55 protein-coding genes and 6 pseudogenes are annotated in these 57,671 nt (G+C 46.6%); 35 read left to right on the top strand and 26 right to left on the bottom strand.

Annotation, left to right across the window (positions count from 1 at the left end; genetic code table 11):
* Positions 1–383 precede the first annotated feature (383 nt).
* The gene (locus tag J07HQW2_RS16855; RefSeq protein WP_021053211.1) at positions 384–809 is read left to right on the top strand and encodes a WD40/YVTN/BNR-like repeat-containing protein; all 426 of its coding nucleotides are present in this window, start codon (positions 384–386) and stop codon (positions 807–809) included.
* Positions 806–985 (top strand): hypothetical protein, encoded by a 180-nt coding sequence (locus J07HQW2_RS00610; protein WP_021053210.1) that lies wholly within the window; start codon positions 806–808, stop codon positions 983–985. Before J07HQW2_RS16855 ends, J07HQW2_RS00610 begins: the two co-directional genes overlap by 4 nt.
* Before the next feature lie 149 nt (positions 986–1,134).
* Here the strand turns inward: J07HQW2_RS00610 and J07HQW2_RS00605 are convergent, their stop codons facing one another.
* From J07HQW2_RS00605 to J07HQW2_RS00595, 3 genes are all read right to left on the bottom strand, one after another.
* Positions 1,135–1,665 carry a hypothetical protein gene (locus J07HQW2_RS00605; protein WP_021053209.1) on the bottom strand — a complete coding sequence of 177 codons (531 nt, stop codon included), beginning with the start codon at positions 1,663–1,665 and terminating at the stop codon, positions 1,135–1,137.
* Positions 1,666–2,284: 619 nt separating this feature from the next.
* Complete coding sequence (locus tag J07HQW2_RS00600; protein ID WP_394324618.1) at positions 2,285–3,241, bottom strand: transcription initiation factor IIB; 957 nt, start codon at positions 3,239–3,241, stop codon at positions 2,285–2,287.
* Positions 3,242–3,794: 553 nt separating this feature from the next.
* Positions 3,795–4,205, bottom strand: a complete 411-nt coding sequence (locus J07HQW2_RS00595; protein ID WP_021053207.1) for a hypothetical protein — start codon at positions 4,203–4,205, stop codon at positions 3,795–3,797.
* A 308-nt stretch (positions 4,206–4,513) separates the two neighbouring features.
* Between J07HQW2_RS00595 and J07HQW2_RS16850 the strand changes: the two genes are divergently transcribed.
* Complete coding sequence (locus J07HQW2_RS16850) at positions 4,514–4,948, top strand: hypothetical protein (protein ID WP_021053206.1); 435 nt, start codon at positions 4,514–4,516, stop codon at positions 4,946–4,948.
* Here J07HQW2_RS16850 and J07HQW2_RS00590 read toward each other — a convergent pair.
* A complete protein-coding gene (locus J07HQW2_RS00590) occupies positions 4,882–5,814 on the bottom strand; it encodes a minichromosome maintenance protein MCM (protein ID WP_021053205.1) in 933 nt (310 codons plus the stop codon). The two genes, J07HQW2_RS16850 and J07HQW2_RS00590, sit on opposite strands and share 67 nt — an antisense overlap.
* A 462-nt stretch (positions 5,815–6,276) precedes the next feature.
* On the opposite strand from J07HQW2_RS00590, the gene J07HQW2_RS00580 reads away from it, so the two are divergent.
* On the top strand, positions 6,277–12,000 hold the full coding sequence (locus J07HQW2_RS00580) for a PKD domain-containing protein (protein WP_021053203.1): 5,724 nt from the start codon (positions 6,277–6,279) through the stop codon (positions 11,998–12,000).
* Positions 12,001–12,780: 780 nt separating this feature from the next.
* On the opposite strand, the pseudogene J07HQW2_RS00575 reads toward J07HQW2_RS00580, so the two are convergent.
* Positions 12,781–14,077 (bottom strand): annotated as a pseudogene (locus tag J07HQW2_RS00575) (RNA-guided endonuclease TnpB family protein).
* Between the two features lie 398 nt (positions 14,078–14,475).
* On the opposite strand from J07HQW2_RS00575, the gene J07HQW2_RS00565 reads away from it, so the two are divergent.
* Positions 14,476–14,943, top strand: a complete 468-nt coding sequence (locus tag J07HQW2_RS00565) for an SHOCT domain-containing protein (RefSeq protein ID WP_021053199.1) — start codon at positions 14,476–14,478, stop codon at positions 14,941–14,943.
* A gap of 176 nt (positions 14,944–15,119) precedes the next feature.
* Here the strand turns inward: J07HQW2_RS00565 and J07HQW2_RS00560 are convergent, their stop codons facing one another.
* Positions 15,120–17,144, bottom strand: coding sequence for a type II secretion system F family protein (locus tag J07HQW2_RS00560; protein ID WP_021053197.1), 2,025 nt, complete (start codon positions 17,142–17,144; stop codon positions 15,120–15,122).
* The gene (locus J07HQW2_RS00555) at positions 17,141–19,150 is read right to left on the bottom strand and encodes a type II/IV secretion system ATPase subunit (protein WP_021053196.1); all 2,010 of its coding nucleotides are present in this window, start codon (positions 19,148–19,150) and stop codon (positions 17,141–17,143) included. The genes J07HQW2_RS00560 and J07HQW2_RS00555 overlap by 4 nt, the downstream gene beginning before the upstream one ends.
* Before the next feature lie 485 nt (positions 19,151–19,635).
* Between J07HQW2_RS00555 and J07HQW2_RS00550 the strand changes: the two genes are divergently transcribed.
* Positions 19,636–20,103 carry a hypothetical protein gene (locus tag J07HQW2_RS00550; protein WP_021053195.1) on the top strand — a complete coding sequence of 156 codons (468 nt, stop codon included), beginning with the start codon at positions 19,636–19,638 and terminating at the stop codon, positions 20,101–20,103.
* Between the two features lie 166 nt (positions 20,104–20,269).
* Here J07HQW2_RS00550 and J07HQW2_RS00545 read toward each other — a convergent pair whose 3' ends face one another.
* Complete coding sequence (locus J07HQW2_RS00545; protein WP_021053194.1) at positions 20,270–20,656, bottom strand: hypothetical protein; 387 nt, start codon at positions 20,654–20,656, stop codon at positions 20,270–20,272.
* Between the two features lie 209 nt (positions 20,657–20,865).
* Between J07HQW2_RS00545 and J07HQW2_RS00540 the strand changes: the two genes are divergently transcribed.
* The 6 genes from J07HQW2_RS00540 to J07HQW2_RS00520 all read left to right on the top strand — a co-directional run bounded on the left by J07HQW2_RS00540 (position 20,866) and on the right by J07HQW2_RS00520 (position 23,320).
* Positions 20,866–21,204, top strand: a complete 339-nt coding sequence (locus J07HQW2_RS00540) for a hypothetical protein (RefSeq protein ID WP_021053193.1) — start codon at positions 20,866–20,868, stop codon at positions 21,202–21,204.
* Between the two features lie 305 nt (positions 21,205–21,509).
* Positions 21,510–21,623 carry a type II toxin-antitoxin system CcdA family antitoxin gene (locus J07HQW2_RS19705; protein WP_394324599.1) on the top strand — a complete coding sequence of 38 codons (114 nt, stop codon included), beginning with the start codon at positions 21,510–21,512 and terminating at the stop codon, positions 21,621–21,623.
* A 27-nt stretch (positions 21,624–21,650) separates the two neighbouring features.
* Positions 21,651–22,313, top strand: coding sequence for a tyrosine-type recombinase/integrase (locus tag J07HQW2_RS00535; protein WP_021053192.1), 663 nt, complete (start codon positions 21,651–21,653; stop codon positions 22,311–22,313).
* Between the two features lie 20 nt (positions 22,314–22,333).
* Entirely contained in the window at positions 22,334–22,555 is a 222-nt protein-coding gene (locus tag J07HQW2_RS00530) for an integrase (RefSeq protein ID WP_021053191.1), read from the top strand.
* 116 nt (positions 22,556–22,671) lie between these two features.
* Entirely contained in the window at positions 22,672–22,869 is a 198-nt protein-coding gene (locus tag J07HQW2_RS00525; RefSeq protein ID WP_021053189.1) for a DUF6516 family protein, read from the top strand.
* Entirely contained in the window at positions 22,862–23,320 is a 459-nt protein-coding gene (locus J07HQW2_RS00520) for an HVO_A0114 family putative DNA-binding protein (protein WP_021053188.1), read from the top strand. The genes J07HQW2_RS00525 and J07HQW2_RS00520 overlap by 8 nt, the downstream gene beginning before the upstream one ends.
* Positions 23,321–23,566: 246 nt before the next feature.
* Here the strand turns inward: J07HQW2_RS00520 and J07HQW2_RS00515 are convergent, their stop codons facing one another.
* Complete coding sequence (locus J07HQW2_RS00515) at positions 23,567–23,803, bottom strand: type II toxin-antitoxin system HicB family antitoxin (RefSeq protein WP_021053186.1); 237 nt, start codon at positions 23,801–23,803, stop codon at positions 23,567–23,569.
* 82 nt (positions 23,804–23,885) lie between these two features.
* Here J07HQW2_RS00515 and J07HQW2_RS00510 point away from each other — a divergent pair, with 82 nt between their 5' ends.
* Complete coding sequence (locus J07HQW2_RS00510; protein ID WP_021053185.1) at positions 23,886–24,089, top strand: hypothetical protein; 204 nt, start codon at positions 23,886–23,888, stop codon at positions 24,087–24,089.
* An 89-nt stretch (positions 24,090–24,178) separates the two neighbouring features.
* On the opposite strand, the gene J07HQW2_RS00505 is transcribed toward J07HQW2_RS00510, so the two are convergent.
* Positions 24,179–24,472, bottom strand: a complete 294-nt coding sequence (locus J07HQW2_RS00505; protein WP_021053183.1) for a type II toxin-antitoxin system RelE/ParE family toxin — start codon at positions 24,470–24,472, stop codon at positions 24,179–24,181.
* 2 nt (positions 24,473–24,474) lie between these two features.
* Positions 24,475–24,663 carry an antitoxin VapB family protein gene (locus J07HQW2_RS00500; RefSeq protein WP_021053182.1) on the bottom strand — a complete coding sequence of 63 codons (189 nt, stop codon included), beginning with the start codon at positions 24,661–24,663 and terminating at the stop codon, positions 24,475–24,477.
* A gap of 171 nt (positions 24,664–24,834) precedes the next feature.
* Here J07HQW2_RS00500 and J07HQW2_RS00495 point away from each other — a divergent pair, with 171 nt between their 5' ends.
* The 3 genes from J07HQW2_RS00495 to J07HQW2_RS00485 all read left to right on the top strand — a co-directional run bounded on the left by J07HQW2_RS00495 (position 24,835) and on the right by J07HQW2_RS00485 (position 31,358).
* On the top strand, positions 24,835–28,842 hold the full coding sequence (locus tag J07HQW2_RS00495; protein WP_021053181.1) for a beta strand repeat-containing protein: 4,008 nt from the start codon (positions 24,835–24,837) through the stop codon (positions 28,840–28,842).
* 2 nt (positions 28,843–28,844) lie between these two features.
* A complete protein-coding gene (locus J07HQW2_RS00490; protein WP_021053180.1) occupies positions 28,845–29,681 on the top strand; it encodes a hypothetical protein in 837 nt (278 codons plus the stop codon).
* Positions 29,682–30,308: 627 nt separating this feature from the next.
* Complete coding sequence (locus J07HQW2_RS00485; RefSeq protein WP_021053179.1) at positions 30,309–31,358, top strand: hypothetical protein; 1,050 nt, start codon at positions 30,309–30,311, stop codon at positions 31,356–31,358.
* Between the two features lie 318 nt (positions 31,359–31,676).
* Here J07HQW2_RS00485 and J07HQW2_RS00480 read toward each other — a convergent pair whose 3' ends face one another.
* The gene (locus J07HQW2_RS00480) at positions 31,677–32,351 is read right to left on the bottom strand and encodes a hypothetical protein (protein WP_048075034.1); all 675 of its coding nucleotides are present in this window, start codon (positions 32,349–32,351) and stop codon (positions 31,677–31,679) included.
* Positions 32,352–32,659: 308 nt separating this feature from the next.
* On the opposite strand from J07HQW2_RS00480, the gene J07HQW2_RS00475 reads away from it, so the two are divergent.
* Entirely contained in the window at positions 32,660–33,610 is a 951-nt protein-coding gene (locus J07HQW2_RS00475; RefSeq protein WP_048075033.1) for a type IV pilin N-terminal domain-containing protein, read from the top strand.
* Between the two features lie 256 nt (positions 33,611–33,866).
* Positions 33,867–34,790, top strand: a complete 924-nt coding sequence (locus J07HQW2_RS16845; protein ID WP_021053176.1) for a type IV pilin N-terminal domain-containing protein — start codon at positions 33,867–33,869, stop codon at positions 34,788–34,790.
* A gap of 465 nt (positions 34,791–35,255) precedes the next feature.
* On the opposite strand, the gene J07HQW2_RS00465 is transcribed toward J07HQW2_RS16845, so the two are convergent.
* Both J07HQW2_RS00465 and J07HQW2_RS00460 read right to left on the bottom strand, forming a co-directional pair.
* A complete protein-coding gene (locus J07HQW2_RS00465; protein ID WP_021053174.1) occupies positions 35,256–35,816 on the bottom strand; it encodes a hypothetical protein in 561 nt (186 codons plus the stop codon).
* A gap of 4 nt (positions 35,817–35,820) precedes the next feature.
* Positions 35,821–36,777 (bottom strand): hypothetical protein, encoded by a 957-nt coding sequence (locus J07HQW2_RS00460; protein ID WP_021053173.1) that lies wholly within the window; start codon positions 36,775–36,777, stop codon positions 35,821–35,823.
* Between the two features lie 212 nt (positions 36,778–36,989).
* Between J07HQW2_RS00460 and J07HQW2_RS00455 the strand changes: the two genes are divergently transcribed.
* Both J07HQW2_RS00455 and J07HQW2_RS00450 read left to right on the top strand, forming a co-directional pair.
* On the top strand, positions 36,990–37,448 hold the full coding sequence (locus J07HQW2_RS00455; RefSeq protein WP_021053172.1) for a hypothetical protein: 459 nt from the start codon (positions 36,990–36,992) through the stop codon (positions 37,446–37,448).
* 292 nt (positions 37,449–37,740) lie between these two features.
* Positions 37,741–38,385 carry a hypothetical protein gene (locus J07HQW2_RS00450; protein ID WP_048075032.1) on the top strand — a complete coding sequence of 215 codons (645 nt, stop codon included), beginning with the start codon at positions 37,741–37,743 and terminating at the stop codon, positions 38,383–38,385.
* A gap of 8 nt (positions 38,386–38,393) precedes the next feature.
* Here J07HQW2_RS00450 and J07HQW2_RS19700 read toward each other — a convergent pair.
* Together J07HQW2_RS19700 and J07HQW2_RS00445 are read right to left on the bottom strand one after the other, a co-directional pair.
* Positions 38,394–38,549 (bottom strand): annotated as a pseudogene (locus tag J07HQW2_RS19700) (hypothetical protein); the annotation flags it as partial.
* A gap of 5 nt (positions 38,550–38,554) precedes the next feature.
* Positions 38,555–39,838, bottom strand: a pseudogene (locus J07HQW2_RS00445) (RNA-guided endonuclease TnpB family protein).
* 92 nt (positions 39,839–39,930) lie between these two features.
* Here J07HQW2_RS00445 and J07HQW2_RS00440 point away from each other — a divergent pair.
* Positions 39,931–40,167 (top strand): helix-turn-helix domain-containing protein, encoded by a 237-nt coding sequence (locus J07HQW2_RS00440; protein WP_021053169.1) that lies wholly within the window; start codon positions 39,931–39,933, stop codon positions 40,165–40,167.
* A 450-nt stretch (positions 40,168–40,617) separates the two neighbouring features.
* Here the strand turns inward: J07HQW2_RS00440 and J07HQW2_RS00435 are convergent, their stop codons facing one another.
* The 3 genes from J07HQW2_RS00435 to J07HQW2_RS00425 all read right to left on the bottom strand — a co-directional run bounded on the left by J07HQW2_RS00435 (position 40,618) and on the right by J07HQW2_RS00425 (position 41,925).
* Positions 40,618–41,037, bottom strand: a complete 420-nt coding sequence (locus J07HQW2_RS00435; RefSeq protein ID WP_021053168.1) for a transcription elongation factor Spt5 — start codon at positions 41,035–41,037, stop codon at positions 40,618–40,620.
* Between the two features lie 109 nt (positions 41,038–41,146).
* Positions 41,147–41,653, bottom strand: a complete 507-nt coding sequence (locus tag J07HQW2_RS00430; protein WP_021053167.1) for a hypothetical protein — start codon at positions 41,651–41,653, stop codon at positions 41,147–41,149.
* Positions 41,654–41,655: 2 nt separating this feature from the next.
* The gene (locus J07HQW2_RS00425; protein WP_021053166.1) at positions 41,656–41,925 is read right to left on the bottom strand and encodes a hypothetical protein; all 270 of its coding nucleotides are present in this window, start codon (positions 41,923–41,925) and stop codon (positions 41,656–41,658) included.
* 198 nt (positions 41,926–42,123) lie between these two features.
* On the opposite strand from J07HQW2_RS00425, the gene J07HQW2_RS00420 reads away from it, so the two are divergent.
* The 3 genes and pseudogenes from J07HQW2_RS00420 to J07HQW2_RS19480 all read left to right on the top strand — a co-directional run.
* Positions 42,124–43,386 carry a hypothetical protein gene (locus J07HQW2_RS00420; RefSeq protein ID WP_021053165.1) on the top strand — a complete coding sequence of 421 codons (1,263 nt, stop codon included), beginning with the start codon at positions 42,124–42,126 and terminating at the stop codon, positions 43,384–43,386.
* Between the two features lie 215 nt (positions 43,387–43,601).
* On the top strand, positions 43,602–44,273 hold the full coding sequence (locus J07HQW2_RS00415) for a glycerophosphodiester phosphodiesterase (RefSeq protein ID WP_021053164.1): 672 nt from the start codon (positions 43,602–43,604) through the stop codon (positions 44,271–44,273).
* A gap of 124 nt (positions 44,274–44,397) precedes the next feature.
* Positions 44,398–44,641: pseudogene (locus tag J07HQW2_RS19480) on the top strand (transcription initiation factor IIB family protein); the annotation flags it as partial.
* Between the two features lie 337 nt (positions 44,642–44,978).
* Here J07HQW2_RS19480 and J07HQW2_RS16840 read toward each other — a convergent pair.
* Together J07HQW2_RS16840 and J07HQW2_RS19475 are read right to left on the bottom strand one after the other, a co-directional pair.
* Positions 44,979–45,223: pseudogene (locus J07HQW2_RS16840) on the bottom strand (glutathione S-transferase N-terminal domain-containing protein).
* A gap of 142 nt (positions 45,224–45,365) precedes the next feature.
* Positions 45,366–45,676: pseudogene (locus tag J07HQW2_RS19475) on the bottom strand (mercuric reductase); the annotation flags it as partial.
* Positions 45,677–45,769: 93 nt separating this feature from the next.
* On the opposite strand from J07HQW2_RS19475, the gene J07HQW2_RS00405 reads away from it, so the two are divergent.
* On the top strand, positions 45,770–46,297 hold the full coding sequence (locus J07HQW2_RS00405; protein WP_021053159.1) for a DUF7437 domain-containing protein: 528 nt from the start codon (positions 45,770–45,772) through the stop codon (positions 46,295–46,297).
* Positions 46,298–46,444: 147 nt separating this feature from the next.
* Here the strand turns inward: J07HQW2_RS00405 and J07HQW2_RS16825 are convergent, their stop codons facing one another.
* A complete protein-coding gene (locus J07HQW2_RS16825) occupies positions 46,445–46,570 on the bottom strand; it encodes a hypothetical protein (protein WP_021053158.1) in 126 nt (41 codons plus the stop codon).
* Positions 46,571–46,877: 307 nt separating this feature from the next.
* Positions 46,878–47,396, bottom strand: a complete 519-nt coding sequence (locus tag J07HQW2_RS00395; protein ID WP_021053157.1) for a DUF7342 family protein — start codon at positions 47,394–47,396, stop codon at positions 46,878–46,880.
* Between the two features lie 122 nt (positions 47,397–47,518).
* Between J07HQW2_RS00395 and J07HQW2_RS00390 the strand changes: the two genes are divergently transcribed.
* The 9 genes from J07HQW2_RS00390 (at position 47,519) to J07HQW2_RS00355 (ending at position 54,171) form a co-directional block, all read left to right on the top strand.
* A complete protein-coding gene (locus tag J07HQW2_RS00390; protein WP_021053156.1) occupies positions 47,519–49,408 on the top strand; it encodes a vWA domain-containing protein in 1,890 nt (629 codons plus the stop codon).
* A 190-nt stretch (positions 49,409–49,598) separates the two neighbouring features.
* On the top strand, positions 49,599–49,892 hold the full coding sequence (locus J07HQW2_RS00385; RefSeq protein WP_021053154.1) for a DUF433 domain-containing protein: 294 nt from the start codon (positions 49,599–49,601) through the stop codon (positions 49,890–49,892).
* Positions 49,893–50,243 (top strand): DUF5615 family PIN-like protein, encoded by a 351-nt coding sequence (locus J07HQW2_RS00380; RefSeq protein WP_021053153.1) that lies wholly within the window; start codon positions 49,893–49,895, stop codon positions 50,241–50,243.
* A 297-nt stretch (positions 50,244–50,540) separates the two neighbouring features.
* Complete coding sequence (locus J07HQW2_RS00375; protein WP_021053152.1) at positions 50,541–50,756, top strand: hypothetical protein; 216 nt, start codon at positions 50,541–50,543, stop codon at positions 50,754–50,756.
* A gap of 78 nt (positions 50,757–50,834) precedes the next feature.
* A complete protein-coding gene (locus tag J07HQW2_RS16820) occupies positions 50,835–51,152 on the top strand; it encodes a hypothetical protein (protein WP_021053151.1) in 318 nt (105 codons plus the stop codon).
* Positions 51,153–51,231: 79 nt separating this feature from the next.
* A complete protein-coding gene (locus tag J07HQW2_RS00370; RefSeq protein WP_303704291.1) occupies positions 51,232–52,059 on the top strand; it encodes an RNA-guided endonuclease InsQ/TnpB family protein in 828 nt (275 codons plus the stop codon).
* Positions 52,060–52,094: 35 nt separating this feature from the next.
* A complete protein-coding gene (locus J07HQW2_RS00365; RefSeq protein WP_048075030.1) occupies positions 52,095–52,973 on the top strand; it encodes a hypothetical protein in 879 nt (292 codons plus the stop codon).
* Positions 52,970–53,875 carry an N-6 DNA methylase gene (locus J07HQW2_RS00360; protein WP_021053147.1) on the top strand — a complete coding sequence of 302 codons (906 nt, stop codon included), beginning with the start codon at positions 52,970–52,972 and terminating at the stop codon, positions 53,873–53,875. The genes J07HQW2_RS00365 and J07HQW2_RS00360 overlap by 4 nt, the downstream gene beginning before the upstream one ends.
* Entirely contained in the window at positions 53,872–54,171 is a 300-nt protein-coding gene (locus J07HQW2_RS00355; RefSeq protein WP_021053146.1) for a zinc finger domain-containing protein, read from the top strand. The genes J07HQW2_RS00360 and J07HQW2_RS00355 overlap by 4 nt, the downstream gene beginning before the upstream one ends.
* Before the next feature lies 1 nt (position 54,172).
* On the opposite strand, the gene J07HQW2_RS00350 is transcribed toward J07HQW2_RS00355, so the two are convergent.
* From J07HQW2_RS00350 to J07HQW2_RS00340, 3 genes are all read right to left on the bottom strand, one after another.
* Complete coding sequence (locus tag J07HQW2_RS00350) at positions 54,173–54,367, bottom strand: hypothetical protein (protein WP_303703833.1); 195 nt, start codon at positions 54,365–54,367, stop codon at positions 54,173–54,175.
* 405 nt (positions 54,368–54,772) lie between these two features.
* The gene (locus tag J07HQW2_RS00345; RefSeq protein ID WP_021053144.1) at positions 54,773–55,255 is read right to left on the bottom strand and encodes a toxin-antitoxin system TumE family protein; all 483 of its coding nucleotides are present in this window, start codon (positions 55,253–55,255) and stop codon (positions 54,773–54,775) included.
* Positions 55,256–55,258: 3 nt separating this feature from the next.
* On the bottom strand, positions 55,259–55,846 hold the full coding sequence (locus J07HQW2_RS00340; protein ID WP_021053143.1) for a DUF7342 family protein: 588 nt from the start codon (positions 55,844–55,846) through the stop codon (positions 55,259–55,261).
* A gap of 291 nt (positions 55,847–56,137) precedes the next feature.
* Here J07HQW2_RS00340 and J07HQW2_RS00335 point away from each other — a divergent pair.
* The coding region (locus J07HQW2_RS00335) for a single stranded DNA-binding domain-containing protein (protein WP_048075029.1) at positions 56,138–57,671 on the top strand (1,534 nt) is incomplete at its 3' end.

The following is a 57,671-nucleotide window of genomic DNA, read 5'->3' as shown; positions in this document are numbered from 1 at the left end:
TGTCTATTATCTCCCAACAGACAGTAGCAGTGCGACACCGAAACAAGTTCTCAGGACGTCGTGTGATGAGATTGACTCAATTCGAGGCTATCAGGGGAATATTTGCAGCAACACAGACAGGGTTGTCCCGTCGATTGGACGGTGAGTGAAAGAATCTTGAGGTCCCACGAGAGCAAGTATATCCTGTTGGGGCAACACGGGTCGGCAGACTGTTTGCCGGCACCCGTCCCGCAGCTGTTTATACCACGGTACCGGCAGATGATGAGACCTGGGAGGAGTGTGATGGTCTCCAGAGGCTCCCCTCGCGTGGGGAGTGGCGACTGCCACGCCACGAGAACCTTGCGCAGATACGCGATGTTCATGTCGACCCTGGTCATCCCGGTGTGTCATCGCGGATTGTCGTGGGTGTTGAGGTCGGGGGAATTCACTGCAGCGAGGATAGCGGTGAGACCTGGTTTGAGCGTCACGAAAGCGTCGCCAATGATATTCACGAACTCCACGTCGTCGGTTCCGGTGAGTACGTTGCTGCGACAGGGCGGGGACTGTATCGCAGCTCTGACCCTGGTCAGTCTTGGACCCGTCTCGATACCTCAATCGAACAGCCGTATTTCCGGGCTGTACACGAACACGACGGAGTAATATACGCTGCCAGCGCGATGGCAAACTCCTCAACGTGGAACGAGCCTGAAGCTCGCCCACAACTTGTTGATGTCCACGGTGAATCGGTTGAACGAATTGTAATTCCGTGCGCTGATGAAATAGTGACTGTGCTTGGCTTGGGACGATTGGTGACACACTTGTCGCTGTGACACACGGTGGACATGTCCTTCGGGGTGACGGATCTGAATGGACCGAACTTGCAACAGTTCCGACATCTGGAGATGTGACAGGTCGCTACACACCAGTCGTGGACTCATCTAATACCACCGATGTAGACCCCGAAAATGGTGGTCAAAGTGGCGCAGAAGTTAGCAGTTCTGGGTGATGTGGGTCTACAGGCGGAGCAGGTCGACTGCCGCGAGGTCGTTCAGAAGACGGAGTCTTCCCCGGTGACGAGACGCCCTGCCTCTCAAGCCACTTACTCCTCAAGATGAAGACCACACGCTCCAGTGACCACCTCTCGGTTATGAGTAACTAGGTGATAAGTGAGCACATGTGCGCGAGACCGAGTCCTCCAAACACCTCTCCAGTCGCGGTCACGCTCCCCGAAGGTGTTGCGCTCCGTATCATTCCATCGGCATTGTTTATTCCGATGAGTCCACTCACGGAGTTCCGGTCACTGAATGTCACGTCTGTGAGCGTGACATCTGTGAATATTCCCTCATCATATCCGAGCAACCCAACGTCAGCTTCACTCGGACGGTCAATTGAGTCCAATAATTGTGTGACCATTTCCGTCAACTGACCCACTGAATGGAGGAGGGGCATTCTCGTCGAAAACAGATCCTCCGATCTGGTCAAACCTACTTCCATTATTGAATTGCGTCTGTTTGAGGCGTCAATATCGCTCACTAACTCGTAATTTGCATCCAGGTCATCTTCCATCGCCTGTAATTCGGAGGCATTCGCGATCTCGTATGGATCAGATTCACTCCCGTCGCCTGGGAGGTCGCTTGGATCGACATTCACCTGCAGTTGTGTCGATAATACGTCTGGTTGATCCACAGGCGATATTGATGCGGGTGCCTCAGTGATTTCAATTGCTCCCGCAGTGGCTGATGAAGTCGAACTCAGACAGAGCCGCTCGCGACTCCCTCACTGGACGACTATCTTAATCCAGCAGTGCTGGAGGTCAGACTTGAGCATGACCTTTGTGGGGCTGATAGTGGGCGAATTGACGTCCAGTGGACGACGCGGGGGGACTACAAGTTCCGCTATACTGATTCAGATTTTGTGCAGTTGTGTCGCTTGTCTGTCGTTTTTTCGGCGTTCGATGCAGGATTGGATACTGCTGGCAACCTCGTGACAGGCAAGAGTCGAATGCTGACCATTCAAGCCTGTTTCTCGCTTCACCGTGTCTTTAGCAATGGTTCTGACGCCAGCCTGAGTATGCTTGTTCTCACACGTAAGTTGGATGCAATGTTGCACCTGTCGAGCCGTGTGATGGCGGGTCGACGGTGACACTCAGCATCTGATGCCATCGTAGCTCTACAAACGTACTATTAATTCTTAAATAATGTATTATTCTGTCTCCCCAAGGTGGTTGTCGATCTCTCGCCTCTCTACTCGCTCGTGTTGCTCGTTCCTTGAGGAAAGGGACTCCACCTCGAAAATGTTGAAACGATTAGAACGACTGCAGTGTAGCTATCTGTTCTTGATATCGATTTCTTATCGTGACTTCAGTTACGTTAGAAACGTTTGCAACTTCTCTTTGCGTTTTCTTTTCGTTACAAAGGAGTGCAGCAGAGTAAATTGCTGCTGCTGCGAATCCAGTTGGTGATCTCCCTGATAATAATCCCGCTTCTGCTGTTTCATCGATAATTTCATTTGCTTGTTGCTCGACACGATTCGAAACCTCAAGCCGTGAACAGAAACGTGGCACGTATTTTTTTGGATCTACCGGCTCAAGCTCTAATCCAATATGTGAGCTGACATATCGATATGTTCTCCCTATTTCTTTTCGATTAACACGGGCAACTTGTGAAATCTCTGATAGTGACCGGGGAATGCTATTCTGTCGGCAGGCAGCGTACAAACTCGCTGATGTGACCCCCTCAATTGAACGACCCCGAATTAGATCGTTTCTAAGAGCTGTTCGATATATAACTGAAGCAGTTTCTCGAATTTGTTGTGACAAGCCGAGTGCAGAAGCCATTCGATCAATTTCTGAAAGAGCAAATTGAAGATTACGTTCGTTTGAATCCTTTGTCCGGATTCGTTGTTGCCATTTCCGAAGACGTAACATTTGAGAACGTTTTTTCGGAGACAAGATTCGCCCAAAGGTATCTTTATTTTTCCAATCAATTGTTGTTGTCAATCCTTTATCATGCATTGATTTTCGTGTTGGTGAACCTACTCGAGACTTAGATTCTTGATCTGAGGGATTGAATGCTCGCCACTCAGGACCATGGTCAATCTCATTCTCAGAGACAACGAGCCCACACTCATGACAATGACGCTCACCATGAGATTCATCTCGAATAATAGACTGCGTGTCGCAATCTGGACACGTTACTATTTCAATTTGTTTTCCCTGCTTTGTTTGTGTTTCCTCTGAATCTTGCCTTTGTGATTCTCTGATTGTTTTACCCACTAGTCGATCCATATGCGGTTATGGTTTAAGTGTATGAACATAAAACTACTGTTAAAAAATCGACATATGTAATCATGACTCTGATCAGTCACGAATACATCTCAGAATATAACTGTCGGTCCAAATTACATTATGAAGCGTAATTGTAGTATTCTATGGCTGAAATAATGGGGCTTAGTACACCTCAAACTGTATTATTCAATGTACGAGTGAACGGACCGAGTCCTGCGTATCGGACTCAATTATACGAATGAAACTGACCTCATCTGCGTTTCGATGCAACCAAATAAATATGAAGGCACTAAACACCTGAATCTACGAGACGATATAAAAATATTGATATCAAATGAAACCAACCATATTAGGGTAGCTAACTCAGTATCATATAGTAACATTTCTGGATTATATCTCAATGCAATTAACGACTCAGAGAGAAATATGGATGAAAATCTAACTTTGTTATTAGAAGGAATCCACAGTTCCAAGATAAAAATAAGACACAGACTCGTGCTATGTTCAACATCATTAATGAGCTTACCGATTAAGCTCTTTTCTTATTAAAGAGTATATTCTTATTGTGAGCACCTGTGATATCGGCGTTCTCAGCATCAACTTCCCATACGTACACTGAGTCGAATACATATGTGTTCTTCCTAAATGGATGAAAAAATAATGTTCCTTCAACAAGAACAGAAAGCACATCGTCGTTTGCTTCGCAATACATTTTAGATATATTACATTTTTCGCTAGCAATATGTTGAATAGTCCAGCTGTTGTCGATCAGCTCAACGAGTAAGAATACCGCATTTCCCTCACGGACTGTATGAGATGGGTCACCATTTAGTGAACAAATAATACCGTTTGCCATTTCTGATGAGTTATATGTAATGGCGTTTGCATCAAATTTAGCCAATAGATCAATAATGTACGTATGATAATTCATTTTACTCATTTGTAGTGTGTATCTCATAGAGGCATATGCAAGTATAATATACTTATGTCAAAATTATAGTGAATGGTGTTAGGAATGTTTCTATTGTTTTTATGAAATCATTCAACGGATACAAAAAACGCATCGCTTCGTTCAATTACCGCGACCGATTTGTGTGGGCATTCAGATTGTCTTGGTGCAAGCTTTTCTTTGAACGATTATCGATTCGGCTACTCTGTCTCAGATATAATCTTGAATCTATCGACAATTAAAAGTTTATTTTACAGCCACACAGTAGAATTATATCTATACAGATTCTACTATAATTAATGAATTCGTTGCGTGAGCTATCTAAAAAATTTGTTAACTCTGGTATTGGTATCGGTATCACTCCTTCTGCAGTTGAGTTACTCACTGAAAGTCCAGTTACTCACGATCTTGTTACATTTATCTTAGAAAATTCTTCTAACTACACAGTGCTTGTTGCTGATGATATTACGGACATAATTGATGAACATCAACATAGTATAGATAATCAAAAATTAATTAGCTCAGATAATTCTGCATCAACGACTGAATCGACTGAACCAACTGAAACGACTCGAATTGATACAAGAAGTGGGTTAACTGCCCTTATTGAACCAACTGTGGATTCTAAGCGGACAGTGTATATTGATGATACAGATCCAATCAGTGGTCACACTTTTGTTACGCCTGAGAATAATTGTAACACTAATGCGAGTTTTTCATATTCATACCCATAGATCGATGATGCAATACTCTCGGATAATCGTTCATAAATATCATATGAGTTCGCTAATTCTTCAATTCGAGTTTCATCTGAATCGGTGATGATGAGTTCCTCAAATTCCTGCTGCTCCTTCGTAAGTGAAAATCCCTGAACATATGTATCAGGAATTGATCTCTTTTGATTGTTTCCGACAGTGCTCATATTCTCTCGAAGAATCCCAGTAGCTACAACTCGATCACCAGGAGAGAAATTGCCAGTTATATCCCCAATGAGAGTGATATCGATAGCTTGGAGATTGTCTCCGCCAAGTACATTCTCAGGAGTTTCTTGCATTTGGACTTTCTGATAGTTAAGTAAGCTACTTTCTGTATAGCTGATCTGACTTTCGGAAAGTTCAGGTCCACAATCTGGGCACGTAGTATTGGTGAATGACTCGTCAGTTTGAAATACACTGACTTCCTGCCCATCCTCTTCACATTGAAATACTGTTACAGTAAATTCTGGTTTCACCTCGGTTACTTTTGAAATGATCCCATCTATGCTAACTAAGGTATTGATGTCTTTTGCCCGAAGATCACGGATTGAAGTTTGGTCTGGACACCCTATGATACGTAGTTCAGCATTCTCAACAATAGGATCAAATTCCCGTAGTGCGTATTCGGCTTGATAGTAGAACTTTGTTGGCTGATCGATAAGGTCAGCTGCGAATTCAGGATATGAATTGTCAATATTTGTCCACTGCATATAGAATGTGTCGTCAATCGCATCCTCAAAAGACACAATATCATGTGCATAGTGTGGCTGGATAACAGATTCTTGAAACTCATTAACAATTAATTCGTCAGCTGCGATAGAGTTGGTAATATCTACGAAAGTCACTTTTGAATAGGGTAGTCTTGTATGGATGTATATATTATTCTTTACCGAACAGTATGAACTCTGGTATACAAATTTTACTATAACGGAATATAAAGCAAATAGTCAATTATGCACTTATGAATAGTATAATATGGATTTGGAGAAAACAATAATAATTCAGTCAGGGTTTTGTTTCTATAAGTTGACCCACAGTTCTCGAATAGCAATTGTTACTCAGTGTATTAATGAGCCGTTTTGTATTAATGCATGGTTTGATGAGTCAATATTAAAACAACGATTTCAAAACAACAGCCAAATGTGGACTGAAGAGGTTGATGTGAGGCTTGCGTTATCACTCAGTGACGATTCTACCAATGCGTGTCAAGAATATGGATTAGAACCTTGCTTAGAATTTGATGTTAATGAATCACGGATACTAAATTAAAGAAACATATTTGTGTGAACACTGAATATATCATATTAATGAAACATTCGTACATCTTATGTTTTCTGCTGACACTTGTGGTATTTACAGGGACTATTACCGTAGCAACTGATAATACATCAGCAGCGATCGATGACGCATCTACGTTTGAGAGCTTCTCAGAGTCAGATATACGATTGAAGACGGTCGATATTTCACATACAACAAATGAGTTAGATGATCCTGGGGTTACTGAGGTATATGTACAATTAGATGGAGTGTATGAGTTAGGCAGATATCCACACATAGTCCCTGTTTCTGTCACCGTTGAGTCAGCAGGAATTGAGTCATCAACAGTTATGCGATTGTATCCAACAGAGTCAGCAAAGTCAGTGTCTGATTACAATGGTGAAGCAAAGTTTGTCCTTCAGTATCAAACTGAAGGTCCACATAATCTTGATGTGACAGCTTCTATTCTTCAGACAGACCAAGTGTTTGAAGCCAATCGGCTTACTGTCCCAGTAACAGGTACTGCAGATGAAAGGAGTGTTATCAGTAGTGGAGAAATTCAGTCTGAGTCTGTCTCTGAAGCAGCTCGGTCTATACAGGTTCCAACACAGTATCGATCAACTATCGACGCTGAGCGATATCTTGAGTCAAGTGAGCTTCCACCGGGAGAGCGGTCTGTTGTGAGAGAGTTTTCGAACATTCAAGATATCAGAGCTGGTTCAACGACAGTTCTCTCAAATGGAGATAATCCAGTTAATATAACAACATCTACAAATTCGATTTCAGCAAGTCCGTCACAAACGCTTGTTGTTCAGTACACCCCAACAGGAGAAGATATTAGCTTAACACCACTGAAAGGTAGTAATACTCCGGTTGGTGAAGTATACACACTTCCATCAAATCCAGCTGGATTTGCTGAATGTCATACGAGTGATACAGGAAATTCTATTATCTGTATTTACAGACTTAGTAAGCGTGGATCAGATAATATTAATGTAAATAATGAGCTTATTCTTCGATATAGTACTAAATCACCTGATGCATTTAAGATTCAATGTCAGCAAATAATCTCTGGAGGTATTGAACCAACTGAAACGGTTTGTGGAATGGGCTCTGATGGATTTGTCACAGGTGTTCCTGATCCAATTAATGCTCCTGAAGAGGATCGTTCAGGAATACCTCCCGTTGCACTTCCAGGGGGACCATATCAAGTTGGATTTGAGCGAAGTGAGAGTAGTCCAACAATTCAATCAATTGGAATCCACACACAGAAATTAATCACTGCACCGAATGATAAATGGAATAAAATCTCTGATTCAACCGGAGAGGCATCGACTGAGACGTTTGAAGTAACAATTCGAAATACTCCACGGGAGAACTCAGTAACAGCTGACGAGCGATCAAATGCATGGCAGTTACTCAAGAAGCAATATGGAACACGATCAGGGTGGGCGTTATCAGACGTTAGTGTTGATAATAAGGTTGGAACTGAAGTAACCTACACTCTTAGTAAAGATACCCTCCCAGAGGGCTCTGGATGGGAACAAGTAAGTTCTAGAGACGGTGTTCGACAAGTGCTTGTCCAGGAAGATGCAAATACAGCAGAATTCCCCAGTTATAATGGACCGGCAGATATTCCTGGATTAAACGATAGGGAGGGGACTTCGTGGGTTGTAGATTACTCTGTAGAACCAACGACAATTGCAATTGTCAGTGCAACAAATGTGTCTACAGCCGGATCTCCTGGACCTGGTTGGAACAGAGTTGATGATAATCTCGGGGTTGAAACAAATAAAACTGGAGACACGAAGACTGTCGCCAAGTTAGTTGATAAGCTTGATATTACAGTTGATAACGATTTCCGAATTTACTACGCTGAGGGAGACTATGAATACGTCCAATCAACGATTAATAAGATAGAAAAAGTTGGTTACAAGCAGATAACCACACGAACATATTACACGTATACAAGCCCAGACTATGCGTCGCTTCATAAGTATAAAAGATCAATTTATGATGTAGTTGTTACGTTTGAACGTTCTGTTGAGGGGACACAGCCGATGTACATGTATGAAGGACCGAAGTATATCTCTACATATACATATAATCCGGAATCGATTACATTCAATGGTCAGGATTCTTTCGATCCAGATGATGAAATTGAATCGTATAAATGGGAAACACAAAATGAGGTGTATAAAGAAGACAAAATCAACGGAGACACAAATCAAATTAAAGCAGAATATGAAGCGATTGCTGAATCACCAGAACCGTTCAAAAACGAGTTTCACACACTGTATGTCACTGATACAGAGGGAAATATCGATGATTGTACATTTGAGGTGACAAAACAACTCGGTGGGAAGACATCATCACTTCAGCCACAGATTACAGACATACGTGTGAATGGTCCTGTTGATGTTCGAACAGAACGAATTGAGATCCTCATAGATTCTGAAGGGCAGGTAAACAAGGATTGGACGTTTAGAGCTTCTATAGTTAACGATGGTGTCGTTGAATATAAAACAAGAATCGATCAGATAGAGCATATCGCAGGTGAAAACGAAACCTTCCGATTACTCGTGTCTCCAGATTCAGACAATTTCAATGATGCACTTGGACTTTCCGCTGATGATCAAGCGATTGAACACACCGTAGTCATTTCAGCAACTGCATCAGGAGACACGACGGGCTGTGACACATATGTTACATCAGATCAAACGACAGTTGAGTTATACACAATTGAATGTAGCGCACCACATATTAACGCTGGAACAGACTGTCCTGTGGATGGATACATTACATCTGAAAAACCATATCCGGTGGTAGATTATGACTGGGCAGCACGAGACAGCGATAAAGATGGAATCATAAATGGAAATGATATCTGTCCATATTATATTGGTGATTGTAAAAATGATCCTAAAGACGAATTAGAGTGGACAGAATCAAATACTGATTTGTATACAGTAAATAACAACGGACGTATTATTCTCTCTCTTAATAATCTTGGAGATTTTTATCGATCGTGCACATTCGAAGAAGGAGAAACAACTATTCGATGTAACTCTCTATCAGGACTCATTGACGATAATGAGCTAATAAGATCACCACCGGACAGTCAACTCTCAACTGTAACAAGCTCTCCATATTCATCAATCATTCCAGCAAATAGGCTTTTCTTATCTCCAGCTATAATTGAAGAAGAGACAACTGAGGGACAATCCTTCGACGAAAATCTTCTTATCTATTATGATTTTGAAAAGTATGAAGGATCAACAGTTGCTGACCGAACTGATTCAGTAAAAATTGATGCAACGGTAAAATCAAGTGGAAATTGTGGGACCGTAAGTAAGATAGTTGATTCAATTCCGGTTGTCGGTCGGCTCGTCGATTGTGAAGTACAGACAAAATTAGCCGATGAATTCATTCGCACACAAGAGAGTCGATTTGGAGGAGGCTCAAATGGATTAAATTCGGTATTTGAATTCCCAGAATCAACAGTTCATATGACATCCGTTGCAGACTCAGTCAATAAAGATAGTTTCAATAAAGAGTTGGGTAACGCCGATGTCGTGACGATTAAATATAGACTTCGGACAATTGACACAGTACAAAAACCACGTGGACCTGTCATCGCTGCTGGAACCAAAGGGTTAGATGGGAATATCGAGACTGTTCACAGGCAACAGCTTAAGAGTAAAGTAAATCTGTTCTCTTCTGAAACCGATTCACGACCAGAGTGTCTTGAAGATGTAGAAACCGACATTCCGTGTGCTCCGACTGTTGGAGCAGGAGTTCCATCAATCTCACCAGGAGTGTCTGAGACGCTCAAAACACGGCATTTGATTCAAAGTATTGATTCCACAGGAGAGATAATTAACACAGAAAAAGATAGTTTCTCCGTGAGTCCAACGGTTATAATCACAGATGAGCGAACACTGCGATTAGATAAACCAGGAAGTGAATGGATGTGCATCACAACAGTTGTAGATGCTGATGAGCTTATCTATACACAGGCATACCCGCAGACGGATCCATCAGATACTGATTCAGATAATCGATTAATTGAGGGTGTGAAACTATTATTGACAAACATCGATGAAACTGCTCGAGTTGAGGATCCAGATGATGTAGCTAACAGTATTAATTCAGCTCAATTCTCAAAGCTCGGCACAGGATCATCGCTTCACACGCCAGTGGATCTTCTTACGATTGGCATGCAAACAGATGACTCTCTAACAGTTCCAAAATATCTTCAAGGAGCACAAGTAGATGATATTCAAGTATACGCTGGATTCCCAGACGATGACTCACGAAGCAGTGGATTTGATTGCAATCCAAACGTCTCGGTCGAGGAGTTGGATACGCTACAGCAAGGACGTCTGTTTGAGGATGAACAGACGATTGGACACGTTCAGATGCTTGAAGATCCAACAGTTTTAGACTCACATGAACTTATATTTCAAGGAGATATTCTCAACGATGGACGTATTGAAGCAACAGTACTAGCAGTAAATAAAACGGCTTCGACAACATATGATATGATTGATCAATCAGATCCAATGGCATTTATTAGAGAATATGATTCAGTGAGTCAAAGTATTCAATCAACAGATAAACGACCAATCACAGGACTCAGTGCAAAAGCAGATGTATATGCATTAGCTGTTAAATTCCAGGATGTCGAATCTATGCAAACAGATGTCGAGCATTTTAGTGTGCGAAATGTATCTGATCCACCGGTAGTTCTTCCAGAATTTGGTCCAACTGCAAGAAACCCGTCAGTTGAAACATCCGAAAACTCGAGAGCAAAAACACCAATCTCCATCATTGGATCATCATCTGCAGGTTCATACGATGATACAACAGTCCCAGTTGTGGAGCATCAATATTCATTTGGTGACGGGATCTCTGAGACAGTATCCGTATCTGATGTTGAGGGAGGAACTCGTTCAACAGTTTCTCATCAGTATCAATGTGCCGGACAATACACTGTTCAAATGACTGCAATCGATGAACGTGGAAACACCGATACAAATTCAACAGTGCTCACAATCGACGATATTGGACTCACTGTTGATACAACAAGATCAGTGTACACAGGCGATGCTGAGGAGTCAATTCAGTTCGATGCATCATCATCATCAGGTGGAGATATCATATCGTATGAATGGACGTTCCCTGATGGAACTGTTCGAACTGGTGAAGTTGTCTCACATATGTTTGAGGAACCAGGAGAGTATACGGTTGATCTCCGTGTTGAAAATAACGGCTGTAATGTTGTGTTCAGGCAGATTGATGTAATTGTTGAAACTGTTGAACCACCAATCACTGTTGCAGGTGATGGACGAAGCTATGGAACTCATGATTCTTGCTCTACGAGGAATCGAAATGATGACATTAGGTGGATTGAGGTGAATACGCAAGAAACAGATCAGCTAACCATTTCAGTGAAATATAATTCAAGAAATACAGGGTCGTACACGCAACGTGACGGAGTGAATATTAAATTATGGTACCACGATGAAACTGCAGGACGTTTTACTGAAATTGCATCATATATTGACGATCCAACTAACGTTGGACGGAACCAGATATACATGTACACTTGGACTGTTCCATCACAATACTTTGGAAATGGTGAAGGATATATCAGAGCAGGAATTGAAGATCGAGCTTCAAGCAGTGATGAAATTAGTGGCACATGCGCAAGTGGGGCTCGATCATCGCATTATGACAACGCTGATCAGCGAATCAATCTTAATAGATAATAACTGCACGATCTTCAGAGATGTATTGTAGCAGTGATGTGTCAGAACTATCTACCTGCTTAATTTGACCGTGACTTTGATTATGATTTGTTGTCGTCTGATTGTTCGGTGATGAGTGCATTTCCGACCGAACTGTGTCTCATACGAGCAGGAAGTAGAGGAAATCGAGACAGTCGAAGGGTCGTGGCTTGGCGTAGACAATCTTGCGACCTGTTGTGATTGGTGAGGTCGATCATTCATCGTGGGTGGATGATACCTCAGGTCTCAAAATCGCCGTCATAACAGTAAGATTGCTTACTATCAATCAAGGATAAGCAAGGTATCGACGGTACGACTCAGCGTATCGAGAAGCTTCATCAAGAACGTCGATACGCCATCAACGACTACCTCAACAAGATCGTCCGACTATTACCAATTACTGTATCGAACACCGTATTGACACTGCGTACGTCAGTGATGGGAAAGATGGAAACCAGAACGTAAATCTTGGTAATAAGACGGCTCAGAACTTCGTCCAAACTCAGCTCGGTAAGCTCAAGCAAAAACTCAAGCACAACCTCGAAGCCAGAAGGCTTCCATTTGAATTAGTGCCTGAATCTCACACGTCGAAATGCTCTTTTTACGACGACGAATCCGTAGAGCATCACGGAGAGTATATTGGTGAAAGGGTGGAACGTGGATTGTTAACTGGGACTCAATATAATGCTGACTTGACATCCTCCCCGCGCTGAAGCGCGAGGATTCCCACGGCACCGCACCGCTGAGTTGGGACATTGTGGTTTACGATCTAACCCGTTCTTGAGGTGCAAACGCACCAGTCTCCTTGTCAAACAGGAACGTCGATGGCTGTACCAACCAGCCGTTACTCCTATTCACCGACAGATTCGGTGAACTCGGAGATACTTTCTGTCGAATGTTCTCAGCACCGTTTACATCCCCGTTCGCCACTGTACCGCACGTATCGCAGACGTACAACCCGCGTTCAACGCGGTTCCCATCCCGCTTGCGGCTGCAACACGAACACGACTTCGACTTCGACGTATTGCGCTCAGACTCCTGCTCAACCGTGATGCCTTCCGTCTCTACTTTGTAGGTGAGCAGCTTCGTGAACCGGTCAAACGCCCACGAGTGGAGATCGAGGTTTTCCATGCCTACCCCAGTTTTTGCCTCATCGGTCTTCTCATCCACACGGATGTCGGAGAGATTGCCGACCACGATAGTTCCAACGCCCTCCTCAACACACCGTTCAACAATGTGCTTCGAGAGCGCGTGGAAGTAGTGAGTGCGGCGCTCCGACTTCTTCTGGTTCAGCCGGGTGGCTTGCTCAGAGTGTGAGTCGTCACACCGAGCAATCCGTTTGCTGAAGTAATAGTCGTCCTGTTTCAAGCAATTGAGCGGGTACAGCTCGCTGTGACCGTCCTCGTAGGCGAGCGTGGCAAAATTTTTAATACCGAGATCAACACCGACGGTCTTCTCGCCGGGCGACTCAGATACCTCAATCTCCACTTGACAGACGAAGCGAAGTTCCCATTCGTCGCCTGTCCACACTGCTTTCACTTGCTGGACGGCCTCTACAGTGGAGAGGTCAACGTCGGGGCGAGTGTGGAATGTACAGAGGATGAAGTCCGACCAATAGTTCTTGAGGTTGGCGCCTTGAGAGAGCCGGACGCGGTTGTACTGGGTATCGAGTTTGAAGCCAGCGGCTTTGAACGTCACCGTGCTCCGTGGGTGTTCGTCACCACTTACGTTTGCGGTAGCCGGGCGGGTTCGCTCTCACGTCTCCGTTGCGTCGTTTGCCGTACCACCCACGGAACGCTTCAGCGAGAGCGAGTTCTTGAAGCACTCGCTGACTTGACTGCGAATGCAGGTCATCGTAGCGCTCGTGATTCTTGAGGTACGCGGTGAGTTCGGTGTGGTTCGGGATGTGACCGATTTCACCCCAGATGCGACTACACGTCCACCGTCCGACGTTCCAGAGTTTCGAGGCTGCGAACCCAAGGGCATCAAGATCGTCGGACACCCGTGACTGATTCCGAATGGAAGCAGTATAGGTGCGCGTGACAACCTGTTTTGCCATACGTATCGTATCGTATCTATCGTTCTGACAGTATTCCTAGTTAATGGTATGGGATGGGTATTGCCACAGCGTGGAATATCCTGCCGTGTTATCAGGCGGTGGACTGTGGACTGTGGAGGGTTCGTCGGATTCATTCCCGCGCTGAAGCGCGAGGCTTTCTCCTCGATTCTCCGTAAACAGATTCTCCACCGTTTGGTGAGTCAACAGCGATTGGAAGTGGCGTAGGAGTCTCAGGTCGATCAGAATCCGTTACAGCAAGATCTACACATCTATCTGTTCCAGTTATTTTTTCGTTCGCCCTTGTATCGTCCTCATATTTCACATACAGCTGCTGAACGTTGCCACTGATTATCTACCATATCTCGAAATCTTAGAAGCATCCATTGTCTAATTTTATCATGGACAATACAGTTGTCCAACGCCTTGGTTCTCTATCAGGTCAGCAGACGCTTGCCCTGACACTTGCTGGGGGAATCGCCATTGGAACGCTACTATTCATGACGACCACATTGTTCATTGAGCCACTAATAGAGTTATTTCAAACTAGAGGCCCTCCTGTCGGTGCTGGACCACCACCAGAGGCAAATGCACCAGCAAACGCTGGTCCACACAGAGCGGCGGCTCATCGGGGACCGCTTAGCAGTTTGTTACTTGCCATTTCAGGGCTTATTGGCACTGTTGTTGTCGCCTCCTTGATGATAATATATCAGACAACGACATTCGCGACTAATGTAAACACAGATGAAACACAATCAGATGATGACCCCCTGATGACGCTTCGTAAACGATATGCATCCGGTGAAATCGATGATGATGAATTTAAACGGCGTGTCAATCGGATCAGTGATATGGAGAGAGACAGTTGATAGATGCAGACGTAGGCAAACTATCAGGTGAATTCAATGCACAGACGTTGGATCAAAATACCAATCATTGATCGACTGTTAGAGATTTCAGAAGGGTTTGCAGAATCTGACTCATCGGGTGAGATTATTCTATCCATTGTATTCTACTTTGATACTATATATAAGATATTTGACTACTAAACAATCAAGAATGCAAATAGCCCTATTCCCGAGAGAATGAGTGCAAACTTGATACCCTTGAGGGGGTCATTGTTCGCCATTGTTGATCCGACAATTCCTGAGGTTACTCCAAGAGCCATTGCTATATGTAGCAATATAAGATTAATCTCTTGACGTATTCCAGTGTTTATCCCTCCAAGCGTATCTAGCTCGCCACTCCCTGTTTGAAACGCTGAATCTCCAAGCATTTGGATAAACATTATTTCAAGGGAGACAATGATGCAAACTGAAATGAAGTATGAGACAAAGATCACAACAATCTGCATATATGATTGTTTCACTCGTTCAGCATCTAATTCAGCCATGAGTTTTAGATCTTTAGCAGCTATCTCAAGCACGGCTTGAATGTCTCCGGTCAGTTTGTTTGCTTTTGTGACAAGTTTGATTGTTCGTGAAAGTCGAGAGACTTCAATGTCATTAGCGAATCGAATAAGCGCTCTTTCAAATGAGTTTGTCCATCGACTCTCATTGATAGCTACCTGCAATTTTGAGGAAAGATAGTCTGTTGAATTGTTTGCTACGACGTCAAATGAGTCACTAAGCATTAATCCTCGACTATTTGCCTCAGCAGCGGTGCTAAATGCTTCAGGGATACGTCGAAGAACCACTCTCTTGTTGCGTTGTTGCAGCTCATAGAGAATAACAAAAGGTATCATTGCGATGAGACCTGGAATGTACAGTAAGTACAACGAGTTCGTCTCTGGATTTTGGATGAATGCTGAGTGAGTTAATTCAGCAATCGTATTCTCTTGTAAAAATACTACAGCAACAATTGCTGCTGGAATTGTAAAAATAAATGTGTATACCGGACGCTCAATGATTATTTTATATGAATCGACTAACCCTTGTTTGAGCCATTTTCGTAGCTTCTGTTTTCTGTATTGACTGTATCGTTCATCCGCGTTAGCAGCCTCTAAGTCGTATGAATTTTCTATGAAAATATGGTCATCTGTATTATCTAGTTTTGAGACAGATTCTGTTTGAGATTCAGAGATAATCCAAACAATTGCGATGAAAACTCCTCCACCGAGTGGAATTACCAAATATGCTAGTGCATATAGGATATTGGCATTTGATGCTCCAAGAAAGAGCATTACGACATTAATCACTAAGACAAAGATAGGTGATGCGACGAACAGTACAATATATACTTCACTCATTACTTCAAGCTGATCGAGGATTTGTTTTTGTTCTTCTTTGGATTCTTCAATATACGTTTCTGATCTATTCAAAAAGAACGTATCCATGTCTGATCCAGTATCAATGATATTAATCAGATCTTCAAGGAACTCACTCAACTTTGCAGACGGGGTGATGTCTATTTCGTTTTTAATAGCGCTACGCAGGTCATTTGTTGAGTAATGAGTGCTGTTTGCAATCCCTTGAAATTCAACAGAAACCTGTCCATAGGTGTCTTCTGCTTCTGCTACAGTCTTAATAACATCTATAATGGTAACACCGCCACGAGACATTGCATACATGAATGTCGTCGCAAATGGGAGATTAATATTTATTTTTCGCTTTCGCTCGTTTGCGATGTACACGGGGTAGAGAATGAAGCCTAAAAAGGTAGTCATAAATCCACCTAAACCAAATATGAGAAACGAAATTAACCCAACCACAACAACTGGTTTTATTGATACGGCAGTCGATACTGTCTCCATGCCGGAGATCCCTTCAAATAAGTACACAGCATAATTTTGTATGATCAATGGAACGGTAATTGATAACAGAGTCCCAACGATCAGGCTAAAAATACTATAGAATAAAACTCGAGACAGATAGACATCGTGGCTCAGCGGAATCCGTGCTTGATTAAGTTTTCTTTGGAAATCACTATATGAGTCTTTATTCCCAATAAATAGTTGTCCAAACAGCGCATACGCATGTTTATCAATACTTGCCTCTAAAAGTGACTGAGTAAAGCTTAGATCGGTTAGTGTGTCATTGAGTTGTTGTGTCTTTTTGAGTTGTGACTTCATTTGCTGTTTTTTGATCGTTTAACCCCTTGTCTAAGTAATTCTAGTAGTATTTTTGTATCAATTTCAGTTGAGTTGTTATCCTGTGTTGTCTGATCAGAATCTGTCTCTGATACAGCTGTAGATTGATTCTTATCGGTCAATTGTTCTGACCTTATGTCGTTATTTGAACTAACTGGATCAAGTTTGGCTTTATCAGGATCGGGGATTAGTGGATTTTGTAATGGATCCTCATATGAAAGCGTATTATACTCTAATTTTGTGTCTTGTCCTAAGGCTTTGCGAATGGATGAAAACATTGTATTGTATATGCTGTTTGTGTCCTCCTCGTCAGGTTTCTCAGTAGCGTTATTCTCACGTGATTGTGTGATTAGCTCTTTGGTATTAGTAAAATTACTCGTTTCATCGTCAAGTTGATCTGTTATGATTAATTCATAGATTCCCTCAATATCAAGAATAAACGCTCGAATTAAGTCGGATGCCGTCTCATAGTCAGTAATATCATTAGTTACTAAGTATTCTAATAGCTCCTTTCGAGCATCAAGTTGCCATTGTAATTCAGTATCTGACCAGGCTCGCTGAGATTGGATCTGTTTGAGCAAGTCTGAATCACTATATTGTTTAAATGAGTCAGATTCTGCAGTCCATTCGAAAATATTCTTTGTTTGTAATGTATTATTTTCTGCGTCGACATTACCAATTTCAGCTAATACTTTATTTCGTCGAACTCTTGTATTTCCAATGTGGGTCTGTGTCTGAACGCACATGATGTCTAATGAACTCATCATTTGACGAGGGACATTGATTGGCGCGTTTTCAAGCCGGTAAATCGCTGAAGAAACAGAATCTGCGTGCATTGTAGAGTAAGTGGTGTGACCGGTGCTCATCGCCTGAAATAATGTTATTGCTTCTTCACCACGAATCTCACCAACAATCAAATATTCTGGTCGTTGACGCAATGCTGACTCAAGTAACGTGTACATATTAATTTCTCCAACATTCTCGCTGCCAAATGAATCACGAGTAATCGATTTTACCCAGTTATTGTGTCGAAGTGAAATCTCACGCGTATCTTCAATTGTAATTGTTTTTGATCTTGGCGGAATGAACAATGAAATTGCATTCATCGAAGTTGTTTTGCCACTTGCGGTTCCACCAGAGAAAATCAGTGACTTATTATTTTCAATTGCAAGCCACAGATATGCCATTTGTTCCAGTGAGAAGGTGTTTGTTTTGATCAAGTCAACTGGCGTGAATGGAGTATCTGAGAACTGTCGAATTGTGAAGTTACTACCATCACCAGTTACTTCATCAGACAATGTTGCTTGCAGTCGAGACCCGTCAGGGAGTGCTCCCTCAAGCAATGGATCAGAGATGGAAATATGTTTTTCAGCATACTGTGCTAATGTTCGAACGAACTGATCGAGCTCATTACCATCATACACAACATTGGTCATCAGGTCTTGATACTCTGAGTGATAAATAAATAGTGGAATGTTTGATGCATTGCATGATATATCTTCAATATTCGGATCTTCCATCAGTGGGGTAAGTTTTCCATAATATGAGAAATCACGAACAATATAATACAGAATATTTTCGATTTCAGTTTCACCTAGCATTGTTACTGAATCTCTTCCGAACAATGATCGAACAGAATCAACTATTCGGTTGTTAGTTACAACATATGTAGACAAAATATTGTATGCTTTTTGTCTGATGACATTTGGAAGCAGATCTTGATCAATCTGCAAGAAATCATGATATTTCAATGCATCAACGAGTTTACTTGCCACTTCTGATCGAATTAATTCCTCAAAATCTGTTAATTCTGGTTCACACACTCGGTATAGATATTCATTATTCAGATCGGATTTGAGAATCGTTACATAAGAATATTTATTCACGTCATACTCTTCAACAACAGTCATATCTTCAAATTGCGTTGAAGATATTGTCTCTGAATTTATTTGAACGTCATCAAAAACATCGCTAGTACTCTGAGACATAATTAATATAGTTCATACATATAATAAATACAAATAAATCTATCTACCGTTCAGAGTGTAATATAGTATAACAAATCTAATTAATACTCCACCGTGGATTCAATTGTTCAAAGATTCTTGAGACAATGCACAGGTGACACCAATTACTGAGTAGAAAGATAGTTGAGTTAATTCAGTAAATTGCTTTCAGTATGACAAGTTATTCACACCAGACTACATAGGTGTGAGCTATCTCAAGGACAAGCCCCGATTCGGTTAGAGCCGTCTGCCCCATCGAGAGGCTGACAATGAACATCGACAGAGCAAATCCTGACTGACGGTTCATACCGTCTGTTGTGGGTCAACATATATGATTATCGACGCTGGAGTAGTAAGCTAGAAATACCCTGATCAGCGCATATTCAGGATTCAGTCTCTCGTTATATGATGGTCATCCAAAATAGGAGATAGTTTTATGATGGAATCTTCCTGTGTTTCTGCTGGCAATGACGCAGAAAACTGAAACCATTGATATTGAATCGTTATTTGAGAACATATGTGACCGAGTTGATTATATCGCTGAGGTGTACGTTGCACACTTGCCGTCCGCCTCAGAAGTAGCACAACTACATATCACAGTCCATACTGGTGACGCAGATTCGAGAGAGGAGTATCTTGATGTGACGACTGCTGACAAGGTGATGATCGATATTGGCGATGCAGAACCACACTTACTCCCGTTTGATGTGATGGCAACGATTGGCTTGGCAGGACATCTGCAAGGCATCGAGGGAACGACGGTATATGTGGCTGATAATATCTGGGGAGCAGAAGCTCGTGATCTAGACGTTGGGTTATCAATACTCCGACAGAAGCTGGCTGGCACGTGTCCATCCTGTGGTGGCACGGTAGAAGAATCGTTCAGTGACCATTACAGGGACAATCGTACGTGTCAAGAACTAGAGCAGGTATGAGACTGCATTTCTTGGGGTTTTGATCCTGAGATTGTGAGGGACTCGAGACACCCCCGACGTTGGATGGCGTGTGCCACTCTCTCAGTGAGAAGATCGGAAATGGTTTTCATTGCAGACATAGTAATATTTTGACATATTTGAACTGAAGCCGAATAGTATCAGTTATTTATCCCTCGTCAGCCCCGCTATAGTAATCTAACAACGCCTCAAGGAGCAAATATTCGCCTTGTCCCGACGGATACTGCGTATCAATATATTCCTCAGCAGTCTTAATTTCCCCGCGTCGAGCGTGCCGACGGACAGCAATCGCAGATTGGTAAAACGGACTCTTCGCTGACTGGTCAGCAGTGTATGTCTCCGCATTTCGCTGAGTGGCTTCGGAAAAATCATCGTAGTTGAGCATCTCTGGGTCGTAGTCTGGCTTTAATTGTTCTAATAGTGATTCTGTCGCAAATCGGTAGAATTTCGACTTATCATCAAATATGCCTTCATCTACCATTTCTTCGACGGATTCAACAATCGAATCGGAGTATCGAACTGTTTCTTGTACCATCTTTTCCACTATTATTCTACTGATATGTAGTATCACCGCTGTAATATCACCAGTCTGATAAGAGTACACGCATACCCAAACTGCTCATTACTCGATGGTAACAGCCAGTGAGTGACTGGGAAGATGCCTCCTCTGTGGAGAGTTAGCTGACGAGCGACGGACAGTACATATCACAACGAATATCCAGATCCAGAGAGATTGGACCAGCAATGGCAATAGACAATCCTGAACGATTTGAGGCACTGTTAGCGATTGCTGATACTCTTAGTAATGGAGAGACCCATCAAAACTGTTTTGTACGATTTCAACAGGGATACGAACTAGCCAACTATGTAGTGACGTACATCGTTGAGAAAACTGTCGAACCACCGGTCGAAGAAATGTCTGAAATTCGCGAAGTTGAGCAGAAAATGGACTATGCGTTCAACGAGCACGGTATTCGACGCGAAATATCCAGGAAATGTACCTATAGGGTAGATGTCACTGGCATGGCTGTAGAGTTTACTAAACTATCTATGTGGCTTGAAATGCTGGCTGCTGACCGGTAACTTGCGTTTCTTGACCATCATTTCAAACAGGGAAACTCGATTACGGTTCACACCACATTTCCGCTGTAAATATTTAGTTGGAAACTGGTGTGCTGTCGATAGATCTAGTTGGATGGTTGAATACTCTTAGATGACCGTCTTGTGACCCATGCGACCACTGGTGGCACACACTGACTCACATATATTTATTCCTTCGTCCGGAGAACATATGTACTCCACTTTCGGTCTTAATTCCCGATGATCATGCGGTTAACCGAAAATAAAATGTGCAATATGTGCATAAAGTAGAGTGACCGGTGAGTCTGATGGCAAAAAAGCGAGTCAATATCACGCTCGATCCAGATATCCACTCTGAAGCCAAAGAGCTGGGATTAAATATCTCAGGTGTCAGCGAGAGGGCTTTGAGACAGTACGTTTAAGCTCTCACCAGCGATGAAGAGGTTGTTTTGTCATTGTCTGCGTCAGACTCACCCATCGATGACGACCGTGAGCAGCAAGCGTCGGAGCCGTCACGAGAGTATGCTGATGCCTCCGTTGATAAGATCATTGCTGACTATGAACAGTACGGCAAAACGGTTCTTAACCGGAGTCAATCGACGCTCGATCAGCATACCCGATACGTTGGTCGACTGCTTCGTCATGCTGAGAAACCACCTGCAGCTATCAGGGAAATGGATATTATCGCGTATATTGAATCAGAGCAGCCAATCAGCGATGCTAAACACAAGAACATCCTTTCTGCCGCCCGGGTTTTCTTCCGTGAGTTCGTCGATACCGAGGCTGCCAGCAGCTTCAAGATCCCAAATATCAGCCCGAATCCAACGTCTGTCCCGACCAAAGATGAGTTACAGACGTTCTACGACGCTATCGATACCCGCCGATATCAGGCGGTCTTCCTGATGTATGCGACCTCGGGGTTACGATCCGCTGAGTTGGTGCAGCTCACACTGAATGATATCACTGAAGAGGATCGGATGCTGATCCCCGACAAGGAATCTGAGAGCAAGCAAACGTGGGTGTCCTTCTACAACGAGGAGGCAGAAGCGGCGTTTGCGGCATACAAACCCCACCCCACCGAAAACATGGTGATGATCGGTTGTTCCAGGTGAGCAAACCCGCTGTACTCAAGATGTTCCAGAGGACTTCCGAGGAGTCTGGTGTGAAGATCACCCCACAGCTACTCCGCCGGTGGTTTGCCTCTGAGATGGCTACCCTTGGCATCGACTCAAGCTACATCGATGCCTTTGCTGGTCGAGTTCCTGAATCTGTCTTGGAGAAACACTACCTCGATTACTCTCCTCGTAAGTTGAAGCAGATCTACGATGATGCTGGCCTCACGGTTCTTGACTGAGACCGACCAGCGAATAATTTATGTTTTATGACCTCATACCACATAATAGATGGTAGATGCGCTGGAGCTGAACCGTGCTGTCCCCGGTGGTCGGGTTGAGATATTTGCCGTTCCGGATGAAGACTACCCCGGAGACTGGGGACATACTCCGATATGACAACGCACATGATGCAGATGACATCGGATGGCACCACCGACACATCAATTTCGGCACGGACTCCGACATTAATTTCCAGAGTATCACTGCTCATGCTGCTCGATTTCTCCAAGAAGTCAATCATCTAACTAGCATCGAAAACACAGACCATGACTAATTCAATCGACAACGGTTGGCCTGACAAGTACAGCGATCCCCGTGATCGTCCTTACCCAGCTCTCCTTCGTGTAACTGTTGAGAGCTTTGAGACCATGCAAGAGGACACCCTTGACGCCGGAGAGAAGATTGCTGACGGGGAATCACAACCAGCTGTGGTCTCGTTCGCTACTGTTGGCAACCTACGCAAAATCCTCACAAATCGCCGAATCGAACTGTTACAGTACCTCATCGATATCGACGGTGCGGCTGAAAGCATTACCGCAGTAGCCAACGAGCTTGAACGAGACTATCGCACGGTTCACGACGATGTCAGCCTCCTCGCCGATCATGGTCTTCTGTTCATCATCGACGAAGGCCAGTCAAAACGCCCGTATGTCCCATACGAGCGGATTCATCTTGATGTGGAGCTTGCTGGACTCTCGGCTGGAGAAAATTCTGCTCTTGCCTAACGTATATTTTGACATGTCTATTTATGTTGCTCAAACCCGAGTTTAGAAGCAACCTCGTCTGTGGATAGGAACTCCTCATCATCAAGTTCACCTAACCCGACCCGGATGCGCGGTCAGCGATTACAGCGCGCTCATCGGGTAGCATATCCTCCTCTGGGTCTCTATCCACACGATCTGGATTTGACATACACTTAATTAAGGTGATTAGTCATATGAATCCTCACGTCGCATCTTTCCATTATATCTTCAATTCTGTTCTGGATCGATCCCTATATCTCGAAGTTCCGAATTGTCTGGAGACTCACCTTCTCCGTAATATCCTTCGAGTGCTTCATCGAGGTTTCTGAGGGCTTCCTGTCGAGTTTTTCCTTGGCTCGTGACACCCGTCTCTTCATCGCTTGCTACCCACCACTCGTCGTCGTAATTGAGCGTGATGGTTGTCCCAATTGGGGGATCTTGATTGGTGTCAGATTCTGTGCTCATATCGATTGATTGCGTGACTGGGAGAATAAGAATTTGGTTGTCACCCTCTCTATTAATGTCGTAGGATTCATACGAATATTCGATGGCGCGAGATCAGACCCGACCGATGACCGACGAAGATATTCAGACGCTCCGAGAGGATATCGAAGAGGTGCGGAAAGAGGTACGCAAAGACCTTGCAGCTGATTTTGGTGGCGATCCTGAAGACTATCGAGTCGGCAACTCTATTTCAGTCGTGTCTGAACGCTTCCTTGACTTCGTCGAGGGTTGCAAAATCAAGAGATAAGAGATTTTATATCTTCAACAGCTTTGTCAATATTCTCCTGAATCTTCTGTTCTGAGTTTGAATCATCACAATTTGTATCGCTCATTATGTTAATTTCCATAGCGTTTGTGGGCTTCATCGATTGGAAGAATCTCACGAACCCGAACCTCGCTTGCATCATCATGGATGGTATAAAATGCCGTATAGCTCCGCCCGATATGGAGCCGATACATTTCTCGACCATCTACAGGAAGTTTTTCTCGATCCCCACCCCCTGATCCGGGACGGGGATATGGATCATCCGCTAGCTGTTTGAGATTATCTCGGACAATCCGATTGGTCTTCTCACCGGCGTCAGCCAGAAATTCGCGTGGTTGATTCCCCAACAAGACAGTGAAACCCACGGTTATATCTCATCGAGCGGCACGAAATCGTCGTCATCAGTTCGTTCGAGTAACTCTCGTCGGTTTTCCATTTGCTTGGCCTCGATCAGTTCTTTCACAACATCATCCCACGTCTCTCCTGCTCCTTTGAGTTCGCCCAGGTCTTCGAAGGTTCCCTCACGGAGAGGAATCCGCTTTGTGGCCTTTGACATATTTACAAGATTGCACGCTCACCTTTTAACTCTTATTCTGGTGGATGGCCCCGATCATAACTGCACAGACATTATCAGAAATATGGTTGTTTCTTCTTAATCCGGCACGATTCGTACAGCCCAATCGAGTAGCTACGTGAGCGCGGCTAGCCCGTACAGTGAGATGGTAGCATGAGTGGCAATATCGTCGAGAAATCCAGTGCCGTCTTCTTCGCCGCCGTGATGGTCATTTCGATGGTGGCCATCGGTGGCTTTGCTGGGACGGCGGCGGCAGCCAACAATGACGGGCTCAGTAGCGTCAACTCTGTTACGGCCCCGGACATTGAGCCTGAACAGAACGATGTGGCTGTTACATACGATGTTCAGTACACACATGAAACAAATGGAGATGAAGAAGACATATCAGTCGATCTTTCTCAAACTGTAGACGGGGCTGCATCGATAGATTCAGTCTCCAACCTCCGACTGACCAGTGGTGATACTGGTGAGGTAACAGTGGGCAGCCTCACATCTTCGGGGAGCCCAACAGACACTGTTACGTTTACCTCAACAGACGATGCTGGTGCTGCTAATGACCAAGTTACGGTGTCGTTTGACGTAACATACGATACCACCGGTCAGGCTACCGAAGGCAGTGGTACTAACACCATCACGGCGTCGGACCAATCTGCAACACATCAAACGGCTACAGACACTAGTGGTTTCGTTGACTCACAGATTATCTTCAACTCTGCTCAAACAAATAATGCAGATTCATCTGGACAGGTCGATGAGATTCAACTAACGTTCTCTGAAGAAGTTGATGATACTGCAACCGGACTTGATACGAGTCTCATTACCTCCATTGGTACAGGCAGTGTCGACAGCGTCTCGACTGGTGCGAGCGCCAATGATGAGCAGTTGGTAGTGGGTGTTTCTGGTGTTGGTGGCACTGGCAGCAATCCAACTATAACTGTTGATCAGTCTGCTATCGTGGATAAATCCGGAACCACGGGAGTTGGTACCCGACAGCAAACGGCGATAGACGCATTAGCGCCGTTCATTACATCTGCACGGCAATCTGCAGCCAGCGAGATCACGGTGACGTTCTCCGAAGAAGTTGAAGACGGGGGCGACGGTGGTCTTGACGCATCTGACCTGACATTTGTTGATAATAATGGTCAACGTGCTACGTCGATAACCGGAGCAACTTTCTCAGCAGACTCAACGTCAGGCACGTTTTCCACAGATAGCGATATTGCTAGTGATGATATTAATACCGATCAGATAGAGGTTAATACCGGTGATGTTGATCCAGTTGAGTCTGGCAGTAATACTGGAACACCAGATCAGGCTGCACTACAAAGCACTACCCTGTTACAGAATCCGTCTGGATTCGACCTCCAGGGCGACAGCAACAACGAGATTAGCACGGACATCGGTGGCAGCGCTACGCAAAATCTCCGTGCTGGCAGCGCCGCACAGGAACTTGACCTGATTCGCGTCAGAGACGTCTCGGGCGGCGGTAGTCCGCTATCCGCACGGACGATCTTCGAGATGCCGGATGGCGTCACGATCAACGAATCCGCAACGGACCTGCTCGTGACGACGACGAGCGGCAACCTCGACATAACGATAACGGGGTCGCAGATCGTCGACGAGAACACGCTCCGCATCAATCACAGCGGTTCCTCGGTGAACGGCGAAATCCTGCGTGTGAGCGGCGTCTCCGTTGACGTGGCTTCGGACGTCCCCGCTTCCCAGGGTGGCGTGGCCAGCGACATCAACGTGGACTTCGCGACCGGCAACCTGGATACTGCGCTAGTGACGGCGGAGAAACCGCAGATCCAGACTGGCGCGACGCAGGATATCAGTGCTGGTGGGAATGATCAAGATGCAACCAGCCTGAGCCCGATTGTAGTTCAGACTGGAACCAACGTTGACGGTCAGATCGCCAACCAGACTGACATCGTTATCAACGCTAACGCCAGCAACGGCGTCACGTTCAACACGGATACCGATCCGACAACGCTGACGGCAGTGACAACCGGCAACACCGAAGTCGACATCTCGTCGGCAACGCTGACTGAAGATGCGCTTACCATTCCGGTGACGGCGCACTTCGACGCCGGCGACTCGGTTTCCATTGATGCTACGGCGGGCGATACGCTAGACGTTGACGCGACCGGTAATGCCGAAGACGCGAAGCTTTCGGCAACGGTCGTCGCTAACGGCACGACCGGTGATGTAACAACGCAGTCCTCCAGCAATAACCCGGACATCAACATCCAAAAGCCGGAGATCGACATTGGCAACGGTGATGCTAATGATCCGGCAGGTCAAGCGGTCATTGGCGCTAGTGCCACCGATACGAACGATAACTTCGTTAACATCGTCGGTGGCGCAGCAGATCGGATTGACGTCAACTTCCAGACGAACAATCCGCTCAGGTCAGGCTCTGATATAGTCATCCAGACGAACCGGAGCGATGTTACATTCGTAACCGGTGCGTCGACAGGGACTACCGTGGCTAATAACGACGACCAGACGTTTGATGCAGAAGTCACCACAGGTGTCCCGAGCGTCACCAACATCAACATTAACATTAACCAGAATGAGATTGTGGTTACTCTCAATAATCCACAGAATATCGGGAATAATGACGTTCTCTCCCTGAACGAACCGCCGGTGAGTGTCGCCTCCTCGGTGCCTGACGAGACTTCTGTGGCTGTGGGTATCGTCGTGGAAACGAGCCCCTCGTCGGGGACCACGGTGACTACAACGAGTAACAACACTGATCCGGAGAACGACTTCTTTGAACTCGAACGCCCTGACGTGTTGCTGAATAACGACAATAATGCAACGGTCGACATCGACGCTGACGGTGAAAGTCAGTTCGTTGATCTGGACATAGCTGCCAATAACGCGGGCGCTGAAACCGACAACGCGCTGGTTATCGACGCTGAAGACGTCAACGATCAGATCGACACCGATACGACCGTATCAGTCGAACTCGAAGACAATACTGGCGTGACGTTCGACCAGTCCGTCACCGCTACTAACGATGGGACGACAGGTCTCAGTAACGGCGACGATGGGACGACATCGATTGACGCTGAGTTTGCCACAGTCAGTAACGTCCAGTACAGCCAGGGTCAGTTGTCATTCGATGTCGATGCAGTATCACAAACAGGTGCTGGTGAAATCACGATTGACCAGCTGTTCCTCAATGTGACGTCGGGTGCGTCCAACGCGGATGTGACGGTCACGACGACGACCGTCAGCGGAAACGACGTCACCACGAATGCGAACACGATTGTCGAATCGAACGAGGTCAACCCGTCCAATGTCTTCGCCGACGCGAACGTTGGGGAAGATCCGGCCGACGCTGATGTTGGTCCGAACAGAGATGGCAGCAACGGTGGAGACTTCGGCGGAATTGGCACTGGTGAAGCAGTTGACGAGTCCACTACTGACGATAATCCCACTGTTGATGAGACAATCACCGGCTCGGTCTTTATCCAAGACGGAGCAGCCGGCAATGCCTTCGGTGGGGCAAGCGTCAATCTTGAACTCGCCCAGCAGCCTGATGGCTCGGAAGGGGCATCGTTCAATACGACGGCGCTGACGACGAATTCCAACGGTCTTGCCAATTACGAATTCACGATCGGCGACACTGACGGCACCTACGTCATCAACGCTTCGACTGATAGCGGCTCGACCAACATCACTTACGAGGCGGTGCCCGGTCAGGCTGCTGACGTGACTGTCACGCCAATTGAGAACGCAATCGCTGGCGATGGCACTGAGATTGGACAGGCTGCCTTCTTTGTCAATGCAACCGACGCTAACGGGAATTCAATTCAGGCAACCCCTACTGTTAGTCTGACTGCGGACAACGTTGGTACAACCGAAGTCGCTGAGTTCTCAGATGCGTCGCCAGCCGGTTCGCGTGCTAGCGTGAATGCTGCAGGTGAAACTGGTGACCTCTCCGACGGTGATGCGCAGTTCGATATTGACGCCGATGGATCGTCTGTTGTTGAAGTTAACACCGATACGGTACAGAATGTCACACTTACTGTCACTCTGAACCAAAACAGTGACTCTGGTACAGTGAGATTCTTCGAGAATGTCGGTCAGGTTGACCTCACAGTTAGTCACTGTCGATATATTCTTGTATTGTATTTGAATGCTATATAATAATGTTTGTCGATAGTTCAATAAAGCGTACTCAGGGGTCTGTAATTCCTATCGGATTTATACTAGTATTAGGGATCATCGTCATTACTTCAACTGTTCTTTCATCAACAGCAGTTCCGGCGATCAATGAGAGTCGCGAATTGCAATCCCACACAGAATTTCGTGAAGACATAGCCACTATTCCAACAACAGTTACACAGGTCGTTGCAACAGATGTCTCTCGACAATTAAACGTTGGAAAAACAGTGTCGTATTTTCTGACCAGTAGAAGTTTGATACAGCACGTATCAGTCATATCGGATCAAAATTATACTATATCAAACGTACAAACTACGGATGGAGGTACACTTTTAGTTACAAATGATCATTCGATACTGAAGTTTTCTCGAGATTATAATTATATTGGAAAGTCTCAAATATTTACAGTTGAGCGATCAAATATATTATCAGAACAAGACGAACCTCTCGCTGGATCGGAAAATGCAATACTTCAGAATAAAATTCAACTGATTGATCAAAGAAATATTTCAATTATCTCCTTGTCGTCAAACACACAGGTACATGAAAATCCACCGACATTAATTTCACTCTCACGTGCAGATACAGACTCACACACTGTAACAAATAGTTCAAACTCACTCGTTGCACTAACCTTTCCAACAAGGATTTCAGAAAATGATTGGAGAGATGAACTCTCAGCTGAGCTCTCAACAAACGGAGGATATATCAACTCAATAACGTACACAACACAGCCCGATTCTGTTGTTAATACTGTTGAGATAAAACTAGTGCAGAATGAGATATATTACATCAAAACAACAACGGTCGATATTCGATAATTGTTTGTCCAAGATTATAGCTCAAATATGTATGTTATTATTCTAAGAGATTTCTTATGTCATATACTAATAAGCGTAGCTTCGTGTGTTGCATAAGACGTAATGGTTTTTATACATCGTAAATAAGGTAACTATACTTACATTTACTGAACTGGTAAGCCATGCTAACAATGTTGTTAGTGCCGAAATCGGTATCGGTGTTAGTGAGCATCGAAAAAGACACCACTACACCCTCTCAACGAACATAAACTTGTGTAGAAATGAAGTGTAGTTGTATTAGTATAGTTCAGTTAGATCATAGACTGGCTTTTCTAACGCTATTTTTACTTACTCTCTTACATACGTCCCCAATTCGCCACTAACAACATTGTTAGTGGGTATACCGCATTATATAATTAAGTTTATGAATGGTATATACGCCGCTCACAGGGGCAAATCGGAATTATTAGCAATTCTGACCCAATAACAACTTTCTCTGATATCTCAGGAATATATTGATAAAATTCTTGCATTTATGAATTAACTATTGTCAACAAATAATCTAGTCGTATCAATATTAAGTTTAAATCAGATTCAGTTGTATTTTTATAGGATAAATTATATGATAGATGGCATGAATATTTTCACATGAATTCAGAAGCTGAATTGACACGAAGATCACTAATATTAGGTTCTGTTGCTGGGATTACTTCGTTAAGTGGGTGTCTGACCGATGCATTTAATCATGCTATAGGTAGTTCAAGAAATATCAATATCAAAAGTCAGGTCTTTTCAGACGTGATAGTAAAAGAAGCTCCTAACAGTTGGGGACCGTTAACTGAAATGACGTGCATTGTATCCCCCTTGCTTGAATCAAAATTAGGAATCACACGAGCGGCAAATATTCGAGTTAATCGACCTCGGTCAGCATATGATCCATTAATGTCTGTTGCTCCGTATACAGTGACGCTTGGTGATTATGTTAATGAACAAGAACATGATGGTCAAACTATCTGGATGACACAAGAGGGTATGGATCAAATTCATGTATCTACTGGATGGCTTGTTTCAGTTAATCGAGTTGTTGCGACATCATCAGTCTCCAATATTAAATCAGCTCAACAAAAGAACGAATGTATTGAGCAGGTAACGGGAGATGGATCTGAATCTCGACCATTATTTATCGCTGCGAATGGCGGGAGTTATGCACCAAACACAGGTTCACAAGCAATTCAATGTGCAAGTGATACATCAACAACAGCGTGGGTTCGTCGAGGATACAGTAATCCGTCAGACTCAACATGGATGACATCTTCAGCCGATATTCATCCATCATCATATCCACAACTAGCGAAGCTGTCTGAGTATGATCATCCGTACGATGCTGATAGACTTGCTGAAACCGTTCAGTTTGAGTTAGTAATTGAATTTGCGACGCAGAATATAGATGGAATAAAGATTGGTGGATTAGCTCAACAGTCACGAAAAGAGTTGCTGAGAGATGCAATTCAAGAAAACGTTGGATCACAGATATCAGTTGAAGTCGATTCTGTTGGCACGGACCCATTAACATTAGCAAATCGACTAAGTGAGGATTCACAACATGGATTGTATATTTCTCAATCTGATGCTGTATTGAAAAACCATTGGGAAACCGTCGTTTCGGGAGTTTTAGCGTATCTTCAAATAGAAGATTGATTGGTCTGTTTTCGGTTTAATGTGTCGATAAGCCAACTTTTGAACGGTGGATATCCGCTTTGAGGTGTTATTTATTTTTTAAGACTCTCCAAAGAACACCATGTCGAGAATAATACACTCCAAGAAACTCGATTGAATCATAGTTAATCACATTGATTGAAAATCGTGAATCAAGTTCATATGCACACTCTAATACGGCGAGATATCCGATGATTGTTCTCTAGTATTCTCGAGTTGATTAGTTTCGGCTTAGTCCATGGATCGAGTATCGTTCGAACGTCATGTGAGTTCAGTTAAATGGAAAGATGAAGCATTGAATTAAGATTCGTTTGTGGTATGACAGATAAGAACAGTTGTGCTTATTGTGAAGGTTGGATCGGTAATAGATAATTCTGGATGTGCTGTTGTTCCAACCGCATAATTTGGTATTGTTGTGTGTGTGAAGAGTGTGCTATTTTGTGATTCAGTGTTAAATTCGGCAAGTGTATCTCTGATAATACGGTCGTATGAGGCTGGAAGCATATACTGACTAAGTTCTGTTGATGAACTGGCTGAGTTATGAGCCTGTGTCAACGAATACGTTACTGCTGCTGTTTCTGATGAATATCCTGTACAGATATGTGCGTTAGGAATTGTCTCATTGATAAATGTCAGTGGAATATGTGATGATGATTGATTGCTAGACGAATATTGATACTCACTTATTCTTCGTGCCGCTTCAACAAACGCAACAGGGGATTCTTTTGATTGAATGTTTTTCTGTTCGTAGGTAGCTCTCAATACGGTATTGACGTTATTCGAAACCACATCAGTATCAAACGTTGTTTCAGTAAATGTGTGCTCTGTTGTTTCAGATGGTCGATAGTCAGCTGGGGATACTGGAGTTGTATTATTTGAGGTCTCATCGGTGAGTACTGGGATAAATATCACAGCATGAATTAGTATAGTGAGTGTTACAATTAGTATAGTGGCAAAGGTGTATCGAGAACTCATTAGCTTATATCTTGTATATACTGTATTTATAATTTCGTCTGTAAAGAAAATTGATAAATAATGTAATATAATCTGTTTTTGATTAAATATAGCATTCATATAACGAGAAAGTGTAACTATAGTGTATAATATTATTATATCAAGTAAAAATAAAAGCAGTTTGTGATAGGATCATTTTCAACCGAAGATTGTGAACTACCTCGGGGTCAAGCCCCGAGGCACTCATCTTGTTTATTGAATCTGATCAGTTTTAATTGCTTGGCGGAGCAAGAGGATATAAATATAAACAAATTATCATTTAATCCATCGTGATTTCTCAACAAACCAATCAGGGCGTTTCATCAGTAGTTGGAACGATAATTATGATTGTTATTGTGTTCATCTCTGCATCAATTACCGCTCCTGTCTTTCTTGATGTTGTACTAACGAACTCAGAACCAATTAACGCTGATATTGGATTTCAGTCAAATACAGATGCGACTGTGACGGTAGATATAAAATCATTATTTGATATTGACTATGTAACGTTGTCATATGGTTCGAGCATCAAAACGGTCAAAGACACACCACAGAGCATAATTTTCACTCCAGAGCCAGGTAATATTACAGACCCTCTGACTGTTATCGGATATCGTGGACAAGATACAGAAGTTATTGATAGATTTTATTTTTCAAAAACGGCTGCAACACTCGTTGAAATGAAGAGTTCAACATGTGATTCACCAGGAACGTGTTCAGCTACAATTCACGTCGATGGAATTCCTATCAAAGAGGTATCGTCAGGAATTAATATTCTTATTGTCGACGAATCAGGAGCTGTTACCGAGTATGCAACGGGAGATACTCATACAAATTCACAGTTTAAAACATATTTCATCGCAGATGAAACTCGTTCAACAAACAAGTGTGGAAATTCATGTGGAGATGAAATACAGCAATTTATCGAGACAAATGCTGAAGAGACAGATGATATTTTGCTCATCGGGGGTGGGCAGCCTGGAAGAAATATTCGGGACCCATCAGATGGAATAAATGCAGAATTAGAAGAGTTTTATCGGGATCTTGGAGGACAATTCAGCGGTGATTTGAATCTTGAGGAAAACGATAGCTGGATTCTGGTCACGACAAAGTCTGACAGTTCAAATAGCAATGCACAATTATCGTATGAATATATTCCTCAGTTTGAACGGCACACTCCCCGTGGCAAGCAAAGTGGTATCGGAAACGTAACTGCGGTATATCTTGCAGATTTAGGGTAAAATATCAATTGTTGACATTTGTTTTCAGTTATGAACCATCCGATTTCCAATTAGCCTTATGATTTGGAATGATCGCTGTTGAAGCCACTGTTGAATCAGCCGTCTTCATTATCGTGAGTCGATAAATTCTATACACCTATCTCAATCATATCTTAGTCACCATTGAATTTTGTGGAATATGCGATTGATTGGAAGTTTTCACGATGCACCGAAAATAAAGGTAAATTATATATATTATTTTATAAATTATAAATGTATGGATAGTGATAGAATCAATAAGAGTGCGGTAAGTCCGGTGCTTGCTGTGACTTTACTAATAGCAGTAACGATAGCGTTGAGTGCGGTGATTGGTGCTTTCGCACTAGATATAACAGAGTCACAAAATGTGACTGATATAAATGACAAAGATATTGGTGTAAGTATTAGTGAAAAAAATGGAGAAGTTACAATTGACATCAAAACGGGGACAGCAGATGCGATGAGATTCATTATCAATGGAGACGAGAAAAAACTGTTTCGTGAGGCTTCTCCAGGGGATTCTTTCAGTGTATATGGCATTGACGCAGATTCAGATGTAACTCTCATTGAAATCGATGGCGATTCAGAATATGTTATTGGAACAATGAATACAGTTCAGGACAATGAAGCACGATCTACAATCCTATTCGATAAGAATCTGTATTTCGAGAGTGAAGCGTTACGCATCGAGGTCGATGATCCAAGCTTATCGACAGATAGAGACTATATTGTAAATGTCGGGTCTGATACTGAAAACTTTGTAGTTACAGAAGAAGCGTTACCATCGGGTATCAGCACTTACACGACTAATGATACAGTCTTGGATAGGAACAATGATGCCGTGCTGAACAAGAGTGATTTTGATTATACATACAGTGGGTTTGCATCAAATTCTATTGAATCTGTTCAAGTAAACCCAAATAACACTGTTACAGTATCATTTACTGGGGAGACAGACATTATTGATGATCTAAAATATGACAAAGGAGAAGTTATTACTCTATCACATGCTGGTGGTTCAATATTCACTGGAACAATTGATGTTAGTCAGACAGACACAAAAGGAGTCCTCAACGCATCGGATGGTGATACGATTACTGTTCGGTACAAAGACCCTAACACGGGCGAAATACGAGAAGACACTGCCACATTCACTCCGTAGATGAAATACTCTAAAAATGCGTGTGCTGACAAGTTTCATATTTCATATGTGTATGATATAGCCTTTTTATATCGAAACTTGGTATATTGATTATAGCTGAAATCATCTATAGTGGCATATGAAATATATTCGAGATTATTATATGGATATATAGAAGTCTCTGCTGAGGAGATTAACGTTATTAATCAACCAGAAGTACAAAGACTTCGCCGGATTCATCAGTTAGGATTATTTTCCTTGTATATCCAAGTGCTACACATGCACGATTTGAGCATAATCTTGGGTAATGAAGCGACCGATTATCTGCAAGAACGGTATACTTGATGTATATTGGAGTCGGTTTCTTACACTTTCTCAGGAAACAAGATATGTCATCGTCTGTATTACTCTCAGAAGAGCTTAGAAATGTTGATTACGCTAATCCAAATTCAAACGTACACACATCGTGTGAGTATAGATAATGAACTACAGCTCAGTTTGAATTGACTCCAGAGCTATGATTGTCGCTTGATGAACTGTATCAAGCGAATCCTCGTCGTATTGTTCTGCTGCTCGAGACGCATATGTTGAGGTCGGTGCACTGAGACGTTCAAGTGTTTGATGAGCGGTTTCTTTCATCCATTGTGATCGTGTTTTTTCGGTGATTTCTGAAACAGATTCTGGACGAATAGATGTGATTACATTACCGTCATCAGTTTCATATGTATTTGGCTTCCCAGTAATGGCTACATATGTTGGGGGATTGATTTTTCTCAGTGCTTCGGTAGCTTTTGGTTGATATTGACCGGAGTAAATATAGAATTTTCCTGTTGAGTCAGTTACACGACAGGAATAAAATCCGTCTTTACGCTCTTTTTCAGTGAGTGTTCCAGCAAGGAACAGTCGATTCGCTTTATTTCCGCTTGGAAGTAGGAGATAAGAGGGAGCATATTCGTCGTCGTCTTCTTTGAACATGTGATCAGCTTCACGAAGTTCTCGTGCAAAGACACGCTTTGCGACTTCTCGGGATCTATAATTTGAACTCATTGTATTATACTGACAGCGATCGTGCGTTAATCAATAATTCTTCAACGTCTCTTGAGTCTGTGGCTGTAGCAATTTCGTTTGCAGCAATGAAGTCACCTAATGGATTCCCTGATACGGTGAAATATGACCCAAGTATCAGCGGTTCCATTTCCCGTCCAGGTGCATCAGTGTCTAATGATTCTTGTGCTATACTGTTTGCTTCCTCAAGTGTCATTCCAGTGAGTTCTTCCGTAATTTCACGATTACAGACAACATTTTGAACCTCAGTGCCGTTATCAAGCACGAGCTTGAGACGAAGATCATATTCACTGTCAACAGCTCCATGTTCTTGACAGCTATCACTTGTAAGCACTCGTGAACATCCATCTTTTGTACATCGTCTTATCATTCCAGATCCATCTTGAATTGATACACATGAACCTGTGAATTCAACTGTATGTGAGATATCCTTCTTGTCATCGTCTTGCAACAGTGAAATGTCAGTTGAAGAATTTAGTTTCACCTGTGGATTATCTTGATATTCATCAGTGACGACGTTCTCAAATCGATACTGTTCATTTTCAACAAGAATTATGACATCGCTTTTCGCCCATGAAGTGAACTGAACACGTCCAGTCCCATCAGATAATAGTCCAACCTGAGAAATTGATTCACTATCGTTATCCCATAACTGAATTACTTCGGCTTCAAGTGTGATCCATTCTTCATTGACACCCATATCCTCAATAGTCGTGAGTGGAGCAGCACCTGAAGCATCAGCAGTTGCCTGGGTGACTTCTGTTTTGCTTGTGTTATTGTTCTCTGCAAGTCGATCTATGACACCATCAATAAGTGTCTTAGGGTCGCTAACACCAAAATTTAGATATGCGTCAATTTCCGTCTGTATATCAGTATCTTGAATCGTCTCTGAAAATTCATTATCGAGTCGACCTCGGATACTGTCTACTGTGATTTCAGTCATGATTATGTGTCCCTTGATTTAGTTTGAAGGGTGTGCAATATTATGTTCAATCTCGTGATAAGTGTATCTATTCTCAGTACATCGTCAACATCAAAGCATACAGTACGATACAAAGTAGTGTATAATATAACCTGTGAGAGCCTTTCAAATTCAACAGTAGATATATGCCATAACAGCAATCTTCACAACCAAGACATGCAACACTTGAGGAAATGCACCAGCAAATAACAGACCTATCAGAGAATCTTGCAATTCAAATGGATTTTCAAGAACAACAGAATGCAGAGTTTATTCAACGAATTACTGAATTTGAACAGATGGTCGAAAACGGTTCAGTGAATGGTGATCAATCCAAAGCTGATGCAGACGTGTGTTCATTAGAACGATACAGCAACATGTCTGTGTTTGAACGTGGGGGTAGCTTAACTAAACCAGTAAGACGAGCTGTAATCGTATGGGAGAATTATCATGACTGGAGCAGTCCAGCGTTCAAAGGGAGAGTGATAGATTCCAGTCAATTACGAAAATTATTGAATACGAGCACTCAAAGTGAATTAGCGTTTTCACGGATCTATCGAGTCATGAGGGAATTTGACAAGAATACATCTGAAAAATATAAATATATCGATAGTCGAAATAAAGGAAAATTACTCATTAAATACTATAAATAAACACTGTATCTAGTCTTGATTGTTGCAATGAAAAATGAGCTTAGGGGAAAGCTCGTAGGGGAATAACTTTGAATAGATTTGGGTATGGGATCCAAATCTTAGACGCTTAACGCGTCTATATTATTCCATACATAACTATTTAATAATCTTTACGACGTTTCGAACAGAATGCTATTCAGGAAACTATTTTATAAAAGTAGCATAACTGTTAGATAACATGAATTTCTTCGAATCGTTACCAGATATGGATCCATATGCTTCTCGGGTAATTAGGTTTTTAGAGAAACATAGTATGAGAGAATCGGTCGAAGATCAATTAGGGGTTGATCTTGAATACGTAGCTGATGAACTACTTGGAACACACAGTGCATCTCAAGAATATACAGATACACGGTTAACTCACCCCTACGATCCAGTAATCGTAGATACTGCTGTTGAAACGTTAATTCGAGTACAACAGGAAAAAATGCTAGATGAAATGAAGTATGTATCTAATGAAGTTAGTGAAATTCCTGTTGAGTTGGACATCGATGATCCACTGTACGTAATCTATCGATTCACATTACAGCTTGCGCATGAACGAGAGAAGATAATCGAGTATTTGAGTGACAACACTTTGAAGGATTTATCTGGACCGTCGCTTGAAGAAACGGATAATGAATTATTTTCATATATTCTTGATTTCGTTGAGGATGATCCTCGACCGACATTTGTGATTGGCGGTGGACGTGTTCTGCGAGAAAATATGGGGAACAAATATGATTTCACAGATGATGAGCTTGAACTAATAAAATATGCTCATGTCGAAGTTGCCAAACAAAATGGATATGATGAGCATACGTTGTTGGATGAAATAATATTTATTCCGGCGTTTACGCTTCCAAAAGGACAAACAGAAGCTCAAAAAGGAGCGCCGAGAATGACTGTTACTGATTAGCTGATCCAATTAAACTCACCAATATCTAATTGTTGTCTAAGATAATCAGCGACTAATACAGATAATGCCTGTCCCGTACCACCTGCAGATCTAATAGGACCGTAATATGGAATGCAAGTGACATCCTCCCCGCCGTAAACGGCGGGGCTTCCCGGCAGAGGAATACCAGTTAATCGCTGGCAGTGGGTTCTGGCTCTACATATCGACCGAGCGTCATTTGCTGTTGCTGTGATTGGCTCTGTCCGGTCGGAGTCATGGCGGTGTCACAACCGCTCCCATTCCGTGACATGTCATGTCATCGCCTGCCGATTTCACTGGCAGGCTCTCACCCCACGGATCGAGCCTCTCGGCTATGTTTATCGCAGCGTTAATGTCTGCGTGATATTCTGTTACCCAACCCAACAGTCATCATTTGTGCACCGAAATTCGTCGCTGTTCCTCGATCCGATATGGTTGCAGGCATGGCAGGTTTGGCTTGTGTAGTGTGGATGTACATATGCGACCGGCATACCAGCCTCAACCGCTTTCCGTTCGATAGCGTTTTGAAGCCGTCTGAACGCCCAGTTATGCAGTCGCCGGTTCAGTTCATCCACTTGCCATAATCTAAGTTTTCTCTGATACTGTGCAACTGCTCCAACACAACCACCGGCTTGTCGAATTGCTGGGCATAATCGACAGCCTGCCGACTTGCCTTTTCGACAATATCAGTCAGGGCGTTCTGATAGTGATTAAACCGCTCATCAATGCGCCATTGGGCGACATCACGTTCCTGTAACCGTGAGAGTGTAGTAAACATCTCCTTTCCCTTGCGGAGTTGTCGGGCGTGACCGCCGGTAATCAGCAGTGGGTCAGTCGGAGAACCGTCTGTGCAGGCACAGCCTGCTAGCAGGTGAGCCTCTCCAATATCAAACCCAACTGTTGTTATCCCGTCACTATCTGAATCATACGTTGAGTCAGGCACGTCAATGTCAACGCCGACATGCAACGACCATGTTTCACCGTCCCGTTGTAGCTGAAACTGGTTGGGTTCAATCTCACCGTTCAGTGTTCCATCCCAAAGAGATCGCTGTGCTGGACTGATTCGGAGTGGAATCAAGAACGGCGACCCTTCTGCTGATTGGGCTTTTGGAACCCGCCAGCAGAAACTATTTTGACGGTCGGGATCGTGGTCAAGTGTCAACCCACGTCCAGTATATCTCACTGGGTGGCTTTCATCCAACTCATCAGCCTCATCAACCAGATCAGGAACATAATTTTTCAGGGCGTCTTTAGCATAACTGCTCAGGTCGTATGGTGTGACCACTTCATTAACCGCCGTTTTGGTGTCACAATCGGCCTGAAACGCTTCCTGTAGGGCATGGCGATAAGTTTCCACCGAGTGTTGCAGGCTGGCTTGCTTGTGGCTTGTCGGTGGCACAAGAGTCGCCTGTAACGTGCGTATTACGGTCGCCATGCTACCCGTATCATCGTACTATTCTATGACGGCATACATCCATCGTTGTACGATACGAATATTTACTAATCACTACCTTTATAAATACAATTATGCCAAACGATACCCGAACAGATTCAGGCGAGTTCGATAAGAAGTATAGCGATGAAGATTTTCTATCAACCATACACAAATTAGATGGTTGTGGGACGACCGAGGTATCTGAAGCTCTTGAGTGTCCCTATACAACGGCATACGACCGGCTCAAATCACTTCAAGAGGCTGGGAAAGTGACTAGCCGAGATATTGGAAAGGTGCATTTCTGGGAAGTAGCAGAACCCGATAGCTAACCAATTACTGTTGGTATTCAACTGAGCTGGGGAACAGTGGTTGCAACAGAATCATGTCGCATTCCTGCCCGCCGTGAACGGCGGGATTTCCTGCTTGGTGAAGATGATTGTATATGAGCTGATTATAGCACAATATCTGAAGCAACCATTGATGCGGTGTATCTTGAACTATCAATCAACCCATCTCATTGCACCTTGCGTGAGATATTTCTAATAGATGGATATTGTCGTCATATCATTGATATTAATTCACCAAAATTAGAAGCCTCATGCATTATTGACGGCTCATTGCATCGGCTTTCCGATAAAACAGACACACCGATATCAGCTGGACCAATTAATACTCTCAACCCATTCGTTATCATTTGTTGAAAAGGATATTATATATTCTTTGACTGATGAATGACTATCAGTAGGCAGAGGTAATAGATGCTGATTTGGTTGTGTTAATCAGGCTATATACTGATCACTATTTATTGCAACAGGAATCGGGATTGTTTCGTTTTGTAATTCAACAGTGAGTTGATTTTTATCCTCATTAATTTTCTTCACACGCCCTTGTTGTCCTTTATATGGACCGCCGATGATATCGACTGTATCACCGATTGAAACGTTTGATACTTCTGACGAGGTATCTAAATAAGATAACGCTTCATCCAATGACGTTTTACCACCTAACGTTTTGTTTGCCTTTGGAATATCCTTAATGGCTTTTTTTACAGGCTTCAATCCATCTGATTCAACTAATATGTATGAATTTAGTTGAGACGGAGCGAGAATTGAGTGAATGTGTATACTTTGAGTTTTTGCGATTCGATCTGCAACAGATTCCTCAGCACCAGATTGTGTTGAGACTGCATAGATAGCCATGATTCATGTGGAGTGTACGAATACATAAAAATTCAGTTTTAATTAGCTGTATCCTTATCTAAGATACAGTCAATATAAGACTGTATTATGTAAGGCTACAGTTGATGATTCAGACGGTTAAGAACCACGTAGTTGGAGCAATGATATTGTATTGCGGATCATATGCCTCAGTTACCGGTAAAAAGTCATTAATTGACTGAGGAAACGCATCAGATAACAGCTGAAATGCATTTCGTGCTTCGGTATATGTCTTGCTTGGAGTTTGGTTTGAATTAACTGCAATTGTTCGAGTATTAGTCACTGAGATTGAATGAGAAAACTTGTTTTTCGGAATATGAAATGATGCTGTATCAAAATATAGGCAGTAATACTCAGAGGATCCAATCGTGTGAATCTCAACAGATGATGTGCGTGGATATATTCGATTAAGAATCCAGTGTTTGTATTCATAGATGCTTTCTTGCTGGATGCTTTGTTTTGTTGTTTGAGATCGTCTTTTTTGCTGTATTTGTTTTGCGTATTGATTTATGATACGAAGACTATCTACAATTTGCTCAAGTGAAAACGTTGTTTCAGTCGGGGCGGATTCAGAAGCGATAGAACAGGACAGAGACATGACTATTCCCAAGAGTCTCGTTGATATGCAGGTGGCATAGAAATAACACGAAGTTCATCGGGCTTTGGATCACTAAGTTTATTATTATCTGCTTTTCTCCGTCTGGATTCAAAATATCCAATCGTCGTTTTAACAACTTTTTCATCTGAAATTCCTGTCTCTTGGAGCTGCATGATCTTACCCACAACATCGGATTTCATTGGGTTGAAATCGAGTATATTTAATACATCAGCAGCGAGTTCATCAGTCGTGATTTTAGATGGTTTTTTCATGTTATATTTTTGTCAGTCCGGTGTTATAATACTTTTCACATTTTACTATAGTCTATGGATATCTGTACTCGTCGTCCACTGGATAAATCACACTAGAGACAGCAGTAATCATCGTGAGAGATATGAATAAAACAGTGGTATTATATACGATACTCAAGTACCTGACTTTACGAAAATTGCAGGTGGACACAAAAGAGGATGAATGCTACTCAAGGACCTGAAGCAATTGATACGCCTGTCGCAGTCAATACAGCATCAACTGATTCTAAAGCACAGACAACCGTTCCATTGCCGACTCAGCTTCATGATGAAAGTCAGTTTTCGTCTGGAGCATACGTACGCATAGGACTTGCATATACGGATGAAGGTCCGCAGTTACTTGTTAACCCAAAACCTCAACAAAAATCTCAGAAGCAATCTAATGATAGAAAAATATCACAAGATAATGCGATCGTAGTTCCTCAAGAAATTGCTACAGCATTTGGGCTGAACGGAGATGTTTGGTGGGAATCATATGGGGTCCAGCTCGTCGGAACTCCGATGGTATATAATAATGAAAATGTGTTGCAAGAGCTTATTCAACAAGGTTCTAACTCAATAACCGAGAGTAGTGACACATTTCACGATGTCCTGACTCAAAGCGTAACAGATGATTATACAACATTTAGCAATTCAAATCCAACAGTAGTAACAAGGGATGATTCCACCTCATCAATTATTCATCGGCTCCCACAATCGTTTAGTGAATTTAAATCGATCAATCAACTGAACTTTACGTTATTATTTGATGGAGATACGCTAGTTGTTGGATTATTTTCCTCTGAACCAGAACTTCAACTTCCATCGCAATCCGGATCTGTGCTCAATTCAGTTACCGTTTCAAATGCTTCTTTTCCAGATGCAGGTAGATTAGAGGTAAGAAATGCACAGGGAACACAGTTAGGACAGACAGATACACTTTCAGCAGGAATATACGGTAATATCGAGATTCCACTGTATAGTCCAATTACAGAGTCGCAGAAACTTATTGTTGGAATGACTATCGATGGAAAACCAGTCAAATTAAACGATGAATTTGTTGTAACACATACACGTGTAGCAATTGATGGCGACAATACATCGATTGATGAGAAACTAGATGTTTCAGACTTTTTGAATGCTCAATCAGGGTGGTTATATGGTAAACGCCAACATCCATTATCTGCGTCTCCTCACGAATCAGTAACTAAAAACTACATAATTTCAGAAGCTCTTCAGTCGATATCAATCCCGGTATCGGTAGAATCGTCTAATAACGACTCCTGGTATCAGTTTCCTGATGAAATTGGCAATGCACTACGGGCTCATAAGACATATGAGACTGCATGGATTCGGCTAGGAAACAATACATATATTTCTCAATTACAGCCAAGTTCAAATCTGCAACTGACATCTCGATGTGATCCGCTATTTGACGAATGATTTCTAACAGTAAATTAAGGATTAGCTATATTCATCATGTGATTTGAATATTGGTACTCGGATTAGTGTTTTATTATTCCAGCAAAGTCCTACCAGAAGCCGGATGACCAACGCAGAGTGTGGGCTCCGGACGATCTCCAAAATCGCCCAGCAGGACGAAGTACTCAACAGGTCGGACAAAATAGCTTTATCGCTCGTCGCGAAATAAAACTCTCATGCAACTCGTCGCCCATCGTGGCTTCGATAAGCAGTACTCCGCGAACACCGTTGCAGCTGTCGAAAGGGCGATTCAAAACGCCGATATGGTCGAAATCGATATTCGTCGGTGTGCGTCGGGCGAACTCGTCGTCGCACACAATGCTCTGATTGACATCGATATCGATGGTATTGATCGAGTTGACGAGTTGACTGCCACAGAACTCGCCGCGCTTGACGCTCACGACGGCGAGGGTGTCCAGACGCTCAATACCGTTCTCGACATGGTTCCCGCCGAGGTGGGTGTTAATCTTGAGTTGAAGGATCCCAAAATCACAGAACAGGTCCTCACAGTAGCCGAATCGGTCCCACATGAAGTGATCATCTCGTCGTTCGACCCCGATGCTCTCCGTGGTGTCCATCCTAAAAAGAACACGAACGTTGAACTAGCCTACGTGCTCGGGGCAACCCCCGACGACGATCTTGCGGTCGCGATGGGTCTTGACTGCGCGTTCGTCCACCCGAATGCGTGGTTGTGCCTGCTGACCGGTGTCGTCGCCAGAGCTCATGACGCGGGATTGGCGGTTAACGCATGGACCGTTGACTCCCGCCCGGGAGCATGGGCACTCTCTCAGCGTGGCGTTGACGGGCTCATCGCGAGTTCACCACATGTGGTGGATTGGGTCAACTAAGGGACACGGACCATCGCTAATCCACTCCCCAGGCCTAGGCGACTCGTCCACAATCGCTCCACAAAGTCCGTGTCCTGTACCGTGCACACACAGGTCTTGAGAAGACTTGGATAAGACGCGTACAAACGAGGAGCCTGGCCTCCCCGTTGAGTCCGTCTTCCTCAGCATGTTCGTGCCGTAACTCACCTCGGACCTCGAGTGTCTCGAGATCCGGCGGCGGGCGCGAACGCTTGCGGAGCAGGTCGAGGAGTGCGGCGTCACGACGGGCGTCCATCCGGTCGGGTTCGCCGCGGCCTGTCTTTACACAGTCACGACTCGGACCGATGGCTGACTCAGTCATAGGCAAAGACGTGGCGAACGCATCGAGATATTGTTCACAGTGGCGGCATCGAATACCATCCACAGTCCTGCAACTAGCGCTGCAACAACGAGGTACACTGTTGGGCTCTGAAAAAATCCAGCGGTCAGTCCCGACTATGATGTCGAACGTCCGATAGCAACCGCGACCCCGATGACGGCGAGCCAGGGAAGTGTCGCCGCGATCTCGACCCCGGTCACGGCAACGTGGCGACGACGAAAGGCCCACACTATCGCGACAACTGAAACGCTGACAAGGATGAATGCGATGACGGAGTCTGTCATTTTGGCTGTGTTGGACACCGCTGTGCGGAGGATAGCCGTCCTCAATAGCTGTCTGGAAGCACGTCAGGCGTACGTGTTCTCAAGATGGGTGACGATGTCGTCGCTCTCTGCCATTCCCTTGACTTGATCCCGTGTTCGGGGTCGACAAGCACCGGTACTCCGGACTGACCACTTAGCGATTTCACTTCGAACCGGAGGAACCGGAATGGGAGGACAGTATGCGATTTGTAGTCGAGATCGAGATACTCTAGCGTACGTTCAACCTTTACACAGTAGGGACAGCCGGGGAGTCGATAGAGTTTCAGCATCGAATCTTGGTAAACAACAGATTGTATCATACGAAACCCCGTCGCGGATGCGAAACGAAACTGCACGAGCGGTGAAACAGCTCGGTTGCGAGAGTAGGAGACCAACGCATCTCGATCGATTGTTCTGAGACTACTGTTGGATTCACTCGATACAGCAGCTCTTCGGTGTATCTTGTCGGAGTGCCTGGCAGGCGTGTTTGAACGCCTCCCTAAATGTCGGGAACGGCTGAATGGTGTCGATGATGTCGTCGACGGTGAGGTCGAACTTCACGGCTAGCGTCGCTTCCATGATCATATCGGCGGTCGGGGGCCGACCATATGGACGCCGACGATCTCGTCGGTCTTGTGGTGTTTGACGACCTGAACGAGACCATCGATATTCTTGACCGCCTTCGCCCGCGGGACGTCTTTCATCTGGACGGTCCGGTACGAACAGGTCTCGTGCTCATCCACTGATAGTTTTTAAATTCCGCGTATGTTGAAAAGCATGGCTGAATCCGCTGTCTCGCACTCACACCCGCTTGATACGATCTGGCTGTCTCCGATGTGATTCAGGAAACCCGGCTCGCTCACCTCTACACCCGTGCCTTTGAACTCAATTCTCCAACTGTCGAAGAGCTAGCGGTGGGTCTCGAGAGTTCGACGACGACCGTTTACGAGGACGTGAAGCACCTCGTAGAGATCGGGCTGCTGGAGCGCGTGACGGAGACGCAGCCACACCGATATCAAGCGAGCCGAGTCGATCTAGCAGTTCAGGCTGATGGCGAGATGTTCCACATCACCCCGACCCTCCTGGTCGCCCTCGCTGCACGGGAATCAAACGAGAACATCAACCTCTACCTCGACCGGCATGGTGTCAGCGGGCTCGCAACCGCCATCGAGTACGCTCGGGCGTACACCCAAGCCACAATGAATGCCCGAATCATGGCTCGTGAACAGGAAATCCCCGTTCTCGAAACAGAGACCATTTTTCAGGAACTTCAAGAAATCATTCTGGACGCAGAGCCCGATATCCCGACGAGCCTCGATCTCGACGAACTTGACGCCGCCGTCGATGACCGCCTTGACGAATAGTACCCCTGTCAGCGCAACTACTCCCGTCTGTCGAGGGGCACATCGTCCATGGAGACTCCGCTCGACCAAACCGGTCGAGCCCTCTGTAACAGTGGATCGGGGTAGGACATCGAGTCCTTGTCCTTTTCGTTTGGGTGCAGAACCCAACTACTCCGACGTATATTCGGGAATTACGTCTTCAAAGAGTGCCTGACAGCACTCCCAGAGGAGTTTCGGCGGTGATTCAGCTTCGAAAATGACTCCGTCGTATTCTGGGCGTTCCATTGAAGCCATCTGGTACTGGAAGTGTGCTGTGCCGAGATCATCGTGGTCTTCATCTTGGTGCCATCCACAGTGGAATCCCGTATTTGGGTCTGCGTAGTCGATTCGGAACTCGTCGTGTGGGGTGTCAGCTTCCAGTGGACCTCCACGTGGAGCGGTTCGGGCCCAGTTGAGGGGATGACTCGCTGTGGGTCAACCTCAGCGGCTACATACCGTTTTTGGATCGCATCTGGCTCGAACCAGACAGAGACTACCTCAGCTTGTCGCTGGAGGATATCTCTCAGTGTTCGATAGAGAGCCGGGTTCTCTGCGCCCGGAGTCATACAGAGACGGGGTTCTGTTCGCTGGGGAACCGATCGTAGAGGCGGAGTGCGTCTTCGACGAGCCGACGGCGTGTTTGAAGATGTTCCCACTCGCGTGCTGCTTGGCGGCGGGTACGCTCGTCTTCACGATCGGCTGCGTTGCTGAGACTCGCCCGTAGCTCGTTGGGTGTTTCGACGTCGTATTCCGTCTTCCACGTGCGGATCTCGTTGTTCATTGCTTCGAGACTCGTGGCGAGTTCATCTGGTGAATGGTTCTCGTAGAGGTCACGCATCTCGATGAGGTACTGCCCAACAGGGTCTGGCGCGTACGTGGTTTGCTGTCCCTGTGTCTCTGCGCGCAGTTTTCCGTCATCAACGAGGCGCGTGAGGTACTTCGTTGCCGTCTCGTGGGCGACCTCTGCCTCCGTCGCGATCCAGTTGGCCGTTCGGGGCTCACTGACGGTGAGTGCGACTGCTTCGGTGCGCTCGGCCGCTGATAGGTTCTGGGACCAGTCGCAGCCGGATTCCTCACTCATAATTACGTCTACTACCCTGTATAGAAATAAGTTGAGGTGAATGGGATTATTCTTAGATACTCTGTTTGTACCCCCCGGTACAGTGACGGGACGGAACGAGTCTGCTCACCATCCGAAAACCCATGTCCTCAAAACCATCCACTAAGAGTGGAAAACCCAACATTTCCGACCGACAGATCGTCCTCTCTCACCTGGTGAACCAACTCCTCCAGCGTGAAGGAGGCAACGTCCCCGTCGAGCGAGTAACACTACGGGTGTCCGACTACGCCGACATCTCCGATCAAGACGCCGCCGACCTCATCGACGAGGAGGCCCCCAGCAGCGGCGAGGGCGCACAGGAACGCGACGGGGGTGGTGAGCACGAAGACAGTGAAGAAGCCAGCGAGGAGAGAGCTGACGCCGGTCAGGAGGGGGGTGAGGGTACCAGCGGCGAGGAAGAGTTCAAAGACAAGGCCGAGGGCGGAAATAATGAACAGTCCGAGTCAGACTCCGCCCCACCGAGTCGAGCCCAGGCCATCGCGCAGGCTGCCGACCGCGCCCGGCAACGCGAGCAGGAAGATCAAGGAGCGGCCCTGGGACAAGAGACCAATTCTCCCGAGAGAGAAGCACCGTCGAAGTCACCATCACCTGAGGAGAACCCGGGTGATGTCCCGAAATCAGCTGCGCCGAGTTCAATCAACACTCCGCAGCAGGATCAGCTCACGTTCGGGGCATTCGGCGGCGATACCCAGGATGATCGCGAGAGCGAAAGTCCAGATACGGGCACAGGTGAGATTGGTGATGATCCGAGCGCAGACGAGACCGACGGCGAGCAATTCTCGGATGGATCGGATGAGGCAGAGCAGTCGAACCAAACGGAGCCCCCGACGCCCGAGAAGGCGACCAGCAGCGCGGTGGGAGACACGGACACGGACACTGGCGCACGCTCGGAATCGGAGTCCGGTTCGGAACCCGAATCCGAATCAGATCCTGAACCGGAATCAGAAATCCCAGAAGGACCTGCCCACGCCAAGAGTTCGACGAGGTCGCCCGATGAAGACGAAGCCCTCTACGAGGACGCCTTGGCCGGAGACGAACGCGCTTCCCACGGCGAATCCGAGCGCGAAGGTATCGACGAACAGGCTCTCGAGAAAGAACTCTCCGCGCTCGCTGACCACCTCGAACGCTCCGCTCGCCAGCACGCACAGAAGGGGGAAGGCCAGAAGAATAGAGAAGGTGGACAACACGGTGGGCCTGGAAGTCTCGACGACCTCGATATCCTCCCCATTAGCGACGACCTTGTCTCCCCTCGTGAGCGGGGTGCTATCGAAGAGGGAGCAGATAGGGTCGCAGACACCCTCGAAATGTACCTTCGGCTCGACCGCCGCAAGAGGGTGCGGCGTGGCCTCTCCGCCGGTGCATACGATTCGCGGGCCGGCCATCGCCTCGCCCTCGGCGACCCACAGGTGTGCAAATCCCGAACCCGTGGAAATGAAAAGCAGTATGGCCTCGTTCTCGTCCTCGACCGTTCTGGGTCGATGCGTCAAGGGTCACCACCGAAGATCGAGGTCGCAACGCAGGCCCTCGCCCGATTTGCACTCGCCGCCGAGAACCTCGGGATTCGTGTCGCTATCACTGACTTCTATCGTGGCGATGCCCGGCTCGTGAAGCCATTCAGTATCGATGCTCGCCATGTTCAGGTGAATCTCCTCGATACGACGTGTAGTGGCGGGACGCCCCTGGCTGATGCGGTTAGCCTTGCCCGTGAGCTGGTTGAGGCACAACGCGACGAGCCGCTGATAATCACTGTGACAGACGACAACCCCTCTTCGACGGACGACGTCATTGACCAGATACGGCGGTCTCACGCACCCGTGTGCTCGCTCACTATTGCGACCGATTGCCAGCCTGGGTCGCTCTCTGACAGCGCCTCCGAACTCTCGCAGTACTACGAACGCCAAGAAGCCGTTTACACGCCTGAGCGTCTCGACGACAGACTTGACCAGTTCACAAGCCTGCTAGCCGGGCTGTGATAATTAGCAGGAGTTTCCATATTTTCTATCGTCATCTACCTCTGTAATTGGTAGTCCAGCTTGCTGAATACATCGCGCGAGTGCAGCACGTCGCAAATAAAGACTCCCGATCCTCTGATCCGGTCCGTACAGAACATGAAGTGACCATCCCATTCATGTAGGCGCAAGTGCGTATCATAACACAGAACAGATGTCGCAACAGGAGACCCGTATCGTACAGGACATACTCAACGAACCGCACATTGACGGTCGGCGCGTGCCAGTCCTGACTATCGTTGAGCGGGTCGAAGGTCGTGGACTCGCACCTCAAACCGTCGCAGACCGCCATAACCTCGATATTTCGGAGGTGTACGCTGCACTGCTATACTATCATGACCATCCTCGAGAGTTCGAGAACCTGCGACGCGAACGAGAGCAAATCATGGTTGATCTAACGGATGAGATTACCCGACCCGAGGGCGTCACTCCACCGGACAGAGAATAGATGCGATGGGCATTTTTTATCGACGCAAACCTCGAACCGCGTACCGCTGAAATTCTCCGAAAAGAAGGCTACCGGGCCGAGTACTCTGATTACGTACTCGACGAGGACGCTGACGATGAGGTCGATATACTCCCCTCCGTCCAACAGGAAGAACTGATAATTGTGACCGCGGACATCAAGAACTTCGCGCCGCTTGCCGACTCCCGGCACGAAGGGCTTCTGTTGGTGAATAACCAGCGAGCCTCAGCGTACGCGATTGCGAATGCTATTCTCAACATCGTCGATGCTTACGGATCTCCAGCCAATATGCTCGGGAAAATTGAAACCCTTGAGCCGTGGATTCGGGAATGAGTCAGTAGCACCCTGTCGAGACGCGGGCGTACTGAGCGGTTGGTTCAACGTCTCCGGTATGACAAAAAGCCGCCGTGCTACATGGAATCTCTATATCGGTCAACGTGATTTTATTTAGTTGAGGATCTGTTATGTTGGAATGCATGAGAACTTCTGCGAATTACGATGATATGATCCTGCGTTACGATGACACTCGGTTCGTTGTGTAGGACGTCTTCCGAGCCAGTTTGTCGCCCCCGCGTCAGTAGCGGGGCGTCCAGCAGACGACCGACGTCAGCACTCCGCTCTTCCTCAAGCATGTCCTGTCGAACCATCCACTCAGCCGACGGCAGTGTACCTCCTCTGGCATTACCACCAGGGGCGCTCTCACACACCGACCGTGCCTACGACTACGATGTCGACCGTGATCCACCGAACGTCGAACCCATCGAACACCAGATCCCTCGATTTCATCGAAAATTCAAGGCGGATACCCCGAGGCTTGACCTCGGGGAGAAAGCCGACACTCGATGAGACAAACCACGTTCGATAGCAAGACGGACTCCCAACCATATATGTAGCTTCAAATATCTCTGCCCATGCTCATGAGGTATGGAGGTTGTTCGGAACATCCAAGTCAAACTCGACGTTACCAAAGAGGACTACGCTGTCCTCGATGAGACGTTCGAGGAGTTCCGAGAAGCGGCCCAACACGTCGCAGACCACGGATGGAACGACAACCCCTACAACATCACGGACACGAAGAACACGCTCCACAAAGAGACATATTCCGACGTTCGTGACGAACTCTCCTTGCAATCCAGTCTCGTCCAGTCCGCGAGGAATCTTGCGGCCACCGCGTTCGGCAACTGCAAAGACCGCATTATCGAAGACGGTAAGAAAGCAAGCCTGAGTTCCGAGGCAGTGTGATCGTGTACAATGGTCGGACGATAACGTACAACGACGACCGCGTTTCCCTCGCTACTACAGAGAAGCGAGTGACCGCAGAATACGTCACACCAGTCAACGAGGAAGACACGCCGTTCGAGGATACTGGACGGACGAATGGGAAAAGACCGAAGCAACGCTCCACAAGCGTGATGACACGTACTACCTCCACGTCGCCGTGAAGAAAGACGTAGCCCCCTCTTGCGACGAAGAATCCGAGAACGGAGTGGTTCTCGGTGTGGACTTGAACGTGGACGGATACGTGGCTGTCACCAGTACGGGAGCGTTCCTCGGCAACGCAGACCATCTCAATCACCGACGCAACGAATACGAACGTCGGCGCGGCAACCTGCAACAGACAGGCACTCGCTCCGCGCATCTCATCATCAAGGGCATCGGGTCACGGTTCGCTCGGTGGAGCGCGGACTCCCTACATCGAGTCTCCAAAGCACTTGTTCAAGAAGCCGTAAAAAATGACTGTACAGCGATTGCGTTCGAGAATTTGAAGCACATCCGTGACCGCATCTCGAATGCTTCAAAGTTCCAGCAGTGGGCGTTCCGCGAACTCCAACGCCACGTCGAATACAAAGCCGAGGAATACGGTATTGACGTAGAAGACGTTGCGCCTGCTTATACGAGTCAGCGGTGTAGTCACGGCGAGTGTGGGTTCACGCACGAGGACAACCGCGACGGTGACGAGTTTGAGTGCCTGAAGTGCGGGAAAGAACTGCATAGCGATTATAACGCCGCTCGAAACATCGGGTGGCGTCTTGTCCATCACTGGCTCAAGTCTGGTGCTGGACGAGCCACGAGTCAACTGGCTCTGAAGTCAGGGACGTTGAACGCGAACGGTCGATTCCGACCTACCGCTACCGCTTTGCGCGGTTAGAGCGGGAGTCCACTGACAAGCCTCGGAGTCGGGGCTTGACCCCGAGGCAGTTGACGCGCGGCGGGCCTATTAGTCGCGATCAACTTCTCGGAGACTACAATCCGTGGGAATATAATGCCGACACCTCTCCAACCTCCCCTTGGTTCAGGGAAGAACAGAAACCAGTGGGTCTCAAGTACGCCGAAGCGTCGTGTGACGTGCGGATTCAAAAAGAGGAGACACTCTACGAATATTTCGATGACGACTCTATTCTGGCCGACGCACCTGCCTATCTCGCTGCACGTCTTCGCGACGCTCGCGGGCAATCCGACCCTCGCGACGCCGTTCATAAGGTGGGAAAAAACCGCAAAAAGTGGTATCAGGAACTCATTCCCGGCGCGAATCTCCGACAGATCCTCAAAGAGTCGTCCTATGGATCACTGATCGAGGAGTGCATCGGACCCACCCCCGACGCCAACCGCCTCCTCGAGCACAACGCATTCGTGGGGATGGTCCTCGTTGACGACGACACTGACCCCGACGTGATCGCACAAGAACACGACCTTGACTCGGTGTACATCCTCCATGAATCGAAGCTCTCACACGCAACAACCGACGAGCCAGTGGCTCTCGCTGACTATGGCATCGAACTCCCCGCGCCCACACTTGTTGGAGAATACGACAGTGGAAGCCAGTACACACTCATTCCGTGGGGGGACGCCCTCACCTGCTCGTGCCCGTACAAGCAAACTTCCTCATTCCGCGTGATGTGTAAGCACGAACTTCTCGCGAGCATCGTCTGCGGCGACCGCGACTCGATGTTCATCCCGCTCACCCGGGGTATCGACGTCCCTCACCGAGCTCGTCGATTCGTTAGTTCCGAGATCGCCGTTTCCCACCAGCCGCAAACACTAGAAGGTAACTCGTCGCCATGACGACGCTTCTGGAACCCGAACATCGTGAACACGTCACCGACCCGCTGGACGACATCACTCAACAGACGGGCGAATCCCCCTATCAAGTCTTCTCGGATTGGATCGACATGACCGTTGCCAGCTTCTCCGGCGACGAGGACGCCTACCAGAAACCTCTCGATCGGTATCGGACTGATGGCCGCGACGAGGAGACGGTTCGAGAGCTCGCGACGCTACATGCTAACGCCCTCGGGGGGCTCGTCCTCGCGATGGAAGAAACGCGAGAAGACATCCTCGGCGGTGTGTATGAACACTACGGCCTCACCAGCGAGCACTTCGCCCAGTACTTCACGCCCGGAACGGTGAGCCGAGCGATGGCCGAAATGAACCTCCCTGACACAGACAGTCTCCGTGAGGCAACGCCCGAAGACCCGCTCGTGGTCGGCGATGTATCTGGGTGCGGGAGCGGTCGACTCATCGTCGATATCGCACGTCGTCTTCGTGGTATGGCGCCCGAAACGCCTGCCGTCTTCCTCGGCTACGACAAAGACCCGCTCTGCGCGAAGATGGCCGTCCTCAACTTCGTGCTCAACGACATGACCGGGTACATCCTCCTCGGTGACGCGCTGAAACTCGACGCCCGCCGGGTATGGTTCATCAGCACTGCCCAGCTCATCCGTGGAGATCATCCCGTGCGAGAACTCGACACCAGCGAGCGTGATCGTGTCCTCGCCCGATTCTTCGGTGTGCCCCTCGTCGACGACTTGGACGAGGACACCGACGCCGGCGCCGCACAAGACGAGTCGGACACTCCCGATGTCGACCCAGAATCGATACCCGAAGAACCAACATCCACATCGGCCCTCGACGTCTCGCTTGCCCCGGATGAGACCTCTCAAGCCGGTTTCGATGAGTTCGCATGACAACCTCGTGCAAGCGTGACGGGTGTGACCGAACGTGGCCCCGTGACCCTGTCCTTGAGGTGGAGTGCCCAACGTGTCGCGCTTCGATTGGGACGAAGTGCAAACGCCCGTCAGGGCATGGTGGCAATTTCGTCCATCCACACGGAAGCCGCGACAACCTCGCTTTCGACGAAGGCTACTACGGAATATGCCCCCTCGACATCTGCGCCGAAACGCTCGAAGACATGGATGGCCCGGATACACCCACCGAGGAAGATGAAGATACCACTGAACAGGTCTCGATCGGGGCATTTTGAATTACTCTTCCGTTGCTCGGCGTCCTACGTTACCGTCCAGGCGACGGAGTTCCTCGGGATTGAGGGAGCGAAGTTCGGTGAACCACCCATCGTAGCGACGGGCAATGTGGGTCGGGTTCTCATCTTCGATTTCGGGTTTTCCGTTCTTCTTGTGACCAGCCTCGGAGAGGTGGACACTGTCGGTGTTTCCACTCATAATGCCTCGAAAAGCAACCGTGCTTTCCACTCGCATAGACGCTTGAACTGCGTATAACTGTATTGCGCTCATCACCGCGCAGTATCGCGATTTTCTGCCGAAACCCCCACAAACACAAACCCCGCCCCTCTCCAACAGAGTAACCGGCTAGCTCGTCCGCGCCCGTCACACTCAGTGGGCACTCACTATGCGCATCAACTCACAGTCTACACTCCCCATACAGGCACGCGGCACTATCGCTCCGGAACGGTTGAGGTGGAAAGACGAAGGTCGCCTTTCCGAGACATTATGTTGAGTCGTTCAAGCCTCGCCGTAGCTACTCTACGCTAGGATATAACGATACGATATCGTCCAGCCTCGTTGAAAACGGCGCTAAACATCGCTGGTCCTGTTGGTATTCGGGTCTCAAGGAGGATTGCTTCCAGCGTTCAGTGGGTCGTACGACTGGCTGTGATAAGCGACGCGCCATAGTTTGAGCACCGCACGGGTGACCAGCGCCTCTGGTGACTGCTTGATACAGGACTCCTCAACCTCATTTGGGTCTGAACTCGCATCAGGTGGTGGGTGATAATGCTCGAAACCAGGTACGTGGATATAGTCTCCATCGTGTGGATGCGTTCCCCACCGGAAGTTCACGCCCTCGGAGTCCGTATAGTGGAAGTTGTAGTCTCCACGGACCGTCCACTGGATGTCAATTCGCCCACTATCGGCCTCACAAAGGCCATCATCGAATCTGACCTCCAGCACTGATGGGTTGAGATAGTCATCTAGCGAGGGAGTTGCGAACGGCTCTGTCTCGTCTATAATATCTCGGATCGTAATGAGAGCTGGCCGGTCAATCAGCCCACGGAGCGAGTGGCTCTCCTCCGTTCCAGATGGTTTCGACATCGACTAGGCGGAAATGCTGCTGTCAGTCGGGCGACGACCATCATCAACGAACCGTTCGGCATTCGCGATCGAGAGGGCGGCATTTGCGAACGCGAGGTTGCGCCGGAGCGTCTGCCACTCTTGAATCGTCTCAGAATCAGTATCCGGCTGGTCCGAGGCGGGGTCTCCGAGTGTCTGGTTCGTTTGCTCGACTGCTAGCTCTTCGGGCGAATCAACGCCGTATTCAGAGCGATATTCGTTGAGCTGGTCACGCATCTCTCCGATACGCGTGACGAGTTCATCCGTCGAGACGTGTTCGAGGATATCTGCCGCCTCCTCAACGACGAGAGATTCAGTGGACCGACGATAGGTTGTCCCGCCGTGTTCGCCGGTGGCTGTGACAACGAATCCCTCGTCGTTGAGTGCGTTGAGGTGCTTTCGAGCCGTCTTCGGCGACGTGAGAGCGTCCTCGGCGACAGCATCAGCTGACACGGGTGAGTACGTGTGTGCGATAACGTGGCGGACACGCTCGTAGGGTGTCGTCTCGTTTTTCCAATCCTCTTGGACCTCCTCGTTGATATCCGCGAATTCGTCCGGCGCTCGGTCATTCATACTGATTCCTTCGTGATGTAGGAATATAGTAGTTTGCTACGGATCTATGTTACCTAATCGGCCACACCCTGTCGCACACTCTCGATCGTTTCTGGATCCTCGGGAACATCCGCTGGTCGAGAGGCTCTGTATGGACCATGCCGGTCTGTGTTGCTGAACACCGTACTCTGCCGGTACGGTCCGGAGCCGGATAGCTCGCGCTCAGTATTGGCCCCCCAAGTGGGTCGAGGGGATTCGAGAGGTGGACGGCCGACAGCCGCCCGCCTCATCCTCACAGAGCGTGACCTATCGATGACATACTACAACGACGGCCAGCACCGCCTCTCGAACAGCGACGTCGAACAAGACGACCGGTTCGATGAACTCAGACTCCGTGGTCTCTACGAGAGCCCGCACCTCGAAAGCGACTGCCTCGGCATCCGCCTCGAGAACGCCGGCGAATTGATGATAGCCGCTCGTCGTGAGCCCGAATACGATGAGTTTGGCCTCGAAATCGACGGACCTGGACGATACGAACTCGACGCCTACTGGGTCGGCGCGAGTCTCCGCACCACCGAAGGTCGCGACGTCGATCCCATGGACCTCGCCGACGAGGACCTCACCGGGCTCCCACTCGAAGCCCAGGAACGCTTGCACGGACTTCGAGAAGAGCGCAAACGCCAGCGTGAGAAGGCCTTAGCTGCCCATTCCATCGGCATCGACCGCGAAACGCGGTGTCGCGAGGACATCCTCGGAGAGTGTCGAGAACGCCGAGCCCAGCGCAACGAGCGCGTCATCGGTGCGGGAATCGACCGCGACAACGCATTCAAACATATCGACAAGAACGAGAACGAGGCCGAGGCCGAGGCCGTTCGCGAGGTCGCTGCTCGAATTGAAGACCACCTCATCACCGGTCCTCGTGAGGAGGTCCTCCAACACCTGCTCGCACGCAAAGTCCGGCGGGGTCAGGATGTCTTCACCGCCCAGTCCAACACGTTGGAGCAGCTCTACCAGGAGGCGAGCGTCATCCAACCTATCTCTATCTCGTCCGTGCCGATCATCCCCTCGAAGTACAACGTCGAGGCTGACATTCAGGGCGAGGTCACGACTCTCTGGCAACCCAAATCGCAGAGCCAGCAGCAGGTCGACCTCATCAAGGACGACGCCGGCGATACAATCAAATTCACCGTATGGACACGCTCTCGACAGAGCGTCATCTTCCACGAGGGCGATCTCGTTCGGATTCGTGCCGGGAAAGTCGGGAAGTACCAGGGACAGGCTACTCTCGCCGCCGATTCCGAGACGCAAATCGAAGTCCTCGAACGTGGAGACGGTCCCGCACCCCGGGGCGACATCCTGAACGTCGACTGGGAGACATACGCCACGCGTCACCGCGAGCAGGGCATCGAACATCCTTTCCAGCGGCACAAGGCCTGTGCGATTCCCACACTCGGCGCTCCCGGTGTCAAAGAGGTCTCCCGTCCCGTGCATGCTCTCGCCGACAGACTCGATCAAGAGAAAGGCGGTCGGTTGGACGCGCTTGAATGGCTCAAAGCCACCGAGATATTCGACGAGGCCGACAGCAACGTTCCCTTCCCGACCTGGTGGCGCGAACAAGCCAACGTCGTCTCCGTTATCGTTGATCTTGACGCCGAAGGGAATGAGATCGGCGCGGTCATCCGTGAGACCGTTTCGACGTGTCGCCCCGAATCCATACCTATTCCCGTCACTCCCGTCCCCAGAGGTAAGCGCCGTCTCTGGGCGCTCATTCGTGATATCGACCTTTTTGGAACCGCTCTTGATGATGATACGGAGGGAGTGGCAGAGACGGAGATAGGTGACTCCG

The sequence above is a fragment of the Haloquadratum walsbyi J07HQW2 genome (assembly GCF_000415985.1).
Lineage (GTDB): Archaea > Halobacteriota > Halobacteria > Halobacteriales > Haloferacaceae > Haloquadratum > Haloquadratum walsbyi_B.
The sequence above is the reverse complement of the archived record's forward strand: the minus strand, read 5'-3'. Positions and strand labels throughout refer to the sequence as shown.

What these genes read in the sequence shown, in the direction of transcription:
- J07HQW2_RS00485 (WP_021053179.1), top strand. Translation starts at nt 30,309, where the DNA reads ATGAATTCAGAAGCTGAATTGACACGAAGATCACTAATATTAGGTTCT.
- J07HQW2_RS00460 (WP_021053173.1), bottom strand. Translation starts at nt 36,777, where the DNA reads ATGACTGAAATCACAGTAGACAGTATCCGAGGTCGACTCGATAATGAA.
- J07HQW2_RS00340 (WP_021053143.1), bottom strand. Translation starts at nt 55,846, where the DNA reads ATGAATGACCGAGCGCCGGACGAATTCGCGGATATCAACGAGGAGGTC.
- J07HQW2_RS16820 (WP_021053151.1), top strand. Translation starts at nt 50,835, where the DNA reads ATGGAGGTTGTTCGGAACATCCAAGTCAAACTCGACGTTACCAAAGAG.
- J07HQW2_RS00560 (WP_021053197.1), bottom strand. Translation starts at nt 17,144, where the DNA reads ATGAAGTCACAACTCAAAAAGACACAACAACTCAATGACACACTAACC.
- J07HQW2_RS00360 (WP_021053147.1), top strand. Translation starts at nt 52,970, where the DNA reads ATGACGACGCTTCTGGAACCCGAACATCGTGAACACGTCACCGACCCG.
- J07HQW2_RS00520 (WP_021053188.1), top strand. Translation starts at nt 22,862, where the DNA reads ATGACTAATTCAATCGACAACGGTTGGCCTGACAAGTACAGCGATCCC.
- J07HQW2_RS00355 (WP_021053146.1), top strand. Translation starts at nt 53,872, where the DNA reads ATGACAACCTCGTGCAAGCGTGACGGGTGTGACCGAACGTGGCCCCGT.
- J07HQW2_RS00515 (WP_021053186.1), bottom strand. Translation starts at nt 23,803, where the DNA reads ATGAGCACAGAATCTGACACCAATCAAGATCCCCCAATTGGGACAACC.
- J07HQW2_RS00500 (WP_021053182.1), bottom strand. Translation starts at nt 24,663, where the DNA reads ATGTCAAAGGCCACAAAGCGGATTCCTCTCCGTGAGGGAACCTTCGAA.
- J07HQW2_RS00495 (WP_021053181.1), top strand. Translation starts at nt 24,835, where the DNA reads ATGAGTGGCAATATCGTCGAGAAATCCAGTGCCGTCTTCTTCGCCGCC.
- J07HQW2_RS00375 (WP_021053152.1), top strand. Translation starts at nt 50,541, where the DNA reads ATGTCCTGTCGAACCATCCACTCAGCCGACGGCAGTGTACCTCCTCTG.
- J07HQW2_RS00465 (WP_021053174.1), bottom strand. Translation starts at nt 35,816, where the DNA reads ATGAGTTCAAATTATAGATCCCGAGAAGTCGCAAAGCGTGTCTTTGCA.
- J07HQW2_RS00395 (WP_021053157.1), bottom strand. Translation starts at nt 47,396, where the DNA reads ATGAGTGAGGAATCCGGCTGCGACTGGTCCCAGAACCTATCAGCGGCC.
- J07HQW2_RS00545 (WP_021053194.1), bottom strand. Translation starts at nt 20,656, where the DNA reads ATGGTACAAGAAACAGTTCGATACTCCGATTCGATTGTTGAATCCGTC.
- J07HQW2_RS00430 (WP_021053167.1), bottom strand. Translation starts at nt 41,653, where the DNA reads ATGTCTCTGTCCTGTTCTATCGCTTCTGAATCCGCCCCGACTGAAACA.
- J07HQW2_RS00595 (WP_021053207.1), bottom strand. Translation starts at nt 4,205, where the DNA reads ATGAGTAAAATGAATTATCATACGTACATTATTGATCTATTGGCTAAA.
- J07HQW2_RS00415 (WP_021053164.1), top strand. Translation starts at nt 43,602, where the DNA reads ATGCAACTCGTCGCCCATCGTGGCTTCGATAAGCAGTACTCCGCGAAC.
- J07HQW2_RS00385 (WP_021053154.1), top strand. Translation starts at nt 49,599, where the DNA reads ATGTCGCAACAGGAGACCCGTATCGTACAGGACATACTCAACGAACCG.
- J07HQW2_RS00425 (WP_021053166.1), bottom strand. Translation starts at nt 41,925, where the DNA reads ATGAAAAAACCATCTAAAATCACGACTGATGAACTCGCTGCTGATGTA.
- J07HQW2_RS00345 (WP_021053144.1), bottom strand. Translation starts at nt 55,255, where the DNA reads ATGTCGAAACCATCTGGAACGGAGGAGAGCCACTCGCTCCGTGGGCTG.
- J07HQW2_RS00380 (WP_021053153.1), top strand. Translation starts at nt 49,893, where the DNA reads ATGCGATGGGCATTTTTTATCGACGCAAACCTCGAACCGCGTACCGCT.
- J07HQW2_RS00565 (WP_021053199.1), top strand. Translation starts at nt 14,476, where the DNA reads ATGGACAATACAGTTGTCCAACGCCTTGGTTCTCTATCAGGTCAGCAG.
- J07HQW2_RS00350 (WP_303703833.1), bottom strand. Translation starts at nt 54,367, where the DNA reads ATGAGTGGAAACACCGACAGTGTCCACCTCTCCGAGGCTGGTCACAAG.
- J07HQW2_RS00580 (WP_021053203.1), top strand. Translation starts at nt 6,277, where the DNA reads ATGAAACATTCGTACATCTTATGTTTTCTGCTGACACTTGTGGTATTT.
- J07HQW2_RS00530 (WP_021053191.1), top strand. Translation starts at nt 22,334, where the DNA reads ATGTTCCAGAGGACTTCCGAGGAGTCTGGTGTGAAGATCACCCCACAG.
- J07HQW2_RS00525 (WP_021053189.1), top strand. Translation starts at nt 22,672, where the DNA reads ATGAAGACTACCCCGGAGACTGGGGACATACTCCGATATGACAACGCA.
- J07HQW2_RS00510 (WP_021053185.1), top strand. Translation starts at nt 23,886, where the DNA reads ATGGCGCGAGATCAGACCCGACCGATGACCGACGAAGATATTCAGACG.
- J07HQW2_RS00455 (WP_021053172.1), top strand. Translation starts at nt 36,990, where the DNA reads ATGCACCAGCAAATAACAGACCTATCAGAGAATCTTGCAATTCAAATG.
- J07HQW2_RS00555 (WP_021053196.1), bottom strand. Translation starts at nt 19,150, where the DNA reads ATGTCTCAGAGTACTAGCGATGTTTTTGATGACGTTCAAATAAATTCA.
- J07HQW2_RS00540 (WP_021053193.1), top strand. Translation starts at nt 20,866, where the DNA reads ATGGCAATAGACAATCCTGAACGATTTGAGGCACTGTTAGCGATTGCT.
- J07HQW2_RS16825 (WP_021053158.1), bottom strand. Translation starts at nt 46,570, where the DNA reads ATGGCTTCAATGGAACGCCCAGAATACGACGGAGTCATTTTCGAAGCT.
- J07HQW2_RS00420 (WP_021053165.1), top strand. Translation starts at nt 42,124, where the DNA reads ATGAATGCTACTCAAGGACCTGAAGCAATTGATACGCCTGTCGCAGTC.
- J07HQW2_RS00550 (WP_021053195.1), top strand. Translation starts at nt 19,636, where the DNA reads ATGACGCAGAAAACTGAAACCATTGATATTGAATCGTTATTTGAGAAC.
- J07HQW2_RS00490 (WP_021053180.1), top strand. Translation starts at nt 28,845, where the DNA reads ATGTTTGTCGATAGTTCAATAAAGCGTACTCAGGGGTCTGTAATTCCT.
- J07HQW2_RS16845 (WP_021053176.1), top strand. Translation starts at nt 33,867, where the DNA reads ATGGATAGTGATAGAATCAATAAGAGTGCGGTAAGTCCGGTGCTTGCT.
- J07HQW2_RS00435 (WP_021053168.1), bottom strand. Translation starts at nt 41,037, where the DNA reads ATGGCTATCTATGCAGTCTCAACACAATCTGGTGCTGAGGAATCTGTT.
- J07HQW2_RS00440 (WP_021053169.1), top strand. Translation starts at nt 39,931, where the DNA reads ATGCCAAACGATACCCGAACAGATTCAGGCGAGTTCGATAAGAAGTAT.
- J07HQW2_RS00480 (WP_048075034.1), bottom strand. Translation starts at nt 32,351, where the DNA reads ATGAGTTCTCGATACACCTTTGCCACTATACTAATTGTAACACTCACT.
- J07HQW2_RS00390 (WP_021053156.1), top strand. Translation starts at nt 47,519, where the DNA reads ATGTCCTCAAAACCATCCACTAAGAGTGGAAAACCCAACATTTCCGAC.
- J07HQW2_RS19705 (WP_394324599.1), top strand. Translation starts at nt 21,510, where the DNA reads ATGGCAAAAAAGCGAGTCAATATCACGCTCGATCCAGATATCCACTCT.
- J07HQW2_RS00450 (WP_048075032.1), top strand. Translation starts at nt 37,741, where the DNA reads ATGAGAGAATCGGTCGAAGATCAATTAGGGGTTGATCTTGAATACGTA.
- J07HQW2_RS16850 (WP_021053206.1), top strand. Translation starts at nt 4,514, where the DNA reads ATGAATTCGTTGCGTGAGCTATCTAAAAAATTTGTTAACTCTGGTATT.